This window comes from Bradyrhizobium nivariense, assembly GCF_029846695.2.
Taxonomy (GTDB): domain Bacteria; phylum Pseudomonadota; class Alphaproteobacteria; order Rhizobiales; family Xanthobacteraceae; genus Bradyrhizobium.
The window spans coordinates 181,483-237,822 of record NZ_JARWCR020000003.1; the positions used below are offsets into that span (position 1 = coordinate 181,483).

Genomic DNA, 56,340 nt, shown 5'->3' on the forward strand with positions numbered 1-56,340 from the left:
CTGCGAGAACCTCGCTATCTGTGTCGACTACGATGGCAGTGTCGGATCTCCCATGATGGTTTCCATCGTCAGTAATGTCGGAAACGTCGCTGTCGATAAGTACGTCTCGATCCGCGCTAGCTCCGTCACCGGCGTAGGCCTTCAGGGCTTCAGCGCCAATGGCGTAGGCTGCAACGTCTACAAGGTCGCTACCTCCAGCTGCGTCAGTACCGGCAACATCCCCGGCCTATCCACCTTCTGAGTGCTCAATCTATGCGATGTGTCGCTAGCGATAACGTCAAATTATCGAGGCTCACTTGCGACCAGCGTGTGATTGCGAGCCCGCGCTTCTGTAGGGGCAGCTTGTTCATGCCCCGACTATCTGAACTTTTATGCTTAGCGTCAGATATTCCACGTCTCGACCTTGACGATTACGATGGAGATATCGAGCGGATTGCAGGTCTGGTTCGGGCTCACTGGCTCTTGCCGAACGGTCCAATTGAGAACCTGACGGCCGCTGTTGAGCGGGCTGGCGCCGTGGTTGTGTATTCCTCTATGGGTGGTTCTGCAGTCAGCGGCGTTACCGTATCTGTGCCGGGACTCTTGCCCGTGATTGTGCTGAACCGGGATCAAACTGGAGACCGCCAGCGGTTCACGCTTGCTCACGAACTTGGGCACCTTGTCATGCACAAGTTTCCGAGTCCGGAGATGGAGACGGAAGCAAACAACTTTGCCAGCGCGCTCTTGATGCCAAAGAACGAGATCACAATCGCCTTGCGCAGCCGTAAAATCGATATGGCACGGCTGGCCGCACTCAAGCCGGAATGGCGCGTTTCAATGCAGGCGTTGCTTTACCGTGCTCAGTCGCTTGGCCTGATAGAGAAGCCCGCAGCCGCTTGGCTCTGGCGCCGGTTCGCGATGGACCGGACGAAGCTGCATGAACCACCCCACCTGGATTTCCCCGCCGAACAGCCGGGTGTAATAAATCGGATGATCCGGTTGCACCTCGACAACTTTTGCTATTCGGCTGGCGAACTGGCCAAGATCATCCACGCGAACGACAATATGCTGAACGAATATTACGATCTGAATGCCGCCCCAGTCGTTCAGGGCATGAAACTTCGCGTGGTTCGCTGATTACTTTTTCCACCGCTTCTCAGCCGCTTTCTTGGCGATCTCTGACCGCTTCTTGGCTGTCATCCCAGCAGCCCGCGCCTTGCCGCCCATACGCCCCAGCGCCACGGCGGCGGCGTTCTTGCCATCCTCCGTGGTGACGTCCTCAATCTCGCCCGTGGCAATCCTGCCGATCATGACGGCAGCGCCGATCACGTCGGCGGGGCGCTTCTCGCCTTTAGGACCTCGGGGCATCGGAAAGCATCCCCATTGCTTTGTCCAGATCTTCGCGGACGGACACGTCATATCCCACCAAACCGATGATGGTTCCTCCATATTCGTAATCAGGGCGAACTATCCGGACATGCTCCGGGTTGATGTAAACGCTCTGATCGGCCGGGCCGTGTTGGGAAATCGAGGCATCTGTAAACCTAACGAATTTGGCCATAAGCCCTCCTGCTTTGCGCGCAAGCATCAAATAGCGTAATGCTTAGCGGTAAGCTTCGCAAGGGAGGGGGATACCAATGAATCCCATGGACAAGATTTGGATTCTCTTGGCCGAATACAACACGCTTAGAGCCGAGGTTTTAGCGGCACGAAGCTATATGGGCCAAGGCGCTGGCATATTTGCCGCAGCCTTTATGGCTAATATTGCGTTCGGATATTCCGCGGGCAAAGATTATCTCGCATTGACGATCATCCTCGGAATATTCGTCGTTGCTTATTTCGCAGCCCTATATGCGTGGAACGAGAAGAACACGATTTCCTGTACGGCGCGGTTACGAAACCTTGAGTCCGCAATAAATTCTCTGGCGGGCGAGCGTCTTCTGGTTTGGGAAACCGTCCACGGCCACGGGGGCATATGGCGAAAAACAAATCCGCACCTTCAAGAATAAACCTCGCCAGAAAATTCAAACTGAGACACTACCCAGAAGTGGCTCTCTGCGCCCTGAATGCCATCCCGCGCCTTGCATTTTGCCCATCACCGCTCAAATGCGAGCTGAGGGACGGTTCTAGGCCTTTCGCCTCGAGCTCTGACCCGGACGTGGGAGCAAAAATCATATGACCGAGTCTGACCAAGCGCGCTGCGCGCCAGCCCTAAACCAGTCTGCAAATCAGACGCGCCGAACCATACTGGCCAGCCTTGCCGCATTCTCCGCCGCTCTGCCCGCGATAGCGCAAGCGTCGACCGATCCAATTTTCGCCGTGATCGAACGGCACCGCGATCTGTCGGCGGACTATGATGCGGCTGTGTCCATTTCGGCAAAGCTAGAGGAGGGAGACCAGTTTGACGCCGCCGACAAAATTAGCGCGGAAAGGAGCGCGGTTCTCCGGGAGTACGCAAACGAACTCGTTCATTCAAAGCCAATCACGATCGCTGGTGTCATTGCGCTGAGCCGCTACGCCGCCGGCTTGCGGGAGTGGGAGATGCCTGATGATCAGAGCTGGCGTCAACGCTTTCTGGGAACGCTGGCGGACGCAATCACCGAAATCAGCACGACGCGGCCCCTGGCAAGCTGAGATGGTAAACGAGAACGGGCGCGGGGCTGCGGTCTCGCTGGGTGCCGAGGATCTAGGCATGGTGCTTCTGGAGCTCATGCAAGCTGTGCGAGCGCCACTGTTCACAGTGTCTGAGTTTGAAATGCCATTGTGGAACACCAACCTCCCGGAATATCCGCATCACAAGCGCCGAGCCGTCGGTAGGGCTATGGCGGAGGCCTGGCAATGGCTCGAGAATGAAGGCCTCATGATGGCCGATCCCGAACAGCCGAATGGGTATTTCTGTCTCACGCGCAAGGGCGCTGCTCTTAAATCTCCGGCCAACGTCGAGGCATATCAGCATGGCAAGCTGCTTCCCGAGGGGCTCCTGCACGAGAAACTTATCGCCAAAGTCCGCCCGTTTTTTTTGAGGGGCGGCTACGATGTTGCTGTTGTGCAAGCCTTCAAGCTCGTGGAGGTCGCTGTCCGCAGTGCAGCCGAGCTTTCGGAGGACCTGACCGGGCAGAAGCTCATGCGCGAGGCGTTTCATCCAGAGAAGGGGCCGTTGCGCGATAAGCTAGCCCCGTCTGGCGAGCGGCAGGCCTTGATGGAGCTGTTTTCGGGGGCATTTGGTCTCGCGCGAAACCCGCCGAGCCATCGCGATGTTGCGATCAGCCGAGTCGAGGCAGCTCAGTTGATCGGCTTCGCTAGCTATCTACTGACCACGGCCGGGTACTGTCCTAAGTAGGACACTCATTTCGGGAAATTAGGACACTCTGCTTGGAACCTCTGTTCCAGTTGGGAACTTGGACAGTTCCGGACCCTCACCTCCGCATACCTGGTCCGGGCTGGAATGGCGGCCCCGGTCCTCAGCCCCGGCTGAGGCCGTTCTCCTTGGCGCGGAGACCAACAAAAACGCCGCCTGCTTTGAAATAGAGCGCAGGCGGCGGCTTCCAGCCCCGGGAGGGGAAATGTAAAATCCCGATACCGATGTGTGTGCACAGGCCGTGCCAAGGTTCATCGTGCCAAGATGCGACACTCGCGGAGGGGAATTAGACACTGGAAAAGGGGCAGAAAACCCTCTGGTTATCCGCCCCTACCTGCTAGACGCAGAGAAACATTCAGGTTTGTCTGAGTTCGGCCCGAATCGGTCCAAATATCAGATACCTGTTTTCGGGGGTACAAGACTCCGAAACCCACAATATGTTGCGCGACGTCAAACCACATGTGGTTGGCGGAGACTAACATAGTGTTTAGTTGCACGGCCTGCGTGTGGCCGGTAAAACACACCAGTTGACCAAAGGAAACCAAACCTAGGGTCGATAGTTGGCCTGTCGCATATACCGTGTAGGCTGATGTTAAGGAGAGAGGTGCAGATTCCCTTGGCACCTCAAGGAGCTTCACATGACCGCACTGCGGAAAAAGTCTGACCGGTCCGCCTCTTTTGGGTTCGATCGACGGGACTTCATTGTGGATTTTTCCGAGGACGTCACTCCTGCCCAGATCAAACAGTTGGAAGAGCTTGTCCAAAAAGAGTTTGAAACTGGAAATTGGGTTACGGAGGAACAGGACTCGTGATATCTGCAACTCCTGATGGAGTTGCAATATTACAATCCCAGCACTCTTCCGGCACGCTATGCCATCGCATGGTGCCGTTTTCCATTGGATCAGTCGGGTAGGCCGGGCAAAAAGCTTCGGCCTACGTTGGTACGTGCCATTTCGCGAGACACCGAGTCCAAACGATCGGCTCTCGTGGTGTCGTATGGCACTAAAAAACTTAAACTCGGCTATCGAGACAAAGTCGATCTAGTCATTCAAAACGCTGCCCAGATCGAAAGACTAGGTCTTACGATGGCGACGCGCTTCGATTTAGATTTGCTTCTGCGGGTGCCTTGGGCGGTGGAGTTTTTCGCTCCCCCGCCTCATGCCGAAGACATCGTCACCGGCAGCCTCAATGACGAGCAGATCGAGAGATTCAAAAAGAAGCTCCGCCACCGCGAGGAAATGGCCCAACTTGGCAGGGTCATCACCTAAACCTTTCCACCTTCGAATATCGTGAAATTCCGCTTTACCCGAACCGGCTTGTTCGGCTCCAGCGGCAACACGGCGTCAATTAGATCCCCCAGCGTCCAGACCCGGTCAGCAACGCCAATGGCGACCGCTGGAGTGGTCTTGAGGGATTCGTGGACCGGACAGGTTGTAATGGGCAACGTACAGGCTGACCGCCGCAGCGTGGTTGGTGAGCTTCTTTGAGAAGCCGTTGGTGAGCCGGGCGAACCGCTTCTGCGTCATGCGCAGGGTGAGGTTCTGGCGCTCAACGTAACTGGTCGAGATTTGGATCGGAAAGCCGCTTACTACCTCACGCTCTACGGCAATTACCTCGGCCGGGCTATAGCGGCGCGCAGCGTCTTTTACCGCAAGGTTGGTTACGCTGTAGGTCTTTACGATCACGCCATGATGGGCCTTGCCGCGGAAGGCGTCACGAATGGCGTTCTTGTAGGGATGGAAGCCGTCGGTGCTGATCTCAGGTTCACCAATCGCGCGCCCGCGCAAATCCTGGGTGAACAGGTCCGTATTCTCGCTGTCGCGCTTACCGGTGCGGTAGGAGATAATCGCGCGGCTCGCGGAGCCCAACGCAATGAACGAATACTGATCGCCCTTGTGGCCGATCTCATGGCGCTCAACGCGCTTCTGCTTCTTGCCGACGTAGCCCCAAATTTCGTCCAGCATGCGGGTTTCATCGTCCAGCACATAGCAGGGGACGGACAGTACCCACGGCCGGGTGGCTCGGCGTGCTGCGATAGGCGTAAGTGCATTCAGGCTCGATTGCTGAGCCGCCGATTGGCGTAATCTGCTTCTACCCAATCTAGTCAGTGCGGCCGTCCTCGCCATCGGTAATGCCTAATTATCGAAAGCCTGGCCGGTACTTGAGGTGGTGCGGTTGACCACACGCTTCTGCTTATGCACACGAAAAATCTAAGCGCCGCTTGCCTCGATGAATCGCTCGTGATTCGATTCTGGCGATGGCGAGAATGGTCCTTCTCATGTTTACGGTCTGTGGTCTGGTGCTCGCCGGCGAGCTCGGCCGCATCACTCTGGCTGCTAGTTGTGCAGGAGCACTCTACCTTTCGTTTCGCGTCGGCTACTTGAGAGGTGCCGAAGTGCGCGAAGCTGCGATTGTCGCGCTCTTGGCCCCATTGGAGTGGCCGGCGGGGAAGGGGCGGTAGCGCGCTCTTCCATCTAGCGGATCTCACGCAGCCCGTTCATCGGCGATCCAGGACGCCGACAGCCGCGTCATTGCACCGCGTCCCATCCAGTCGGCGCTGATCCTGATCCCCCGAGGTCGTCGAACGCTGCATCGAGTTCGTCCCTGTCCCAGATCACGCAGTTGTCGACCCGCTTGGGCTGCGGCATTCTCCCATCCGCGACGAGCTGGTCGAATTTGCTGACACCAACACCGATGTAGGCAGCTGCATCTGCGCGTCGCATCCCGCGTGGAGGGTAAAGGCGAGCTGTTTTCACCAATTTGCCAACCACGTATGACTGCGGTGCTGAAGGCTTCAATCCGTCTATCGGTTTTGCAAACCGTCCGGAAGCTCTCGGATTTAGCTGGATGAATGAAAGAGTACTCTGCGAAACCTGCTGAGCAATTTCAACGACTTAGCCGAAAAACCGAAAGGCTACCGTTACACCATTCCCCAACGGAATAGCCGAACAAATTCAATGACTTGTTGATTTGTCCGGCTTGTGGCCGACGGCGCTTATCGCGCAAATCACGGCTCAGGCGTGGAGGGTTTCTACCCGCTCGGCTGTGGGCTGGCAAGCGCTGCGGTGCAGGGTGTTTTGCGGTCCAATCGGGGCGCGTAAGCGGCCGGATCGCGGGCTCCGGCGGCGCGCGGCGGTTTGCCTCACCCGAAAATCACGCTTCCTGGTCGGATCGCCATCGGCCCCATCGTCCTTGGGACACACAACCCAAGGAGATCCGTGATGCCCTATGTCGATGGTTTCGTGTTGGCCGTGCCAAAGGACAAGATCGAGGCCTATAAGGCGCTGGCGAAAACGGCCTGCGCGATCTGGATGGAGCACGGTGCGCTCGATTATGTCGAATGCATCGGCGACGACGTGCCCTATGGCGAACTCACCTCGTTTCCGCGCGCGGTGATGGCGAAGGAGGACGAGATCGTGGTGTTCTCCTGGATCGTCTATCGCGACCGGGAGACTCGCGACGCCGTCAACAAGAAGGTGATGGCAGACCCGCGGCTGAAGTTGGACGGCATGCCGTTCGACGGCAAGCGCATGATCTATGGCGGCTTCACGACGCTGCTGAGGGCGAGCGACGTGGTGGGGTGAGGGCGCCAACCCACCCTGCACATTGGTGCTTGTCCATGCAGCATCGTGGCAATCCGTTACACTTGCCGGTATGGGGCCGGCATGCCATCTCTCATCGCCAGGCATAATCAAACGGGAGCGGGCGCTTAGCCGAGCTTTCCAAAAAATCCTGATCGGGGAAACCCTTTGGGAGGTCTGATTTCAACGACATTGAAGCACGTCACCGGTCTGCTTTGCGCGGCCGCGATGTCGCTTGCGCTCGCCTCTGGCGCGGCAGCGCAGGACAAGGTCGTCAAGATCGGCGCGATCCTGCCGATGTCCGGTGGCACCGCCTCGATTGGCGCGCACGCCAAGGCGGCGCTCGAGGTCGCCATGGACATCATCAACAACGCCCATCCCGAGCTCGGCAATCTGCCGCTGGCGAAGAACGCAGGCCTTGCCGGTCTCGGCGCCGCCAGGATCGAGATCGTGTTCGCCGACAACCAGGGCAACCCGGCGACGGGCCAGAACCAGGCGCTGCGCCTGATCACGGAAGAGAAGGTGGCCGCCGTGTTCGGCTCCTATCAGTCCGGCGTCACGCTGACCTCGAGCGCGATCGCTGAGAAATACGGCATGCCTTTTCTGAACTCCGAGTCGGTCGCCGCCAATCTCACCGAGCGCGGCTTCAAATGGTTCTTCCGCACCACGCCGGTCGCCACCGACTTCGCCAAGGCCTATGTCGATTTCCTCGCCGACATCAAGGCGCAAGGCGCCAAGACCGACAGCATCGCGCTGGTTCACGATAACACCGAATACGGCACCTCGGTCGCCAACACCATCAGCGCCGCCTTCAAGGAGAAGGGGCAGGCCATCGCAGCTGACGTCGCCTATCCCGTCAATGCGACCGATGTGCAGGGCCAGGTGCTCCAGCTCAAGGACAAGAAGCCCGACGTCATCATCATGATCAGTTACACGTCGGATGCGATCCTGTTCGCCAAGACCATGCAGTCGCTCGACTACAAGCCGGCGGTGCTTTTGGCCGACGACGCAGGCTATTCCGATCCGTCCTTCATCAAGGCGGTCGGCAAGATCTCGCAAGGTGTGTTCAACCGCTCGTCCTGGGCGGTGGGCCCGTCCGGCTCGCCGTCCGCGATCATCGCGGGCATGTACAAGAAAAAGAGCGGCGAGGAGATGGACGACACGGTCGGCCGCCAGATGCAGGGCTTCTTCGTGCTGGCCGACGCCATCGACCGCGCCGGCTCGACCGATCCCGCAAAGATCCAGGCCGCGCTGAAGGTGACCGACCTGAAGCCCGAGCAATTGATGATGGGCTACAAGGGCGTGAAGTTCGACGACAAGGGCCAGAACGTGCTCGCCTCCGGCCTCATCATCCAGCTCCAGGACGGCGAGAACTACACCGCGGTGTGGCCCAAGGCCAATGCCGAGAAGGCGCCTGTGCTGCCTTACAAGGGCTGGTGAGATTTAAAGGCGGGGCTGCGCGCTCCGCCATTCCCATGATGATTTGATCAGAGCAACGTTGGCTCATGTCCTTTGTACTCGTGCAGGTGATCGTCGGCGGGCTTCTGCTTGGCGCCGTCTACGCCCTGTTTTCCTCTGGCCTCACGCTGGTGTGGGGCATGATGAACATCGTCAATTTCGCGCACGGCGATTTCGTCATGCTCGGCATGTACGTCGCCTACGTCGTCTACACGCTGTTGGGGGGAGGGCCGATCCTGGGCGCGCCGCTGGCGACGCTGGTGCTCGCGACCGTCGGTGTCGTGGTCTATTTCGTCCTGATCCGCGACATCATGATGCTGGCGCAGATCCTCGGCACCTTCGGGCTGGCGCTATTACTGCGCTATTCCGTGTTCTGGTGGTTCGGCGCCAACTTCCTGTCGATGCCCCCGAACATCGTGGGCGGCACTTATGCGTTTGCGGGCCTGCGCATCGAGGCCTCGCGGCTGCTGGCCGGCGTGGTCGCGCTGCTCGTGACGCTCGGGCTGCGTCTGCTGCTGACGCGGACCTCGCTCGGCTCAAAAATGCTGGCGGTGGCGGAGGATGCGACCGCGGCGCAGCTCATGGGCATCCGTCCCGACACCATGCAGGCGATCGCCTGGGCAATCGCGGCTGGCGCTGTCGCCGGAGGGGCTGGCGGCTGTTCGTGCAGCAGAGCGTCGAGAACAACCTCATGCTCGGTGCGACGCCGCTGCGCGACAAGTCGCGCCAGGCCGCGCTGCTCGAACGCGTCTATGAGATCTTTCCGCGCCTGAAGGATCGCCGTAACCAGCGCGCCGGCACCATGTCCGGCGGCGAGCGGCAGATGCTCGCGGTCGGCCGTGCGCTGATGAGCGACCCGAAGCTCCTGATGCTGGATGAACCCTCGTTCGGTCTCGCGCCGGCGGTGGTCGAGTCCATGTACGAGACGTCGGCCGCCTGCATCGCGAGGGCCTGACCATCCTGCTCGCGGAGCAGTCGATCGAGCTCGCACTGGAGGTCTCGGATTTCGCCACGGTGCTCCAGGTCGGCAAGAGCGTGTTGTCAGGCACGGCGGCGGCGCTCGCGGAGGACCCGCAGGTGCAGAAGGCTTATCTGGGCGTGGACTGACTGATTTCCGCCTGAAGGCGCCCGGTGTCGGCGGTGTTACGCCGGCACAATGGACCTGCAGCAGCAACGGCGAGGCGCCGCTACTTGATCTTGTCGTAGGCGGCCGCGAAATCGCCCAGCGGCATCGGGATCGCGATCGTCTCCTTGGCCATGTTCTGGAAGGAGACCTTCAACTGCTTGCCTGACTTCAAAGTGCCCAGCAGGTCCGGCGCGATCGGCGTCGAGGCGTAGCAGCCGCGGTTCTCGCAGGTCTGGATCTGGAGATCGACCGTCTTGCCCTCGTCGACCTGGAGCTTGGCCCCGATGGGAAGGTTGAGGCCGAGCGGCAATTGCAGCAGCGCCACCGGCGTGCGGGTGTCGGGCGCGATGCGGATGTTGATCAGGACGATGGTCTGGCCGGTCTTGGTCAGCACCGCGTTCTGCTCCATCGCGCATTCGAGCGGCGCGTCGCGGCTGACGCTGGTGCAGCGCACGACCCAGCCGGACTGCGCCGGAGCGCCGTCAGCCTGCGGCTGCGTCGGAGCCGGTGCGGGCTGTGCCGCCTGAGCAGAGGGAGCTGCGTTCTTCTTGGCGCCCTGCTGGGCATGCGCGGCACCCGCCGACAACAGGACAGCGGCGGCAAGGACGGCAAGTCTGGATTGCATGGGCATGGCAAAACCGCGTTGGCGTGAACCGGGGGCCTCGCTGTAGCGTCGCGAGGCGGGCGGTGCAAGCTGCTACTCGGCCGCTTCCTTAACGGTGCCGTGCTCGACCGTCTCGTCGCCTTCGCCGTCACCCTTACGGCCCCAACCCGAGAACCAGTTGTTGAGCTCGTCGAGATAGAGATAGACGACCGGGGTGGTGAACAGCGTCAGCGCCTGGCTGACGATCAGACCGCCGACCATGGCGTAGCCGAGCGGCTGGCGGATCTCGGCGCCGGTGCCGTGGCCGAGCATCAGCGGCACGCCGCCGAGCAGGGCAGCCATCGTCGTCATCATGATCGGACGGAAGCGCAACAGCGCTGCCTGCCGGATCGATTCCGCCGGCGTCTTGTGCTCGTCGCGCTCCGCGGCGATGGCGAAGTCCACCATCATGATGCCGTTCTTCTTCACGATGCCGATCAGCAGGATGACGCCGATCAAAGCAATGAGGCTGAACTCGAAGCCGGCCGCCATCAGGATGGCGAGCGCGCCGACGCCGGCCGAGGGCAGGGTCGACAGAATCGTGATCGGATGGATGTAGCTCTCGTAGAGGATGCCGAGGATCAGATAGACCACGACCAGTGCCGCGAGGATCAGGAGCGGAACGGTGCCCAGCGACTGCTGGAACGCCTGTGCCGTGCCCTGGAAGCTCGAATTGAGCGTCGGCGGCGCGCCGAGATCGGCCATCGCCTTCTGCACGGCCTCGGTGGCCTGACCGAGCGCGACGCCCTGGGCGAGGTTGAAGCTGATCGTGATCGCCGGGAACTGGCCCTGGTGGCTGATCGAGAGCGGGCGGACCGGATCGGTGGTCCAGGTCGCAAACGTCGACAGCGGCACCTGGTCCCCGGTCAGCGGCGATTTCAGATAGAGCTTGTTCAGGCTTTCGAGACTGCCCTGCATCTCCGGCAGGATTTCCAGGATCACCTTGTAGGTGTTGAGCTGCGTGAAATACTGCGTGACCTGGCGCTGTCCGAAGGCGTCGTACAACGTGTCGTCGATCAATTGCGGCTGGATGCCATAGCGCGCTGCGGTATCGCGGTTGATTTTGAGCTGAACCGTGGTGCCCTGGGTCTGCTGGTCGGTCGCGACGTCGCGCAGTTGCGGCAACGTCGCCATCTTGGCGAGGATCTTCGGCGCCCAGTCGTTGAGCTCGGTGAGATCGGCGTCCTGCAGCGTGAATTCGAACTGCGTACGCGTCGGCCGGCCGCCGAGCCGGACGTCCTGGGCCGCCTGCATGTAGAGGCGGGCGCCGGACACCTTCTCGAGCTTGGGACGTAGCCGCGCGATGATCTGCTGCGCGGAGGCCTCGCGCTCATTGCGCGCCTTCAGCGTGATGAACATGTTGCCGTTGTTGCCGGCGCGGCCGCTGCCGCCGATGTTCATCGCGATCGTTGCGACGTCGGGATCGTCCATCACGATCTTGCCGAGCTCGACCTGACGGCGCTGCATCTCCGCGAACGAGATGTCCTGGGAGGCTTCCGAGGTCGCGGTGATCAGGCCGACGTCCTGCTGCGGGAAGAAGCCCTTCGGAATCAGTACGAACAGATAGACCGACAGGGCAAGGGTCGCGAAGAAGATCGCGAGCGTCGTGCGGCGCCAGCTCAGGGCATGGTCGAGCACCCAATCGTAGCCGCGCAGCATCGCGTCGAAGCCGCGCTCGCTCCACTGGTAGAACTTGCCGTGGGTCACCTCGCCATGGGCGCGCAGGAAGCGTGAGGCCATCATCGGCGTCAGGGTCAGCGACACGAACATCGAGACGAAGATCGTCATCGCCAGCACGACGGCGAATTCGCGGAACAGGCGCCCGATGATGCCGCCCATCAGCAGCAGCGGAATCAGCACCGCGACCAGCGAGATGCTGATCGACACGATGGTGAAGCCGATTTCCTTGGAGCCCTTGAAGGCCGCCGCCATCGGCGATTCGCCTTCCTCGATGTAGCGTGTGATGTTCTCCAGCATCACGATGGCGTCGTCGACGACGAATCCGACCGCGATGGTGAGGGCCATCAGCGACAGATTGTCGAGCGAATAGCCGAACACCCACATCAGCGCGCAGGCGCCCAGCAGCGCCAGCGGCACCGTGATGGTGGGAATGACGGTTGCCCAGAAGCTGCGCAGGAAGATGAAGATGACCATGACCACCAACGCAATGGTCAGCAGCAGCGTGAACTGGACATCTTCGACCGCGGCGCGGATTGTCGTGGTGCGGTCGCTGATGACTTCGATCTTGATCGCGGGCGGGATCGCCGCGACGAGGCGAGGCAAGGTCGCCTTGATCCGGTCCACGGTCTCGATGACGTTGGCGCCGGGCTGCTTGAACACCACCAGGAACACGCCACGCTTGCCATTGGCCCAGGCCGCCTGCTTGGCGTCTTCAGCGCCGCTGACCGCCTGGCCGATATCGCGGATTCGCAAGGGGCCGCCGTTGCGGTAGGCGATGATGACGTCGTTCCAGTCTTTGGACTGGGTGAGCTGGTCGTTGGCGTAGATCGTGTAGGCGCGCTTCGGCCCGTCGATGTTGCCCTTGGGGCTGTCGACCGTGGTGATCGCGATCTGGCTGCGCACGTCCTCCATCGACAGGCCCTTGGCGACGAGTTTCGCCGGGTCGATCTGAATGCGGATGGAGGGTTTCTGCTGGCCGCCGATGAAGACCTGCGCCACGCCGGAGAGCTGGCTGATCTGCTGAGCGAGCTGGGCATCGACCGCGTCGCTGACGTTGGTCAGCGGCAATGTATCGGAGGTCGCCGACAGCAGCAGGATCGGCGCGTCGGCCGGGTTGACCTTACGGTAGGTCGGCGGCGAGGGCAGGTTCTTCGGCAACTGGCCGCTCGCGGCGTTGATAGCGCCCTGCACGTCGTTGGCGGCGCCGTCGATGCTGCGGTTGAGGTCGAACTGGATGGTGATCGACGCGGTGCCCAGATAGCTCGTCGAGGTCATCTGGGCGATGCCCGGGATCTGGGCGAATTGCCGTTCGAGCGGCTGGGCCACCGACGAGGCCATGGTCTCGGGGCTGCCGCCCGGCAAATTGGCGGTGATCTGGATGGTCGGGAAGTCCACCTGCGGCAGTGGCGCGACCGGCAGCAGGGGATAGGCGACGAGACCGACGAAGAGAATGCCGGCCATCAGCAGCGAGGTGCCGATGGGATAACGGATGAAAGGTGCCGAAATCCCGCCTGCGTTCATTCCTATCGCACCTTGTTCTGGGCCGGATCCGAGCTCGCCACAGCCGTAGAGACGAGGCTTCCCGGCTGGACCTTGAATTGGCCGCCGGTGATCACTTGTTGCCCGGGCGTCAGCCCTTCGTCGACGACCGAACGTCCGTCGATGCCGTAGCTGACCTTGATCTTGTGCACCTCGGCCTTGTTGTCCTGATTGACGGTGTAGGCGTAGAGGCCGTTGGTCGAGTGCTGGACCGCGTCATCCGGGACAACGGTCGCATCTTTCAGGATGCGGACCAGAAGACGCGTCGACACCGACTGCCCGGGCCACAGCGCGTGGTCCTTGTTGTCGAACACCGCCTTGAGCCGGATCGTCCCGCTGCTCGTGTCGACCTGGTTGTTGATGACCGCAAGCTTGCCCTCGGCCAGCGTCTTCTTGCCGTCGGTGGTGAAGGCGATCACCTTGAGCGCGTCGGCCTTCTGGCCCTCGCTGATATAGGGCAGCTGATCCTCCGGCGCGGTGAAGATCACCGAGATCGGCTCGACCTGCGAGATCGTGACGATGCCGGTCTGCGTCGAGGAATTGACGATGTTGCCGATGTCGACCTGGCGCAGGCCCGCGACGCCGGTGATCGGTGCCTTGACCTGGGTGTAGTCGAGCTGGGTCTGGGCGTTGGAGATCGCGGCATCGTCGGCGGCGATCTGGGCGTTGAGCTGGGCGACCGTCGAGCGCTGGGTGTCGACCCGCTGTGCGGTGGCGAATTCGCCGAGCTTCATGGCGCGCTGGAGCTCGAGATTGGCGTTGGCCAGATTTGCCTCGTCCTGGGCCTTCTTGGCCTTGGCCTGGTCGAGCGTGGCTTGGTAGGGGCGGGGATCGATCGAGACCAGAAGCTGGTCCTGCTTGACGATCTGGCCTTCGGTGAAGGCGATCTTGTCGATCTGGCCGTCCACCCGAGTCCGGACTTGTACGGTGTTGAAGCCCTGAACCGTGCCGAGACCGGTCAGGTAGACCGGGAAGTCGACCTTCTGGACCGGCGCAACGCTCACCGGGACGGCGGGCGGGCGCTGCGGACCCTTCTGTGCGGTCTGGGTTTTTTCGGCCTCGGGCGAGCCGAATTTCTGCCAACCATAGTAGCCCGCGGAAGCCACGGCCGCGATGATCAGAATCCAGAGGATCGGCCGGGACTTTTTCATATCGTCTCGTGTCGGCTCTTGTGCCCTAAGCTACGAATTGTGAGGCAATCATAGGGTTCCAGGGCGCTTGTATAATACACGCCAAGTTCCAGTGTAAACAGCACTATCGGTTGAGAATCCTAAACAATTGGAAAGCTTTGCACTGCTTAGGCAACGTTCTGGCGCGGCGGTGTGCAGTGCTGCATTTTCCCGGCGCGAACGATCAGCGTGCAAACCTTGTGCAATGCTCGAAAGTGGTGTGTGCGGGGCTGAGTGGCACCGCTCGGGGCCGCGAGGCGGGCGACCCGCAAGAACGGTTCTAAATCGCGCGGAGGCCGTTTCGGTTGTCAGGAAATTCAGCATCGTTCATATCGGCCGCCACAAAGGGAGCGCAGGATGGACGAACTGAACGGCAAGCTGATCGCGTGTCAGATTCTGATCACGGGACTGATCGCTCGCGTCGCCAACGAGCAGCGTGATCCCCTGCGCTTCCTCACCGACTTCCGCGACGAGATCAAAGCCGTCGTCAACGGCGTCAACATCGCCGGCATGGACGACAGTGATCGCGTGCGCGCCGTCGCGCAGAAGACCATCGACGAATTGTTCTCCCTGATGAAGCCGCCGAGCAGCGATTGATGCTGCGAGCGCGACCGCTGATCTCGCGATCTCGCGCTTCTCTTTAGAATGAATCCAGTCTTGCTTTAGAACGATTTCAAACTGAAGTTTAGAATCGTTTTGATCTGGACTTATTCAAGGGTTCTCGCGGCTTGCTCGCATTGACCCGCTATTTTGCGGCCGATACCAACACTCCAATCGTTCATCGAATTGAATGAGCGAACAGGAATATGGGGCGTGTTGTAATGGGGCAGGTGGTCGCACCGAAATCGTTGCGTTCGGTCGCAGCAGTCGATGAAAAGTTCACGAGCGTTTCCGGCAAAAAGGTCTCCGCCGTCGCGGGCCTCATCGCTGCAGCATCGGTGTCGAGCGGCGCAGAGGCGCAGCAGTCGAACCTGCCGCCGGTGACGGTCGACGCTCCCGTCGCGCGTCCGCGTCCGGCGGCTTCGAAGCCGACGCCGGATCAGGTCCGCGCGCGCAACGCGCTGCGGCGTGCTGCGCAGAGGCAGCAGGCGGCGCAGCAGGCCCCCACGACACCCTCCGGTCCGGCCGACGCCGACCCCTATGCCGATCCGGCCGCGCCCTACAAGGTCGATCACGTGCAGGCCGGCGGCAAATTTCCGGAGAAGCTGGTCGATACGCCGAAATCCATCACGGTTCTCAGCAAGGAAGTGCTCGCAGACAAGAACGCCACGACGCTGAAGCAGGCGATTCTCAGCACGGCCGGCGTGACGCTCGGAACGGGCGAGGGCGGCAACGCGTTCGGCGACCGCTTCTTCATCCGCGGCTTTGATGCCCGCAATGACGTCTTCATCGACGGCGTGCGCGATTCCGGCGTCAGCGTCCGTGAAAACTTCTTCACCGAGCAGGTCGAGATCCTGCGGGGCCCAGGTTCGACTTTCGCGGGCCGTGGTACGGCCGGCGGCGCGATCAACATCGTCACCAAGCAGGCGACGACGGAGAAGAGCTTCTACAACATGGACACCACGTTTGGTACGGACATGACCAAGCGCGTGGTGCTAGACGTCAACCAAGTGATCAATCCGACCTGGTCGGTGCGCGCGGGCGGATTGTTTCAGGATGCCAATGTCGCCGGGCGAAGCTATGTGACGGACAACCGCGATGGCGCATTTGTCGCCACGACCTGGAAGCCGGCAGACGCGGTCAAGATTCAGGCGAACTACATCCATACCGAGCTGACCGGCCTTCCTGATTTTGGAGTGCCTTATTACCGGCCGAGCACCGCCACCACCGCTGGCGGGCCGTTCCCGGATTTCGGTGCGAACCGCAAGAACTGGTATGGCTTCCTCAACCGCGACTTCTATCGGACCGGTCAGGACATCGGCTCGCTCAACGCCGAAGTGCAGATCACACCCGATTTGCTGATCACCAACAGGTTCCGGGATTCGCATTCCACCCAGAACTACATCGGTACGCTTCCGGAAGCGCCGACGCTGGCCCCTGGAGCTCCGTTTACGGCTTATACGCTAAGCGCAAATCCGCAGAGCCGCTACCAGGTCACGGACGTGATCGCCAACCAGACTGAGGCGACCTATAAGTTCAATGACGGCTTCGGCTTCAAGCACACTGCACTTGCGGGTTTCGAGTATGATCACGAGAAATCATCAATCGACAGATATCTCGGCCTGAGCTCGGAAGCCCTTCCTGGCGGATTCAGCGGGAGCGGGTCCTTGACCGGCGTGAGCGTCTTCAATCCGCAGTTCACTAATCTTCCGTTCGGAATACCATCGGGTCTGTCGGGTTTGCCGACCAAGATCACGATAGACACCAAGAGTGTCTACGCGATGGATAGTGCGAACTACCACGATTTGCTCATCCTGAATGGCGGCGTCCGCTATGATGACTATAACGTCAAGACGAGCGGATACGGCACCGTCAACGGTGTGGCCAACGTGTTCGGCCAGCAGCAGCAAGATCACGGGATACCGAACTTCAATCTCGGCCTTACGCTGAAGCCGCTGCCGAACGGCAGTGTTTACGCTGCCTACGCCACTTCATCGAACCCGGTCGGCGCGGAATTCGACGGAACGAGCGTTCAATACGGTGGACTTGCTCCGGTGCTTAACGGCAATCCCTCGCAGATCTTCGGTCCCGAAAAGAACAAGGCGATCGAAATTGGCACGAAGTGGGAACTCTTCGATCGCCACCTGCTGCTGACGGCCGCGCTGTTCCAGACGGAAAAGGAGAATGCGCGAGAGTCGCGCAACATCACAGCTGCGACAGCCACTGCAGCGTGTCCTTACCCTGCCGGTACAACGGGCACCGTCTCCTGCATCACTGCCGGTGCGGCCTACCGCATCCGCGGTATCGATCTCGGCGTTGGCGGCAAGATCACTGACAAATGGAGCATCTTCGGCGGCCTCGTGCTGATGCAATCGGAGGTGACGAAGTCCCTGATCCCGCCTGCGAACGCAATTCTCTACACGTCGAACGTTGGTCTCCCGCTTTCGAACGTCGCGCATCAGTCCTTCAGCATGCTCAGCAAATATCAGCTGAACGACACCTGGGAACTCGGCGGCCAGGCCGTCTATCGCTCGAAGATCTATGGCGGCACGTTCCTCGCTGCCAACCAGGGCACGTCGATCCCCAGCTACTGGCGGTTCGACATGTTCGCGGAAGCCAAGATCAACGAGAACTGGCAGGTCAAGCTGTTCGTGAACAACATCTTCGACAAACGCTACTATGACGCGCTGTACCAGAGCGCCGCGCCCTTCGTGCTGGAAGCACCGGGTCGCGCCGCCTATCTGGTGATCTCGGCGCGATACTGAGCAGAGCAACGACGGGGTGCCATGCTGACGTGTATAGACGGCGTTCTCAGCAAAGACGATGTGGCGGATTTCCGCCGCATCATGGACGCCAGCGAATGGGAAGACGGGCGCTCCACCGCCGGCGCGCAGTCGGCAATGGTCAAGCGCAACGAGCAATTGCCGCCTGACAGCGAGGTCGCGCGCCAGCTGGGCAACCGCATCATTTCGGCGTTGACGTCGAATCCGCGGTTCCTGGCTGCCGCGATCCCGCTCCAGATCTTCCCGCCGCTGTTCAACCGCTATGCGGCCAGCAGCGGCCACCATTTCGGCCTGCACGTCGACAATGCCATCCGCGGCGACCGTCTGACCGGCCTTCGCATCCGCACAGACCTGTCGGTCACGCTGTTCCTGGCCGAGCCGGAGGAGTATGACGGTGGCGAACTTGTGATCGAGGACAGCTACGGTTCGCACGAAGTCAAGTTGCAAGCCGGGGACTGCGTGCTCTATCCCTCGACCAGCCTCCATCTCGTCACCCCGGTGACGAGGGGAACGCGGGTTGCGTCTTTCTTCTGGCTTCAGAGCATGATACGGGACGATCAAGCCCGGAGCATGATCTTTGACCTCGACACCGCGATACAGGCGCTGGTGGCACGGCTCGGGCGTGACGATCCCGAAACGGTCAAATTGACGGGTATCTATCACAACCTCATTCGCTACTGGGCCGAAGTATGAAGATCATGTCCTTCCAAGCAAGCCTTGCCGCAGCCTTGATGCTGGCGGCCGCCTGGCTCGCATCGCCTGTTTCTGCCCAGACACAAGCCCCGGCGGCACCGGCTCAATCGACAGCTCAGCCAGCGGCGCCCGCGGCGGCGCCTACGGCTCCCTCAGCCACCGCGCCGGCGGCTGCAAAGTCCGAGACGGCGGCCGGCGTCGCACCGGCCATGAAGGAGCTGTCGCCTTGGGTGATGTTCCAGTCGGCGGACATCATCGTGAAGGCGGTGATGATCGGGCTCGCCTTCGCATCGCTCATGACCTGGACGGTCCTGATCGCCAAGTCGATCGAGCTGTCGGTTGCCTCGACCAAGCTTCGTTCGGCGCTGAAGAAGATCGCGGAGGCGCGCTCGCTGGCGGAAGCGCAGATGGCGCTTGGTGCCAAGGAGGGCATCCTGCCGTCGTTCCTGGCGGCGGCGCTGCGCGAGGCGCGGATGTCGGCCGGCCTGTCCAGCGATTCCGGCATCAAGGAGCGCGCCGCCTCAAGCTTCTCCGAGATCGTGCGTGCGGAGGCGCGGCGCATCCGCGTCGGCATGGGTGTGCTCGCGACCATCGGTTCCACGTCGCCTTTCGTCGGCCTGTTCGGCACGGTGTGGGGCATCATGAACAGCTTCATCGGTATCTCGAAGTCGCAGACCACCAATCTCGCCGTCGTCGCGCCCGGCATCGCCGAGGCGCTGCTCGCCACCGCGATCGGTCTGGTCGCCGCCATTCCCGCCGTCATCATCTACAATCACTTCTCACGCGTGACGAAGGGCTATCTCGAACTGGTCAGCCGCGCCTCGGGCGCGGCGGGGCGGCTGCTCTCGCGGGATCTCGACCGCAGCCACGGCAGCGTGCATTCGCGCGCGGCGGAGTGAACCATGGGCGTTTCGCTCGCAGACAATGACGACGACGACGATTTCGGCGAGACGCATGACATCAACGTCACGCCGTTCATCGACGTCATCCTGGTGCTGCTGATCATCTTCATGGTCGCTGCTCCGCTCTCGACCGTCGACCTGCCGATCGATTTGCCGACGTCGAGCGCGACGCCGCAGAAGAAGCCGGACAAGCCGACCTATCTCAGCATCAAGCCCGATTTGACGCTTGCCATCGGAGAGAACCCGGTCCACCGCGCCGAGTTGATCGGCACCCTCGACGGCCTGTCCGACATGAGCAAGGACAAGTATGTCTTCCTGCGCGCCGATCGCTCGGTGCCGTATGGCGAGTTGATGGGCGTCATGGAACTCTTGCGCTCAGGTGGCTATTCGCGGGTGAAGCTGGTTGCGCTGGAAGGCGCTCCGGGTGAGCCTGCGGCAGGCGCCGCTCAGCCTTAGAGGCCCGCTATGGACGAATCCAGACCAGCCCGGACGCTTTGGATTTTGGCAGCGGTGGCAGCGCTCGCCCTCCATCTGGGTGGTGCCGCGCTCGCGCTGGCCCATTTGCGGACCGATGACGGCGACGATGGCCTCGGCGCGGCCGGCGCGGAGTTCGCCGTCGAGATGGCCTCGCCGAAGGCGCCTGACACCGACCTTCCGCCCGGACCGGACAGCGAAGCGATGCAGGAGCAGCAGGCGCTTCCCGAGCAAAAAGCCGAGACCAAGGAAACCGAGCTTCCAAAGGATCAGTCGCAACAGGTCGACGATCCCGATCGGGTCGTCACCGAAAACATTTCGAAGAAGCCGCAGGACGAGGATCCGAAGATTGCGGCGGTCGAAACTCCCGCTGCGGAGGCCTCGCCGAAGTCGGTTGCGACGGCGCGGCAGACACTCGACGAGGACGCGCGCGAGGCCGAGAAGGCGCTGGCGCCTGTGCTTGGCATCGGCAAGGACATGCTGAAGCTGACGGCCGACTGGAACCGCAAGATCAGCGCGCGCATTAAGCAACACCCGATCAGTCCGGAAGGCAGAGAGAACAGCAATCAGAAAGTAAAAGTGAACTTCGCGCTCAACCGAAAGGGAAATGTGCTGTCGGTTGAAGTGGTGGAGTCGTCTGGGGATGCCGCGTACGATGCGGCTGCGATCTCGATGGTTCGCAAGGCCGATCCCTTCGAGCCGCCTCCCGCCAAACTGACTGAAGATCGATTCGAGCGCATCATCGAAATCAGTTTCGCCCCAGAGAAGGCAAAGAAGACAAACAAAAAGACGGCTCAGCGCCAGTAGAGCCGGATCCCGACATAGACCACGACCAGGCAGGCGAAGATCAGCGCCACCGGGAGCGGCCGTTTCTGGGTTGCGCCTGCGGTCGCTGCCCCGAAGAAATTGACCTTCTTCGGCTTCGGTTCTGGGCGGCGGAAAGCGGTAACATTGTCCGCCGCCGGCTCGGCCGCGCGGGGACGGACGTCGGGCGGGGTTCCCGCGCCGCCCATCTCGGCATAGTAGGCCTTGTAGATCGCGCCGATGGTGGCCTCGGTGGCTTCGCCCTCGTTCAGCTGCGCCAGCAGGTTCTTGTAGCTGACGAGGAACTCCTGCGCCTCCGGAGGTAGCGCGGACGCCCCGTTGAGCTTGGCCATCATCTTCCAGGTGGCAAAATCGGCGCGGGCGCGGGTATCGGCGCGTCGCGCGATCAGCATATCGGCAGCTTTGACCAAGTCGGCCTCTGGCCCTTCGGCCTGTGTGTTCGGGTGTCGCTGTTCACTAAGCATTGCCGGTCAGGAAGAGAACAGCCTGAATCACATAACCGGTCAACGTTCGCAGTATTGCTGAAATAACATCAAGATTTAGACCGAACTGGGAGCCCGCCAGCGGCAGCAGGATCAACAGACCGATCAGGATCAGCATACCGAACGGCTCGAGCCGGGCCAGCGGCAGAGCGAGCGGCCGGGGCAACAGCCCGACCGCGACGCGCCCGCCATCGAGCGGCGGGATCGGCATCATGTTGAAGACGGCCAGCACGGCGTTGATCAGCAGTGCATTCTTGAGGTTGTCGAAGATCCACTGCGCCGAGCCGGCCGGCGCCCAGGGCAGGGCGTGCAGGGCAAGAGCTGCGACGAGCGCCAGCAGGATGTTGGTGACGGGCCCGGCCAACGCCACCCAGACCATGTCGAGCCGGGGATGGTTGAGCTCGCGGAAATTCACCGGCACCGGCTTGGCATAGCCGAACAGGAACGGCGAATGCGCAAACAGCAGCATCGCCGGCAGGATCAGCGTGCCGAACGGGTCGATGTGGCGGAGCGGGTTGAAGCTGACGCGGCCAAGCTGCCAAGCCGTGTTGTCACCGAGACGGTATGCGACGAAGGCGTGCGCAGCCTCGTGGAAGGTGATGGCGAGCACCAGCGGCAGCACCCACACCGAGAGGTCATAGAGGGAGATGTTCACAACTCATCCGTTCCGGTTCTGCCCGCGCCCTTCGCGAAGCTGGCCGTATAGGGCCACAACCCTTCACGATCTACCGCTATATCGCGTCGAATTCCGAAATTGCCCGTTGCAAATGATCCGCCAGGAGGGAGCCTGCACCCGTGCCCGCTTCAAACCAATCCCGACGTCACGCCGGAATCGTCCCCGGATATTGCGTCAGCCCGTCGTCGAGCTTCAGCCAGGCGAGCTTTTCGGAGACCCAGATGTGGTCGGTCGGGGCGAAGGCGTTGCGATCGTCGAATGTCGTCAGCGCGACGCCCGCCAGCGTCCCGTTGCGCCGCCAGGAGAACAGCCGCGTGCCGCAGAGTTTGCAGAACACGCGGTCGATGTTCTCGGACGACGCATAACGGGCGGTGTCGCCCTCGACGGTCAGTGCGCGCTGGTCGAACTGCGCGCGGACGAAGTAGGGCGAGCCCATGGCCTTCTGGCACATGCGGCAATGGCAGATGCGAACGTTGAGCGGCTCACCTTCCGCCTTGAATCGCACCGCGCCGCAGAGACATCCGCCTTCTCTGATCATGGCTCAGGCCACCCGCCATTCGCCGACCTGGCGCGCCATGGTCCAGTTGAGATTGTCGAGATCGCCGTCCATATTGGAATTCCCGCGCCTGGTGTTGGTGAAGGCGGCCCAGCAGAAGCCGCCATGGGTTCTGACCGCAATGGTACTGGTACCCGGCAGGCTGCCATTGTGCCACCAATTGTCGGATTTGTTGATGCAAAAGCCCTTGGCATAGTCCGGACTGTTGCCGGGCGCGGTGGTCATGACCTCTATGGTGCGCGGCCGCAGGATGTTCGCCGGCCGAGAATAGCCGTCGACATGCATCAGGAACTGCACGAGGTCCGCCGGCGTCGCGATCCAGCCGCCATGGGAATCCATCCGCCGGACATTCATGCCGTAGGGATTTTCGCCCTGACCGTAATAGGCGACTTCACCGGCCTGGCGCTGGTCGCGGGTGTTGCCGGCGATCGTCATGTCGGTGACGCCGCAGCGTGCGAGCACGTCGGTGCGGACGTGATCGGCATAGGGCTGGCCGCTGAGCTTCTCGATGACGCGGCCGAGCACGCAATAGCCGAAATTGGAATAGGCGTAGCGCTGGCCCGGCGGCCGGTCCAGCGGCCGATTGGCGAGCATCAAGGCGATCAGTTCGGCATGATCCATCCGCGGATGCGTGAACATGGGGTCGCGGTTGTCGTTGCTCCAGCCGCCGGCGGTGTGGGTCAGCAAATGCTCGAGCGTGATCTGGTCGATGCCGTCGGAGTCGGGCGGCTGTCCGTAATCGGTGCCGAGCAGCGCGCCCGGGCCGAACACGCGATCCGTCAGCTTGAGGCGGTTCTCTTCGATCAGGCGGAAGATCGCGACCGAGGTGATCATCTTGCTGACGCTGGCGATCCGGAACAGATGCTGCGGCGTCACGGCCTCGTTCCGCTCGATATCGGCAAGACCGAAGGCGTCCTCGTGGACAACAGTGCCAGCATAGCCGATCGCAAAGGACAGCGCCGGCACGCCGTACTTGTCCATGAAGCTGTGCGCGAGCCGCGCCATCGCGCCGCGCTCGCCCGGCGAGGGCGGGCGGATGCTCGGCGGGTTGGGCGCGAGTTGCGCGAGGGCACCGCTCGAAAGCACCGGCAGCGCGGCTGCGCCCGCTGCGAGCTTCACAAAATCTCGACGCCCAAGCTGCATGGTCCGTCCCCTCGGGCGTCCCGTGCCTCAGTAGGTCGCCCGTCCCCCGGAAATATCAAACACTGCGCCGGTCGAGAAGGCACAATCTTCGGATGCGAGCCAGGCCGTCATCGCGGCGAGCTCCTCCACCAGCACGAAGCGGCCTTTTGGGATCTTCGACAGCATGAAGTCGATATGCTGCTGCGTCATCTGGTCGAAGATCGCGGTCTTCGCAGCCGCGGGCGTCACCGCATTGACGAGGATGTCATGTGCCGCCAATTCCTTGCCGAGCGATTTTGTCAGCGCGATCAGTCCGGCCTTGGACGCCGAATAGTGCGAGGCGTTCGGATTGCCTTCCTTGCCGGCGATCGAGGCGATGTTGACGATCCGCCCGTATTTCTGCTTGAGCATTGCGGGCACGATCGCCTTGCAGCAGATGAAGGGGCCGTCGAGGTTGATGCGCAGGACCTTGCGCCATTCCTCCAGATCAGTCTCCCAGACCGGTTTGTTGACGCCGGCAATGCCGGCATTGTTGACGAGGATGTCGATCTTGCCGAAGGCGGCGAGCGTCGCATCGCGCGCCTGCTCGACGCCTGCGGTGTCGGTGATGTCGACCTTGAAGACGCGGGCGTTGTCGCCGATTTCCTTTGCCGTCTTCTCGGCCAGTGCCGCGTCAAAATCCCAGATCGCCACCTTCGCGCCGGAATCGACGAAGCGCTGGCTGATGGCACGGCCAAAGCCCTGCGCGCCGCCGGTGACGATGGCGACGCGGCCGTTGAGATCGATCTTGTTCATCGAGAAATCCCCTTCGTCTATCCCTCATGGTGAGGAGCGCGCACTTGGCGCGCATCTCGAACCATTGAGCCCGTGGCCCATCCAGCGAGACGCCGCTGTCTCGCCTCCTCGGGAAGAGGCGTGATCAGAGCATGTAGCCGCCGTCGACCACGAGATCGACGCCGGTGGTGAAGGCGCTCTCGTCACTGCCGAGATAGACCGCCATGGACGCGATCTCGTCGGCGGTGCCGAGCCGGCCCATCTTCTGGCGGGAGACGAACATCTCCTTGCCCTGCGGCCCTTGCGCGGCGGCGCGGTCGAGCATCGAGGGCGTCTCGACGGTGCCGGGGCAGATGCTGTTGCAGCGGATGCCCTTGGTGATGAAGTCGAGCGCGACCGCGCGCGTCAGCAGCGACACCGCCGCCTTCGAGGCGCTGTAGACGTAGCGGTTGGCCGGCGGCCGCAGCGCCGCGCAGGAGGAGATGTTGACGATGCTGCCGCCGCCACCCGCGAGCATGTCCGGCAGGAAGGCCCTGATGGTCCGGTGCATCGACTTGACGTTGAGGTCGAACGAGAAATCAAAATCCTCTTCCGAACACTCCAGGATGGTGCCGTGGTGGACGAAGCCCGCCGCGTTGAGCAGGATGTCGACCTTGCCGATGCGCTTGGCAAAGGCGTTGACATCGGCGGTGTTGCGGACGTCGAGCTTCGCCGTCTCGGCGATGCCTTCCTTGGCCAGGCTCGCGATGCCGCTCTCGTTGATGTCGGTGGCGATCACTGTTGCGCCTTCACGCGCGAATGCGATGGCGCATGCGCGTCCGATGCCTGCCGCCGCAGCCGTGATGACGGCGCGCTTTCCCTTGAGGCGGTCTGCCATTTGTATTTCTCCTCGATTTGCTTAGTGCCGTAGCCCGGATGAGCGCGCGAGCGCGATATCCGGGAGCGGATGTCCCGGGTGTCGCTTCGCTCACCCGGGCTACGTGTTCCTAACTCAGTGATTGTCCCGCGCCACACCAAACGTGCCGGCGACGTTCTGGTAGCGGGTGGCGAGCTCCATGCAGGCACCGGTCGACTGCTGGCCGACGGTGTTGCGATAAAGCTCCTGCCACGGCGTCTGGTTCGGCGGATGCTTGAAGCCGCCATTCGCCGTCAGCTCGGCGTGGCGCTTCTTCACCTCGTCGTCGGAGATGAGAATGTTGGCGCTGCCCTTGTTCAGGTCGACGCGTACCTTGTCGCCGTTCCTGAGGATCGCGAGCCCGCCATTGGCGGCGGCTTCCGGCGAAGCATTGAGGATCGAGGGCGAGCCCGAGGTGCCGGACTGGCGGCCGTCGCCGATGCAGGGCAGGGAGTGGATACCGCGTTTGATCAGCGCCGCCGGCGGCTGCATGTTCACGACCTCGGCGCCGCCGGGATAGCCGATCGGGCCGGTGCCGCGGATGAACAGCACGCAGCGCTCGTCGATCTCGAGCGAGGGATCGTCGATTCGATCGTGATAGTCCTCGGGACCCTCGAACACGACTGCGCGGCCCTCGAAGGCGTTGAGGTCCTTGGGGTTGCTGAGATAGCGGTCGCGAAACTCCTTGGAGATCACGCTGGTCTTCATGATCGCGGAATCGAACAGATTGCCCCTCAGCACCAGGAAGCCGGCGTCCTTCACCAGCGGCTTGTCGTAAGCCCAGATCACGTCATTGTCGGGCTTTGGCGCATCCTTGCAGTTCTCGCCGATGCCGCGGCCGTTGACCGTGACCGCGTTCTCATGGATGCGCTTGTGCTTCATCAACTCGCGCACCACGGCCGGCACGCCGCCGGCGCGGTGGAATTCCTCGCCGAGATAGAAGCCGGCCGGCTGCATGTTGACCAGCAGCGGCACGTCGTGGCCGACCTTCTGCCAATCGTCGATGGAGAGCTCGACGCCGATGTGGCGCGCCAGCGCGTTGATGTGGATCGGCGCGTTGGTCGAGCCGCCGATCGCCGAATTGATCACGATGCAGTTCTCGAACGCCTCGCGGGTCAGGATGTCCGAGGGCTTGAGGTCTTCCCAGACCATCTCGACGGCGCGCTTGCCGGTCTCGTAGGCGATCTGGCCACGTTCGCGATAGGGGGCGGGGATCGCGGCACATCCCGGCAGCGAAAAGCCGAGCGCTTCGGCAAGCCCGTTCATGGTCGAGGCGGTGCCCATGGTGTTGCAATGACCGACCGAGGGCGCCGAGGACGCCACGATTTCCATGAATTCCTCGTAGTCGATCTCGCCGGCGGCGAGGCGCTCGCGCGACTTCCAGACGATCGTGCCGGAGCCGGTGCGCTCGCCATTGTGCCAGCCGTTCAGCATCGGGCCGCCCGACAGCACGATCGCGGGCAGGTTGACGGTCGCCGCCGCCATCATGCAGGCCGGCGTGGTCTTGTCGCAGCCGGTGGTCAGCACCACGCCGTCGAGCGGATAGCCGTAGAGGATCTCGACCAGGCCGAGATAAGCGAGGTTGCGGTCGAGCGCAGCGGTCGGGCGCTTGCCGGTCTCCTGGATCGGATGGGTCGGAAATTCCATCGCAATGCCGCCGGCCTCGCGGATGCCTTCGCGGACACGATGAGCAAGCTCGATATGGTGGCGGTTGCAGGGGGAGAGGTCGTTGCCGGTCTGGGCGATGCCGATGATCGGCTTGCCGGACTGAAGCTCGGTGCGGGTGAGACCGTAGTTCAAATAGCGCTCCATATAGAGCGCGGTCATGCCCGGATTATGCGGATTGTTGAACCATTCCTGCGAGCGAAGGTGGCGGCGAGCGCCGTTGCCGGTGGGGGCATGCCCATTGGTTGGTTTTTTTGTCATTGGTTTCTCCTGCAATGCAAACGCACTGGCGTCCGTTTTATGGTGTCGGCTTGAGCGATGCCCAACGGCGCGAGTGATGATTTGCCTGCCCGCTGGCGGGTCGTTTCCTCACAAATCCGATACTAGTCATGGCTGCTTGGTAACGCTACCATTTTGTTCGCCGCGCCCGCGCCTGAAGCGACGGGCCTGCCGTCCGAACGTCGCGCCGACGAGCTTTGCCGCGCGATCACCTTGAAGCCGAGATCGAGCACCGGATGTTGCGGGCGCCGCCCGTCGATCGCGTCGATCAGCATGGTGGCGGCCGTGCTGCCCATCTCGTAGCGGTTGGTGCGCACGCTCGTGAGGGTCGGGACGGCGGAGGCCATGAATTCGAGATCGTTGAAGCCGACGATCGCGATCTGTTCGGGGATCGCGATCTCCCGGCGCCCGCATTCGAACAGCACACCGAGCGCGAGGTCGTCATTGGCGCAGAACACCGCGTCCATGCCGGGCTCCCGCGCCAGGAGATCGGTGAACAGGGCGCCGCCGAGCGTCACCGAGGTCGGTGTCGCCGTTGTGACGACGAGGCGTTGCTCGAACAGTCCGGCATCCTTCATGGCCGAGACGTATCCGTCGAGCCGCCGCTGCACCCGCGGATCCATCCGCGCGCCGACGAAGCCGATCTTGCGGTGACCTTGCGCGAACAGGTGCGCAATCGCCGCGCGGGCTGCGTCATAGTGCGAAAAGCCGATCATCATGTCGACCGGATTGGGCCCGATCTCCATGATCTGCATGATCGGGCAGTCGGCAGCCTCGAGCATCGCGCGCGATTCGGCGGTCTGGTCGATGCCGGTGACGATCAGCCCGGCCGGCTTCTGCGCAAGAAACAGGCGCAGCAGCTTCTCCTCCTGGAGAATACTGTAGCGTGTGTTGGACAGCTGGATCGAGTAACGGCTGCTTTCGGAGGCGTCATAGATGCCGCGCAGCACATCGGAGAACACGTTATTGGTCAGTGACGGAATCAAGACACCGATCACCTCGGTGCGCTGCGAGGCCAACGCGCGTGCCGCCAGGTTCGGCACATAGCCGAGCTCCTTGGCCGCGCTGTCGACCCGTGTCCGCTTGGCGACCGACAGGGCCTCGGGATTGCGGAAGAAACGGGATGCTGTGATCGGGCTGACACCGGCAAGCTCGGCGACTTCCGCCAGCCGGATTTTGCCTGACTTGGTGCGTTTTCGACCCATTTGCTGCTCTTAACACACTCACTGTCGCAAACAAAGGAACGTTGACAGCGCTACCAGCACAGACTAACCAAAGACAAATTGCCAAAACCGCACAAACTGCTGACAATGTCGCCCGCTAAGGTTGGGCTTCGTTGGGTGAAGTCTGAAAAAACAAGACGGTCGCGGCGCCAGAGGCGTCGTGGACTTTCGAGGAGGGAGCTAGATGTCGTCTGTGCAAATCCGCGACGTGCGGAAATCGTTTGGCAATTTTGAAGTCCTGCACGGCGTTTCGATTCCGATCGAGGACGGCCAGTTCGTCGTCCTGGTTGGCCCCTCCGGCTGCGGCAAGTCGACGCTTCTGCGCATGCTCGCCGGTCTCGAGAACATCACCTCAGGCACGATCTCGATCGGCGACCGCGTCGTCAACAATGTCCAGCCCAAGGAGCGGGACATTGCGATGGTGTTCCAGAACTACGCGCTCTATCCGCACATGACGGTCGGCGAGAACATGGGCTTCTCGATGAAGCTGCGGGGCGAGAGCAGCGACGAGATCAACAAGCGCGTCAAGCGCGCCGCCGAGATCCTGGCGCTGTCGCCGCTGCTCGAACGCTATCCGCGCCAGCTCTCCGGCGGCCAGCGCCAGCGCGTCGCCATGGGCCGCGCCATCGTGCGCGATCCGCAGGTGTTCCTGTTCGACGAGCCGTTGTCGAACCTCGACGCCAAGCTGCGCGTCGCGATGCGCACCGAGATCAAGGAGCTGCACCAGCGGCTGAAGACCACGACCGTCTACGTCACCCACGACCAGATCGAGGCCATGACCATGGCCGACAAGATCGTCGTCATGCATGACGGCATCGTCGAGCAGATGGGCACGCCGCTCGAGCTCTACGACAAGCCCGACAACCAGTTCGTCGCCGGGTTCATCGGCTCGCCGTCCATGAACTTCCTGAAGGGGCATGTGCGCGTCAACGGGGTTGCGACCTTCGAGGGTCCGAACGGCGTCAAGCTGCCGCTCAAGAACGCGCCGGCGGCGTCCGACGGCCGTCCTGTCGTTTACGGCGTGCGGCCCGAGCATTTCACCATCGCTGACGACGGCGCCGATGCCGAGATCATCGTGGTCGAGCCGACCGGCTCGGAGACACAGGTGTTTGCCAAGGTCGGCGGCGAGCAGGTCGTTGCGGTCTTCCGCGAGCGCCACCAGTTCAATCCGGGTGACAAGGTCAAGCTGAAGCCCGATCCGTCACTGGTCCATCTGTTCGACGAGGCGACAGGCAAACGCGTGTAGCGACGCCGAGGAACTGTCCAGGAAAAACTGCCCAGGACGACCCAATAAGACGATCCGATACAAGACGACCCAATACAAATATAAAATTTAGGGAGAGAAAGATGAGCGATTTCGACAGGCGAAGTGTGCTTAAAGTCGGCCTGGGCGGCGCAGCGTTGCTGGCCGGCCCGGGCATCGTCCCGGTGCGCGCGGCGGAGTGGACCAACACGCCCGAGCCGAACGCGTCGATTCGCGTGCTGCGCTGGAAGCAGTTCATCCAGGCCGAGTTCGACAAGTTCGCCGAGCTGACCAAGAAGTTCTCCGAGAAGACCGGCGTCAAGGTGAAGCTCGAGGCCGAGAGCTGGGAAGACATCCGCCCCAAAGCGGCGGTCGCCGCCAACGTCGGCGCCGGTCCCGACCTGATCATCGGCACGCTCGACGATCCCCATAAATTCCCGGAAAAGCTGATCGACATGACCGATGTCGCCGACTATCTCGGCGCGCAGTATGGCGGCTGGTACCCGGTCGCCGAGAAGTACGGCAAGAAGGGCAATGGCTGGATCGCCATTCCGCAAGGCGCAACCGGCGGCTGCCTGAACTACCGCATCAGCCACGTGAAGGCCGCGGGCTTTGACCAATTCCCCAAGGACACCGCCGGCTTCCTCAAGCTCTGCCAGGCCCTGAAGAAGAACAACACGCCGGCCGGCTTCGCGCTCGGCCACGCCACGGGCGACGCCAATGGCTGGTGCCAGTGGGCGCTGTGGGCGCATGGCGGCAAGGTCGTCAACGAGAAGAACGAGGTGGTGATCGACTCGCCGGAGACGATCGCCGCGCTCGAATACGTCAAGCAGCTCTACGCGACGTTCATTCCGGGCGTGCTGTCGTGGAATGACTCGAACAACAACAAGGCGTTCCTGAACGGCGAGCTCAGCCTGACGCTGAACGGCATCTCGATCTGGACCGTCGGCAAGAACTCCACGGATCCGAAGCAGCAGGAGATCGCCAAGGACATGGATCACGCGCCGATGCCGATCGGGCCCGTCGGCGTGTCGACCGAGCAGCAGAACGTGCTGGTCGCCTACGGCTACAAGCACTCGAAATACCCCAAGGCGGTCAAGGAATACATCAAGTTCATGTGGGACAAGGAGAACTACGACGCGTGGGAGGTCGCCTCCAACGGCTACGTCTCGCCGCCGCTGCCGGCCTACAACGACAACCCGGTGTGGACCTCCGATCCCAAGATCACCCCGTATCGTGACTGCTTGAAGCGCTGCCGCGACAATGGCTTTGCCGGCGACCTCGGTTACGCCTCGGCCGCCGTGATGGGCGACTTCGTCGTGGTCGACATGTTCGCGGAAGCCGCCTCCGGCTCGGCGACGCCGAAGGAAGCTGCGGCGCGCGCCGCCGAGCGCGCCAAGCGCTACTACCAGGTCTGATCAGCTCCAATCTGCGCGGCGTCCGGTTCGCCGGACGCCGCGACTTTTCGTCAAGGGGAATCCGACATGGCAGTTATGGCCGAGCCCGTTGCCGCGCAGGTCAAGCGCAGCAGCTTGTGGACCAGAGCATTCGAGAGCCGGCATTTCCTCGGCGCAATGTTCATGGTGCCGGCGATCGCGATTCTCATCCTGTTTCTGGCTTACCCGCTGGCGCTGGGCTTCTGGCTCGGCATGACCGATACCAAGATCGGCGGAGCGGGGCGCTTCATCGGCTTCCAGAACTTCGTCTCGCTCTCGAAGGACTCGGTGTTCTGGCTGTCGGTGTTCAACACCATCTTTTACACGGTCGCTGCCAGCGCCGTGAAATTCGCCATCGGACTTTACCTGGCGCTGCTGCTCAACGAGCGACTGCCGTTCAAGTCGATGGTCCGCGCGATCGTGCTATTGCCCTTCGTGGTGCCGACGGTGCTCTCCGCGATCGCGTTCTGGTGGATTTATGACAGCCAGTTCTCGATCATCTCCTGGGTGTTGATCAAGGCTGGCCTGATCACGCACTACATCGATTTTCTCGGCGATCCCTGGAATGCGCGCTGGTCGGTCGTTGCTGCCAATATCTGGCGCGGCGTGCCTTTCGTGGCGATCACCCTGCTGGCGGGACTACAGACGATTTCGCCCTCGCTCTATGAGGCCGCCAATCTCGACGGTGCCACCAATCTGCAGCGCTTCCGCCACATCACGCTGCCGATGCTGTCGCCGATCATCGCGGTCGTGATGACGTTCTCGGTGCTGATGACCTTCACCGACTTCCAGCTGATCTACACCATCACGCGGGGCGGGCCGATCAACGCCACCCATCTGATGGCGACGCTGTCGTTCCAGCGCGCCATCACTGGCGGCAATCTCGGGGAGGGCGCGGCGATCTCGAACGCGATGATTCCGTTCCTGGTCGCGGCGATCCTGCTCAGCTTCTTCGGGCTTCAGCGTTCCCGCTGGCAGCAGGGCGGGAGGGACTGACCATGACCACGACGGACGACCAAAGCGTCGGAATGGACTATCTGGAAAGTTTTCCGCGAAAATTTCTCCGCGTCTACCTTCCGCTCGGCCTGATCATCTTCTTCCTGCTGTTCCCGTTCTACTGGATGGCGGTCGCGACGTTCAAGCCGGACGCGGAGATGTACGACTACGAGAAGTACAATCCGTTCTGGATCCTGCATCCGACGCTGGAGCACATCAAGAAGCTGTTCTTCGACACCGACTATCCGCTCTGGATGTGGAACACCGTGATCGTGTCGGTGTCCTCGACCTGCATCTCGCTGTTTGCCAGCGTCTGCGCCGCCTATGCGATCGAACGTCTGCGCTACAAGGGCTCGCGCTATGTCGGCCTTGCGATCTTCCTCGGTTATCTCGTGCCGCCATCGATCCTGTTCATTCCACTGGCGGCGATCGTGTTCCAGCTCGGCCTGTTCGACGGCAATCTGGCGCTGATCCTGACCTATCCGACCTTCCTGATCCCGTTCTGCACCTGGCTCCTGATGGGCTATTTCCGCACCATCCCCTATGAGCTGGAGGAGTGTGCGCTGATCGACGGGGCGACGCGGATCCAGATTCTGACCAAGATCACGCTGCCGCTGTCGCTGCCGGGAGTGATCTCGGCGGGCATCTTCGCCTTCACGTTGTCCTGGAACGAGTTCATCTACGCGCTGACCTTCATCTCCTCGTCCGAGAACAAGACCATCCCCGTCGGCGCCATCACCGAGCTTGTCAACGGCGACGTCTACCATTGGGGTGCGCTGATGGCGGCGGCTCTGACCGGCTCGGTCCCCGTAGTTATCCTTTATTCCTTCTTCGTGGAGTACTATGTGTCTGCGATGACTGGCGCCGTGAAGGAATGATCGCGGGGCCTGCCTGAGAGCGCGCCAGGACGAATTGTCAAGGGCGGCGCGTTCCGGCCAATAAGAAGGAGTAGGCTCTTGCACATTCTGGTTCTGGGCGCCGCCGGCATGGTCGGCCGCAAATTATGCGAACGGCTGTTGCGCGACGGCCGGCTCGGCAAGAGCGACATCACCAAGCTGACCATGCATGACGTGGTCGAGCCGAAGCAGCCGGAGCAGGCCGGTTTTGCCGTCGAGACCGTATCGAGCGATTTCGCCGTTCCAGGTGCCGCCGAAAAGCTGATCGCCGGCCGTCCGGACGTGATCTTTCATCTCGCCGCGATCGTCTCGGGCGAAGCCGAGCTCGATTTCGACAAGGGCTACCGCATCAACCTCGACGGAACGCGGATGCTGCTCGATGCTGTCAGGCTTGCCGGCGGCGGCTACAAGCCGCGCGTGGTATTCACCTCCTCGATCGCGGTGTTCGGCGCGCCGTTCCCCGATGCGATCGGCGACGAGTTCTTCCACACGCCGCTTCTGAGCTACGGCACCCAGAAGGCGATCGGCGAACTGCTGCTGGCCGACTATTCCCGCCGCGGCTTCCTCGACGGCATCGGCATCCGCCTGCCGACCATCTGCATCAGGCCCGGCCTGCCCAACAAGGCGGCATCTGGCTTCTTCTCCAGCATCCTGCGCGAGCCGCTGGCCGGCAAGGACGTGATCCTGCCGGTCGCCGAGGACGTCCGCCACTGGCACACCACGCCGCGCTCCGCCGTCGGCTTCCTGCTGCATGCCGGCACTATGGACCTCGCTACCGTCGGTCCGCGCCGCAACCTGACGATGCCGGGCCTGTCCGCGACGGTGGGCGAGCAGATCGCCGCGCTGAAGCGTGTTGCGGGCGACAAGGTCGCCGCCCGCATCAAGCGGGAGCCCGATCCCTTCATCGTCGGCATCGTCGGCGGCTGGCCGCGCAACTTCAATGCAAAGCGGTCGCTCGAACTCGGCTTCACCACCGCCGAGAAGACTTTTGACGACATCATCCGCATTCACATCGAAGACGAGCTCGGCGGCAATTTCGTCGCCTGATCTCTGACTGAGCGGGTAAAGTGATGGCGAGCGTTGCTTGCATCGGCGAATGCATGGTCGAGCTCCGGCAGGCCCAGGGTGGACAATCCGCCGGACAGTCCGGGCAGGGTGGGGGCCTCTATTCGCGTGGATTCGGCGGCGACACCCTCAACACGGCGGTGTATCTGGCGCGGCTCGAGGTCAAGGTCGATTATCTCACCGCGCTTGGCGACGATGCCCTGAGCGATGAGATGATCGCGGCCTGGACCGCGGAGGCCGTCGGCACCCGCCGCGTCGTGCGGTTGCCGGGCAAGCTGCCCGGCCTTTACATGATCCAGCTGGATGCGAAGGGCGAGCGCCAGTTCTTCCACTGGCGCGACAGTGCGGCGGCGCGCCAGCTGATGAGTCTGCCGGAGACGGACGAGCTGCTCAACTCGCTGATGAGCTACGACATCGTCTATCTCTCCGCGATCACGCTCTCGATCTACGACGCGGCCGGCCGCGAGCGCCTGTTCGCGGCGATCAAGCGCGCGCGGCTGCTCGGCACCCGCTTCGTGTTCGACACCAACTTCCGCGCACGCGGCTGGCCCGATCGCGATGTCGCCCGCGAGGTGTTTGCCGCGGCCTTTGCGGGTGCCGACATCGTGCTGACCTCGACCGAGGATCTGCTCGCGCTCTATCCCGGCGAGAGCCACGAGCAACTGATGGCGCGTATTCCAAGCCCGGAGCTGGTGTTCCGGCTCGCCGAGCCGGTCAGCCTCTTGCGCTTTCCCGGCGGCACGAGCGAGGTGCGTGCCGAGCCCATGACCAAGCCCGTGGTCGACACCACCGCGGCCGGCGACAGCTTTGCCGCGGCCTATATTGCGGCGCGGCTCGCCGGTTCCGATCCGGTCGAGGCCGCCCAGGCCGGGCATCGCCTCGCCAGCCTCGTGATCTGCTATGCTGGCGCCATCATTCCGGGCTATGCCATGCCGCCGAAGAAGCGGCACCGGCCGGCGACCACGCGTCAAGCGACCAAGTAAAGAAGCGACAACGACGATGACCACGACTGCCCAACAGAACCACCTCGCCGCGCTGTTCAAGGCCGCGACCGTTATTCCTGTCCTCACCATCGAGCGGATCCAGGATGCCGTGCCGCTGGCGAAAGCGCTGGTTGCCGGCGGTGTCCGCACGCTCGAGGTGACCATGCGCACCCCCGTTGCGATCGAGGCGGCGAGGGCGATGATGGCCGAAGTCCCCGAGGCGATCGTCGGCATCGGCACGATTCTCAATCCGGCCGACTTCACCCGAGTCGAAAAGCTCGGCGTGAAGTTCGGCATCAGCCCGGGCTTGACCCCCGATCTCCTGAAGGCCGCAGCGGACAGCACCTTGCCGTTCGCGCCGGGCATTGCCACTGCGTCCGAGCTGATGATGGCGCTGGCGCACGGCCTCGATGTCGCAAAGTTCTTCCCGGCCGAGCAGGCCGGCGGCATCAAGGGCCTGCGCGCGCTCGGCGGCCCGTTCCCGAACGTGCGGTTCTGCCCCACCGGCGGCGTCGGCGAGGCCAATGCGGGGAGCTGGCTGGCCGAGCCCAATGTGGTGGCGGTCGGCGGTTCCTGGCTGTGCCCGGCGGCGGAGATCAAGGCCGGGAACTGGGCCGGCATAACTGCCATCTGCCAGCGCACGCTCAAGGCCCTGAAAGCCGCGTGAAGTCTTGCCATCGATCGGCTAAGACTTAGGTCAGTAAGAGATCCTAGGGAGATTGACCATGACCGCCAGCATCGTCGGATGGGCGCATACGCCGTTTGGCAAGTTCGACACCGAAACCGTCGAAAGCCTCGTCACGCGTGTCGCCAATGAGGCGATGGCGGATGCCGGCATCTCCGCGTCCGACGTCGATGAGATCGTGCTCGGCCATTTCAACGCCGGCTTCTCGCCGCAGGATTTTACCGCCTCGCTGGTGCTCCAGGCCGACCCAAAACTGCGCTTTAAACCGACCACCCGCGTCGAGAACGCCTGCGCCACGGGATCTGCCGCCGTGCACCAGGGGGTTCGCGCGATCGCCGCGGGTGCTGCCAGGATCGTGCTGGTCGTCGGCGTCGAGCAGATGACGCGGACGCCGGGGCCGGAGATCGGCAAAAACCTGCTCAAGGCGTCCTATCTGCCTGAGGACGGCGACACCGTCGGGGGCTTCGCCGGCGTGTTCGGCAAGATCGCCAGCTCCTATTTCCAGAAATACGGCGACCAGTCCGATGCGCTGGCGCTGATCGCGGCCAAGAACCACAAGAACGGCGTCGCCAATCCCTATGCCCAGATGCGCAAGGATTTTGGCTTCGACTTCTGCCGCGCCGAGAGCGAGAAGAACCCTTACGTTGCCGGCCCGCTGAAGCGCACCGATTGCTCGCTGGTCTCCGACGGCGCCGCTGCGCTGATTTTGGCCGACGCCGAGACCGCCAGGGGCATGAGCAAGTCGATCGGCTTCCGCGCCACCGCGCATGCCCAGGATTTTTTGCCGATGTCCAAGCGCGACATCCTTCAGTTCGAGGGCTGCACGGTCGCCTGGCAGCGCGCGCTGGAAAAGGCGGGCGTTACGCTTTCCGATCTCTCCTTCGTCGAGACCCATGACTGCTTCACCGTCGCCGAGCTGATCGAGTATGAAGCGATGGGCCTGACGCCGAAGGGGCAGGGCGCCCGCGCCATCAAGGAAGGCTGGACGCTCAAGGACGGCAAGCTGCCGGTCAATCCGTCCGGCGGCCTGAAGGCCAAGGGCCACCCGATCGGCGCCACCGGCGTCTCCATGCACGTGATGACCGCGATGCAGCTCGCCGGCCAGGCGCCCGAGGGCATGCAGCTCAAGAACGCGAAACTCGGCGGCATCTTCAACATGGGCGGCGCCGCCGTCGCCAACTACGTCTCCGTGCTGGAGCCGCTGAAGTAGATTCTGGTAGGGGGTAGGTTAGCCCCGCGGCTGCGCGAAGCGCGGTCCGCTGGCTAACTACCCTACAGCCTTTGCGTTAAATCATGGTAGGCTCGCGCGGCTCACCTTAATGCTCTTGATTGATTTGCAGGGGATACATCATGAGCAATGACTACGAAGAATCGCTGTCAATGGACGCACTCAACGATCGCATCGCGATCCTCGAGGACAATATCCGGCAGCTCATCGAGCAGGCCGCGGCGGCCTCGGGCGAGCAGAACGAGTCGCGGATCGCCGACCGCATCAACCAGCAGAATGAGGAGCTCGACCGTCTCCTCAAGGTTCGCGAATCCCGTCAGAAGAAATAGCGGACGCATCGCTGCGCACGCGGCCATACGCCGGCCGCCCTTGCGCGCGCGCCGCCGCTGCCGTTAGCTGGACCGAAATCGCAGGGCTCACTTGAGCCCGCGCAATCGGGAGTGAACGATGGGGCCGCTGAAGGGCATCAAGGTCGTCGACATGACCACCGTGCTGATGGGGCCCTATGCGACCCAGATGCTCGGCGACTACGGCGCCGACATCATCAAGGTGGAATCGCTCGACGGCGACGTCACCCGCCTGATCGGCCCGATGCGTCACGCCGGCATGGGCCCGGTGTTCCTCAACACCAACCGCAGCAAGCGCTCGATCTGTCTCGATCTGAAGAAGCCGGCGGGGCGCGAGGCCGTGCTTCGGCTTTTGAAGGACGCCGATGTTCTCGTCTACAACGTCCGTCCGCAGGCGATGGCACGGCTCCAGCTCGGCTATGACGTGGTTTCCAAAATCAATCCGCGTCTGGTCTATGCCGGCGTGTTCGGCTTCGGCCAGGACGGGCCGTATGCTGCAAAACCCGCCTATGACGATTTGATCCAGGGCGCCACCGCGCTGCCGGCGTTGATGGCGCAGACCGGTGACGGCGTGCCGCGCTATGTGCCCAACGCGCTGGTCGATCGCATCGTAGGCTTGACCGCCGTCGGTGCGATCTGCGCCAGCCTCGTGCACCGCGACCGCACCGGACGCGGCCAGCGCGTCGACATCCCGATGTTCGAGACCATGGCCGGCTTCGTCATGGGCGACCACATGGGCGGCCTCACCTACGAGCCGCCGCTCGACAAGGGCGGCTATGCCCGCCATCTCTCGCGCGACCGCCGGCCCTACAAGACATCGGACGGCTATCTCAGCGTCATCGTCTACAACGACAAGCAGTGGGAGAATTTCTTCAAGGCGACGGGGCGCGATGATCTGCGCGCCGATCCGATGTTCGCGAGCTTCGCCGGCCGTGCCGCCAACATCGACGTCGTCTATGCCGAGCTCGCGCGCATCTTCGAGACGCGCACCACGGCGGAATGGATCGACCTGCTCACCGAGGCCGACGTGCCGGTGATGCCGATGCACGACCTCGCGTCGATCCTGCACGATGAGCATTTGGAAGCGACAGGCTTCTTCCCCGTCGTGAACCATCCGACCGAAGGGCCGATCCGCAGTATGAAGGTCACGGCGAACTGGTCCGAGACGGAGGCCGAACCGATCCGGCTCGCGCCGCGGCTCAACGAGCATGGCGCGGAGATTCTGAAGGAGATCGGGTACTCGCAGGACGAGATCGCGGTCATGGTCCGCGATGGCGTCACACGTTCGCCGCCCCTGAATGACGACGCACAGGTGCGCCCATGAGCTTCGTCACCGGCACGGGCCTCACATCTTTCGGCAAGCACGAAGGCTCGTCCTCGCTCGACCTGATGAGCAAGGCCGCGCAGGCCGCGCTCGACGATGCTGGGCTCAAGCGCGCCGAGATCGACGGCATCCTCTGCGGCTACTCCACCGTCTCGCCGCACATCATGCTGGCGACCGTCTTTGCCGAGCATTTTGGCATCCGTCCGGCTTACGCCCACGCCGTCCAGGTCGGCGGCGCGACCGGGCTCGCGATGACCATGCTCGCCCATCATCTCGTCGAAGCAGGCGTCGCCCGCAATGTGCTCGTCGTCGCCGGCGAGAACCGCCTCACCGGGCAGAGCCGCGATGCCTCGATCCAGGCGCTGGCGCAGGTCGGCCATCCCGATTACGAGGTGCCGCTCGGCCCGACCATTCCCGCCTATTATGGCCTCGTTGCTAGCCGCTACATGCACGAATACGGCGTGACGGAAGAAGACCTTGCCGAATTCGCGGTGCTGATGCGCGCCCACGCCTGCAGCCATCCCGGCGCGCAATTCCACGATTCCATCACTGTTTCCGACGTCATGGCCTCGAAGCCGGTAGCGATGCCACTGAAGCTGCTCGACTGCTGCCCGGTGTCCGACGGCGGCGCCGCCTTCGTCATCAGCCGCGAGCGGACTGGAGAGGCCGGCGTGCGCATTCGCGGCTGTGCCCAGGCCCATACCCATCAGCACGTCACAGCAGCGCCCGCCCTGAGCGAGCTCGGCGCGGAGATCTCCGTCGCCCGCGCCAAGGAGGCCACCGGTCTTGCGATCTCCGACGTGCGCTACGCCGCCATCTACGACAGCTTTACCATCACGCTCGCGATGCTGTTGGAGGACCTTGGGCTTGCGGGACGCGGCGAGGCAGCCGCGCGCGTGCGCGCCGGCCATTTCGGCCGCGACGGCGCGATGCCGCTGAACACCCATGGCGGCCTGCTCAGCTACGGCCATTGCGGCGTCGGTGGCGCCATGGCGCATCTGGTGGAAACGCATCTGCAGATGACCGGCCGCGCGGCTAGCCGCCAGGTGCGCGACGCCTCGATCGCGCTGCTGCACGGCGACGGCGGCGTGCTGTCGTCCCACGTGACCATGTTCCTGGAGCGGGTGCGATGAGCGAGCATCTCAGCGACTGGACCAAGGGCGAACAGGCCGTCACCTATCAGACCTGCACCGCATGCGGCCATGTGCAGTATTTTCATCGCGCCTTCTGCGCGGCCTGCGGCGCGTCCGATCCGCGCGAGGCGCGTGCCAGCGGCAAGGGCAGGGTGTACGCGACCTCGCTGGTCTGCCGCGCCGCCACGCCGGAGACGCGGGCGCACGTGCCCTACAACATCCTGCTGGTCGATTGCGCCGAGGGTTTTCGCATGATGGCGCATGGTGAGAATGACCTCGCCATCGGCGATGAGGTCAATGCGAGCTTCAAACCGTTCGCCGGCAGGCTGGAGCCGTTCTTCGTGAAAAGGAAATAGTGGGATTCGTCATTCGGGGGCGGTCCTGAGAGACCGAGCCTGGAACGGGAATTCTGAGCCTGGCCTGCTAGGGCCGCGCTTTGCGCGGTCCCGGGAGAGCCACCCCGGAATGACGAAAACTCTCACACAACGCTTACTAACGCCCGTAGAACAAGATGCTGGCGATGACCAGCATCGCCGTCACCGCCAGCATATGCGCGAGCGCTCCCGAGGCCGCCCCCTTGGTGGCTTCCTTCATGCCTTTTCTCCCTAGACTTGGGCGTGACTCATCGTTGCGCGCGCTGCGCACCCGACGGCCAACTATTTTTACTCGGAACACCCCTTGCGAGTATCCGCTGCGATCAAGTCCCCACGCGGCGCATATCGTGTGTACCAAGGTCGATCAGCAATGCGGCGGCATTTTGACTCGATGATGTTGCTCCTGCGGACGCGCAAGAATAGAGTTTCGTGGAACTTTCGCCGCTAACGACAAAAAGCATCAAAGGCTTAGGGAAAAACTTCAGGAAAATCATGGCCCGTATCAACTACAGCGACCCGCTCAAGGCGTCCGACCGCACCCGCGAAATCCTCGACAAGAACCGCAACGCCAACATCTTCCGCATGATGGCGCATTCGCCGAGCTATTTCGAGCAGTATTGCCGTCTCGGCGGCGCCATCCGCCACAAGGGCGAGCTCGATCCTGTTGTGCGCGAACTTGCGATCACGCGAACCGGAATTCTTTGCGAGGCGCCGTACGAGATCGTCGCGCACAAGCGCATCGGCAAGAATGTCGGCGTCACCGACGAGCAGAACGAGGCGCTCGAGAGCTGGCAGGCGGCGACCTGCTTCGACGAGATACAGCGCGCCGCGCTCGCCTTCACCGATGAGATCGTGAAATTGAACAAGCCGACGGATGCGACCTTCAAGGCGATCGCGTCAAAGCTTTCGCCGGCCGCGCTGGTCGAGTTGCAGCTCTCGGTCGGCTTCTACATCATGACCTCGAAATTCCTGGAGACGTTCGCGATCGATCTCCAGCCGGTCACGGAAGTGGTGGGCTGACCCGACAGCAACGGTGAGGGATGCCGATGACGATCGATGAATATGCGGCCTGGGCTGCGACGATTGCGAAAGTCGATGAGCATCCGTCCAACGAACGGCTGTCTTATCTCGGACTTGGCCTCGCGGGCGAAGCCGGCGAGGTCGCCGACCACATCAAGAAATTGCTGCGCGACGACTGGCTCGATCAGGCGGGTCTCGTCGATGAGCTCGGCGACGTCATCTATTACTGGGCCTGCCTGTGTGCGGCGACCGGCCAGAAGCCATCCGAATTGCTCAAGGCGAGTGCGGCCAAGATCAATCGGCGGCTGAGCGAGGCGGCGAGCCGCTAGAGGGAACGATGTTCCCTGTGGCCATCCTTCGAGACGCCCGCCGTAGGCGGGCCCTCAGGATGAGGACCGAGCGCGCGGCAGCGGTTTCAACGAGCGCCGATGCCGCTTAGCCTCATCCTGAGGAGACCGCGAAGCGGTCGTCTCGAAGGACGAGGCGCGCGCTCAGGTCGAGGTCAGGATATCGACCTTGGCGTTGGCGACGATCAGGCGGTCGGCGAGGAGCTGCGCCAGGTTGCGCATGATCCGCTCGGAGGCCCGCGGGTGCTGCTCGCGGAAACGCTCGAAATCCTTCAGCGGGACTTCGAAAGCGGTTGCCGCCATGTCCGCAAACACGTCTGCCGAGCGCGTTTGCTCCAGCAGCGCCATCTCGCCGAAGGCCATGCCGGCGGTCAGTGTGGCCAGGCGCACGCCATCCGGCAGCGTCACATGCAAGGCGCCGCTGCGCAGGAAGAACAGGGCGTCGGCGGGATCGCCGGTGGTGAGGATCTTTGCGCCGGACAGGTAGGTCCTGATCGTGCAGGTCGCGCCGAGCTCGGTCAACTCTTCCGCGCTGAGACCTTCGAGCAGCGGTTGTTCGGAAAGCTCGGTGGTCTCGTGAAAATCGATTGAGCCGCCGTAGCGGTAGACGATCTGGTCTTCCGCCCATTCGATCGCGGTGTCGAGCAGATAGAAGTCGCGGACGTTCTTCAGCTCTGTGGTCCACTCGCGTAGCGTATTCCATTCCTTCGAAGCGCGCCTGACGCCGGACAGCACTACCGTGACGTTCAGCGCGGCGAGCTCCTCGAAAGCCTCTGCCACCAGCCGCGCCCCCGCGCGCGTGGTGGAGGTGACGCGGTGCAGATCGAAGATCACGAATTGCGGCCGCGGCCGGCCCGCAAGCCGGCGCGAGACATAATCGACCGCCGACAGCGACAGCGTGCCGACCAGCTCGATGACGCGCACCTCCTGCTCATGTGCCGCGAGAATATCGCGCTCCTGTTGGCGGCGGACGCGGCGCGACGGGCTCTTGCCGATGTCGTAGTCGGCGATGACGGCGTTGCGCGCGTCGTCGCTGCGGTTGAGCATGTGCAGATCGTAATGCGAGGACAGCGCTTCGCAGACCTTGATGCCGCGCACGCTGTTGCCGTGCTTGTCGAGCTTTGGCGAATAGCTGCCGAGCCCGAGGCGGGCGGGGAGGGCGGCCAGGATCCCGCCGCCGACGCCGCTCTTGGCGGGAATGCCGATCCGGTAGATCCATTCGCCGGCATAGTCGTACATGCCCGACGACGTCATCACCGACAGCGTGCGCGAGATGGCGTAAGGCGTCAGCACCTGCTCGCCCGTCACCGGATTGACGCCGCGGTTGGCGAGCGTTGCCGCCATCACGGCGATGTCGCGCGCGGTGACCAGCACCGCGCATTGCCGGAAATAGACGTCGAGCACGGCTGCGACATTGTCCGAGATCACAGCGTTGGTCTTCAGGAGATAGCCGATGGCGCGGTTGCGGTCGCCGGTCTGGCTTTCGGAAGCGTAAACGGCCTCGTCGACGGCGAGGTCGCGGCCGGCAAAACGACCAAGCGCGAGGCGAATTTGCTCGAAGGCGTCTGCGCCTTTGCTGTCGTAGATCAGCCCGGTGCAGGCGATCGCGCCGGCATTGACCATCGGGTTGAACGGATGGTTTTCGGAATTGAGCCGGATCGAGTTGAAGGGATCGCCTGAGGGCTCGACGCCGATCGCGCTCTCGACCCTGTTTGCGCCGAGCAGGTCCAGCGCCAGCGCAAACACGAACGGCTTTGACATCGACTGGATGGTGAAGGGCACCCGGCTGTCGCCGACCTCGTAGACATGACCGTCCAGGGTCGCGAGGCTGATGCCGAAATAGGCAGGGTCGGCCTTGCTCAGCTCGGGAATGTAGTCGGCGACCGCGCCCGAGGTCTCCGCCGAGAATGCGTTGAGGCAATTGTCCAGAAACCGCAGCAAAGGCGGCTTCGAACGGGTCCAGGCGGTGGCGAGAGGCGAAAGCGGTTTCATCGCCTCTCCTTGTGCAACGCAATCAGGGCACGCGCAACCCGTTCGGCACCATGGTCTGCCGCCGGACCAGCAGCAGGGCGAGCAAAACCGTGGGTACGAGGATGGCGAGGCCGAGCAGCGTCACCTGAATCTGCGACAGCGGCATGATCCCGCCGCCGGGGGTGGCCACCACGAACCCGCCGATCACCAGCAGCACGCGGATCGGCCACTCCAGCGCGCCGGTGCCGCGGAGATCGCCGACGAAGGGCTGGTAGCCCTGGATGCCGCCGCAGATGAACAGCGTGCCGAACGCCGCAAGCGCCATCAAGCCGAGACCGGCGAGATAGGGGCTCGGTCCTTGCAGCACCAGCGCCGGATTGAGCACGAAGAAGAACGGGATGAAATAGATGATGCTTCCGACCCACATCGATTCCCAGCCCGTCTTCATCGCGGGCGAGCCGGCGATGCCTGCGGCTGCGAATGAAGCAATCGCGACTGGAGGGGTGATCGACGACAGCATGCCCCAGTAGAAGATGAACATGTGCACGGCCATCTTGTTCAGCCCGAGCTTCTCCAGCGCGGGTGCGACCAGGATGGCGAGGAAGATGTAGCAGGCCGTCGTGGTCAGCCCGAGGCCGAGAATGAGGCTGGTGAGGGCGCACATGCCGAGCAGCAGGAAAGGATTGTCGCCGGCAATATGCAACAGATCGTTGGCGAGGCTCGACACCACGCCGGTCATCGAGAAGGCGCCGATCAGCAGACCGCAGCCGGCGAGGATGCCGACGAGCTCGACGAAGGTGCGGCCGTTGACCTCGAGGAATTTTCCGATCGTGCCGAGCGTCCAGCGCGTGTCCTTGGAAAAGAGCTGGTTGAGCACGAGCAACAGCGCGGTGGCGTAGAACGGCGCGTGGCTCTCGCGCTTGAAGTAGAGCAGCATCACGATCAGGAGCGCGATGACGAAGACGTAGTACCAGCCGTCCTTGATCGTATCCATGATCCGCGGCAGATCGGCGCGCGGAATGCCCTTCAGCCCGTGTCGTGCGGCATAGGCATCGACCTGCATGAACAGGCCGATATAATAGAGCGCGGCGGGAATGATGGCTGCGATCGCGACATCGGCGTAGCTGACGTTGAGGAACTGCGCGATCACGAAGGCGGTTGCGCCCATCACTGGCGGCGCCAGCACCGCGCCGGTCGATGCGCAGGCCTCGATCGCGCCGGCATAGGAGGCGCGGAAACCGCTCTTCTTCATCACCGGGATGGTCATGGTGCCGGCGGTAAGCACGTTGGAGATGATCGAGCCCGACATCATGCCGAGCAGGCCGCTGGCGAAGATGCAGACTTTTGCGGCGCCGCCGCGGAACGTGCCGCACAGCGCGAAGGCGAGGTTGATGAAGAACTTGCCGGCGCCGGTCATCATCAGCGCCGTGCCGAACACCAGGAAGCCGATCACGGTGTCGGCAAAGGCCTGGATGGGAATGCCGAGCAGGCTCTCGCCCGACAGCACGTGATAGGCGGTCGCCTGCTCCAACGTCGATTGCGTGCCGCGGAACGGACCTAACCAGCCGGATTCGGCGAACAGCGGATAGACGGTGAAGGGGAGCACGCTCAGCAGCAGGCTCCAGCCGCCGGTGCGGCGCAGCGCCTCCATCAGCATCACCCACATTACGAGACCCGCGGCAATCACGCTGTTGGGCGCGCCGCCGAATTCCCAGCCGGCCTCCGCGGCTTTGCGCACGTTCGACATCAACAGCAGCGCCGCGGCGAAGGTCACGATGAAGAAGGCGAGATCATACCAGGGAATGCGGTCGAGCGGCGCACGCTCGGTCCCCGGGAAAATCAGGAAGGTGAAGGGCAGCATCAACGCGATCAGGAGATAGAAGTACTCCGTGTTGAGCTGGGTGTAGCCGATGAAGAAGCGCAGCGAGAATTGCTGGTTGATGCAGAGCAGGATCGTCGCCGCGGTCGCGGCCACCAGCATCCAGCGCCAGGCGCCGCGTAGCGTGCGAACGCGCGTGACCTCGGCTTCCTGCATGTTGCCGGCGGCACCGTGCGGATCGTCGAACACGACCCGCTTGGCCTCGTCCTGCGGGGCGGTGGAGACTGAAGCAGACGACATGATCGACCCCGCGCGTGGGCTGCTAACCGCTGACTAAGGCGAATGGCCGTTGGTTGAATCGATAGGGCCGCGGGCTCTTCGACCTCTCCCGCGTGCGGGAGAGGTCGCCGCGAAGCGGCGGGTGAGGGCTTTCGCATCTGGGGGAGTCTCTCCGCGGAGATACCCTCACCCCAGCCCTCTCCCGCAAGCGGGAGAGGGAGCGCATCTTCTTCGTAGCGGCAGTCCACTCTGATGCCATCAGATGCTAGTCCTCGAATCCGTTCGCCATGTCGGCTTTCGCAAGCGCCGCGGCACGCGCTTTCATCCAGCCGTCGAGGAAGGCCTTGTCATCCGCAGGCGGATTGGACTTGCCGTAGTCGGTCCACGCTGCGCCAAGCACCTCCTGGCGCTTGATCAGCTGGTTGTTGTGGGCGTCCTGCGCGTCGCTCCATTGCCCGGCTTCCTTCAACGCCTTGACGGCGCCGGGGTGCACCGGCACCACCCAGTTCTTGGTCTGGCGGTCGGCGGCGAGCCCGCCGGCGCCGGGCGCGGAGTCCTTGTAGGAATCGTAATTTGTGATCATCGCCTTGGTGATCGCATAGACCTGGTCGGGTGCTTGCGAGGCGTAGGCGACGAAGATCGGGTAGGGATAGTTGCCGAGCTCGATCGGCTTGTCCGGCGAGATACCGGCGCCGCAGGTCGCGACTTGCGGGAAGAAGAACGAGCCGACCTTCTGCAGCCGTGCCCAGCCTTCCCTGTCCTTGGCGGGCAGCGCCGGCCAGATCAGGCCGCGCGGCGAGGTCTCGGCTTCCTTGGCGGGGCCGGTGATGGTGGTGCCGAACGCAGCGTCGGTGTCGTTGTTGATCAGGCCCTTCCACATCGCGCCGTAGCTTGCGAACTCGACGACCTTGACGTCCTTCTGCGTCAGGCCGGCGAAGGCGAGCACCGCGAGCGAGTTCTGGTTCAGCGCCGGCGAGCCGACGACGAATCCGACACGCTTGCCCTTGAGGTCTTTCAGCTCCTTCACGCCTGTATCCGCGGCCACGCCGAGCGTGCCGCAATTGCAGTCGACGGATGAGAGCAGGATCTGGAGCGGTTGCGGGCCCCACTCCCTGGCGCCGAACTCGAACACGCCTTCTTGCGCGAAATAGCTACCCGATCCCATCGCCGCGGAGGCCGCGCGCTTGGCGCGCAGCGGCGCGAGACGCGCGACGTCGTTGCCTGCGGGGAGCACGCGCACGTCGGTTGAGTATTTGTCCTTCATCATCTTGCCGACGCCGACCGCGATGTTGAAGCCGGCGGTGCCGGTGTCATAGGCGGTGAACGTCAATGTCGCCGGCAGCTTGATGTCTTCCGCGAACGCATAGCGTGTAGACGCAAAAGAAATGCCCGCAACCAAGGCAGGCGCGAGCATGATCAGCCCACGAAGCATGTTTCCCTCCATGTTCCCCGCGTTTGCCGCGAAGACTTTCGTTCTTTGTTTGAAACGGATCATGTCATCGCATATCGGCGATGGCAACGCCGTACCGCGACTGCAGGATGATGCTGACAGATTGTCGCGGAAACGACGGATAATGCAGTCAGTTCGCGACGATCGCGATCGCCTGTCCCTCGGCAACGACGTCGTCGAGCTTCACCAGAATCGATGTGATCGTGCCGCTCGCGGGCGACGGCACAGGTATCTCCATCTTCATCGCTTCGACCACCACAACATCGTCGCCATCCGCAACGGTTCCTCCAACTTGCACGGGAGTTGCACAGATGCGCCCGGCGATCTCCGTGATGATCTTAATTTCTGGCATGCCATCGCCTTTTTGTTGTCGTCGCAAAATGCCTGAGGTAGCGTCATCTGCAAGCGGAATTTAATTCCGCACAGCGGAACAAGCGGTAGGGATCATGGGACGACGTTCAGAGCGGTTGAGTAGACAAGGTGCGCCCGCCGGCGATGCCGGTGAGGGTGATGTTATCCAGGTGGTGTCGCGCGCGTTCGACGTGTTGCGATGCTTCGAGGGCCACGATAGCAGGCTCGGCAATCTCGAGATCTCAAATCGCTGCGGCCTGCCGCGCTCCACGGTGTCGCGGCTCACGCACACGCTGACGCGGATGGGGCAGCTGGTTTACCTGCCGCGCGATCAAAAATATCGCATCGGGCCGAGCGCGGTGGCGATGAGCGCCTCGATGATGAAGGGCGCGCAGCTGCGCAGCATGATCCGGCAGCGGCTCCAGGAAGTTGCCGAGCAATTGCCCGGCACGGTCGGCTTCGTGGTGCCCGATCGCTTCCATCTGGTCTATCTCCAGTTCGCGCGCTCGGCCTCTGCGCTCGGCCTGCACGAGGGCACCGGCAGCCGCATTTCGATGGCTTCGACCGCTGCGGGCGCAGCCTATACCGCGGCATTGGCGCCCGAGGTCGGCGATGCCTTCATCGCGGACATGGAGCGGGAAGCTCCCGAGGCTGCGAAAATCCTGAGGCCCCGCATCGAGGCCAACCGCGAGTTGCTGCGCGAGCACGGCTATGTCGTGGCCTGCGGCCTGTGGAGCCCGCACATCAACGGGCTCGCGGTGCCGATCTGGTCGCCGCAGTACCAGACCTTCGTCGTCATCACGATCGGTCTTCTGTCCGCGATGTATGACGAGCAGCGCCTGCATGCCGAAGTCGCTCCGCTGATGGTCGCGCTCGGCCGCTCGCTCGGCAGCCTGCTCGAAGGCGCGGAGGGCGACGTCTTCAACAATCGCATCTCGCGCAAACCGGTCGCAATGGCTGTGCACAACAATAACAAGCCGATCAATTCGGAGGGCGTGAATGAACTGGAAGCCGGAACTCGACGAGCTCGCCCGGCGCGAAGCCTTCGCGCGGGAGATGGGCGGCGTTGACAAGGTCAAGCGACAGCATGACCAGGGCCGACTGACTGTTCGGGAGCGTATCGACGGACTGACCGACAAGGGCAGCTTTCACGAGATCGGTGCCGTCGCCGGCGTCGGTGAGTACGATTCCAGCGGCGAGCTGCAGAAATTGACGCCGGCGAACTGCGTGTTCGGCCGGGCGCGCGTCGACGGCCGCACCGTCGTCGTGGTCGGCGACGACTTTACCGTGCGCGGCGGCTCGGCGGATGCGTCCATTTCCGCAAAACCGCTGATGGCGGAGGAGATGGCGCACGACTTCCGTCTGCCCATCGTCCGCATCATCGAAGGCTCCGGCGGCGGCGGCTCGGTCAAGACTATCGAGACCAAGGGCGCGGCTAATCTGCCGGGCGGCATCGGCGGCACACGCTGGTATCGCTTTACGACGGAGAATTTGTCGCGCGTGCCCGTGGTCGCGCTCGGCCTCGGCTCGGTCGCAGGGCTCGGTGCCGCGCGTCTTGCCGCCAGCCATTATTCCATCATGACCAGGAAGTCCGCGATGTTCGTCGCGGGGCCGCCGGTGGTGAAGGCGTTGGGGCAGGATCTCTCGAAGGAGGAGCTCGGCGGCGCCGACATCCAGACCCGCGCCGGCGCGGTCGATCATGCCGTCGACACCGAGGAGGAGGCGTTCGCCTGCGCGCGGCGTTTCCTGTCCTATCTGCCGTCGTCGGTCTACGAGCTGCCGCCGACCTTGCCCTGCACCGACCATCCGGAGCGCACCGAAGAGGCGCTGATGAACGCGGTGCCGCGCAACCGCAAGCAGGTCTACAAGATGCGGCCGATCGTCGAACAGGTCGTGGACAAGGGTTCGTTCTTCGAGGTCGCAAAGAATTTCGGCAAGCCTGTTATCGTCGGCCTCGCGCGGCTCGAGGGCAGGGCGGTGATGGTGCTTGCCAGCGACAGCTTTCACTACGGCGGCTCCTGGACCGCGGATGCCTGCCAGAAGGTGGTGCGCTGGGTCGACTTCGCCGAGACCTTCCATTTGCCGATCGTCTACCTCATGGACTGCCCCGGCTTCATGATCGGCCTCGATGCCGAGAAGGCGGGCACGATCCGTCAAGGCGTCCGCGCCATGGCCGCGGTCAACCAGACCACGGTGCCCTGGTGCACCGTGATCCTGCGCAACGCCTTCGGCGTCGCCGGCGTGGTGCATCAGCCCGCCGACCGCCTCTCGATCCGCTACGCCTGGCCATCGGCCTATTGGGGCTCGCTGCCGCTCGAAGGCGGCATCGAAGCCGCCTATCGCGCCGACGTCGATGCTGCCGAGGACAAGGCCGCCAAGCTCAAGGAGATCGAGGAGCGCCTCAACAAGCTGCGCTCGCCGTTCCGCTCCGCCGAAAAGTTCTGGGTCGAGGAGATCATCGACCCCAGGAAGACGCGGTCGCTGCTGTGCGAATTCGCGCGGCTCGCGGAGCCATTGCGAAAGCCGGGGCCGCCGGGGAATTTTTCGATCAGGCCGTAGGTTCAGCCGTCACTGCAAGCCGCTGATATCGACCTCAGCCCAATCAGAGTTGGGCAAAATTGATCTATCGCAACACCGCGCGTCCAATTGTCTGCAACCGTCTCGTTCGGAACGAGGGAGAGACGTCATGACAAACGCGGGAAACGCGCTGCTTTGGGCAGCCATATTTTTCTGTCTGTCGTTCGGCGCAATCTTTGTCGTTTGGTTTGCCGAGCGGTTGCGCGCGGGCTTCTCGAGGAAGCCGTAAAGCCTTCAGGTCCGGTAGCTCGTCACCTGCTGACCCGACGGCGGATGCCTGCCGATGGATCGTCGATCTCATGGACTGCCCCGGCTTCATGATCGGCCTCGATGCCGAGAAGGCGGCGATCAGACCATGGTCGCGGTCGACCAGACCACGGTCCCCTGGCGCAGGGTGATCCCGCGCAATGCCTCCGGCGTCGCCGGCGTCTGTGCTCGCGCTTTGCCGCGGCCGCGATGGCGTGACCTCAAAACAAGAACGCGCTACGCTCCCCGGACAAGAACAAGAGGAAGCGCCAATCGTGTACGACTTCATTATCGTGGGCGGCGGCTCGGCGGGGTCCGTGCTGGCCCACCGGCTCTCTGCCAAGAGTGCCAACAAGGTCCTGCTGTGCGAGGCCGGACAGGACACACCGCCCGGCGACGAGCCGGCCGAGATCAGGGACAGCTATCCGGGCACGGCCTATTTCGATCCGCGCTTCCACTGGACCGAGCTCAAGGTCACCACCCAGATCGTCAGCCACAACAATCCGAACGAAGCACGTCCGCCCTTACGCAAATACGAGCAGGCGCGCGTGCTCGGCGGCGGCTCCTCGATCAATGGCCAGATGGCCAACCGCGGCGCGCCGACCGATTACGACGAATGGGAAGCGCGCGGCGCTGCGGGGTGGAGCTGGAACGACGTGCTGCCCTTCTTCAGGAAGGTCGAGCGCGACCTCGATTTCGATGGACCGTTTCACGGCAAGGATGGCAGGATCCCGGTCCGCCGAATCCCCAGGGAGCACTGGACGCGGCATTCGGAGGCGTTCGCGCAAGCTTTCCAGCAGGCCGGCCATCAATTCTTGGCCGACCAGAATGGCGAGTTCGTCGACGGGTTTTTCCCGGTGACGCATTCCAATCAGGCCGAACAACGCGTCTCGGCTGCCATGGGCTATCTCGATCGCGACACGCGCAAGCGCGCCAACCTCACGATCTCCACCAACACGCAAGTCAGAGAGCTGCTGTTCGAGGGCACGCGGTGCGTCGGCGTGAAGGCTGTGGTCGACGGACGGGAGCAGGAATTCCGCGCCCGCGAAATCATCCTCTCCAGCGGCGCCATCCATTCGCCGGCGCATCTGTTGCGCGCCGGCATCGGCCCGGTCGGTCACCTCAAGGATATGGGCATTCCCATGCTGATGGGGTTGCAAGGCGTTGGCCAGCGCCTGATGGATCATCCTTCGATTTCGCTGTCGTCCTTTGTCCGCCGCGGCGCGCGCATGAACGAGCACACCCGGCGACACATGCAGCTTGGCCTGCGTTATTCGTCCGGGCTCGATGGCGTACCGAAAGGCGACATGTTCGTCGTCCTGCTCAGCAAATCGGCCTGGCACGCCGTCGGCGAGCAGATCGGATCGCTGCTGACGTTCGTCAACAAGACCTATTCCGAGACCGGACAGGTCAAGCTTGCCTCGCGCGACCCGGCCGCCGAGCCGATCGTCGAGTTCAACCTGTTGTCCGACCGGCGCGACCTCGATCGCCTGATGAGCGGTTTCCGCAAGATGGCGGCCGTGCAGATGAGCGACGCGGTCAGGGCCGTGACGGACAAGCCGTTCCCGGCCTCCTATACCGACCGCGTGCGCAAGATCGGCGTGGTCAACACCAGGAACAGGATTCTCACCAAGATCGCCGCGGCCCTGATGGACGGGCCGGCCGCGCTGCGCCACTACATGATCGACAATTTCGTGGTCGAGGGCTTCACCTTCGACGACGTCATCAACGACGACGAGGCGCTGGAAGCCTTCGTGCGCAAGGCGACCATCGGGGTGTGGCACGCCTCCTGCTCATGCCGCATGGGCCGGGCCGACGATCCCATGGCGGTGGTCGATCCACAGGGCCGCGTCAAGGGCGTGCAGGGCCTGCGCGTCGTCGACGCCTCGATCTTCCCGGTGGTGCCCTGCGCCAACACCAACTTTCCGGTCCTGATGTCGGCGGAGAAGATCGCGGCTGCGATGATGCAATGAGCCGCTGCGCTTTTTGCGCTGTCTGCCGGGGCTGGGGCATGTCGATCAGGGCCCTCGAAGCTGAAATGATGCAGAGCCCAGAACTGTTCCGCAGGGGACAGTCCGGGGCATGAGCCCGATTTGGAACCGGGAACCAGCCTTGGGCGTTCTTTGCCCAGATCGCTTTTCGACTGGGACCGGGTCGCTAAACCTGCGCGAGCTGGGTTGGGCTGGACCACGCCCTAGTTTTGCGATGGAACTTCAAGGGGGTTCAATGATCGATTTATCGAGCGGGGCCCAAACCGGGGACCCCGGGGATCTGCCCAGAATTTCCACCGGCAGCGAGGGCCTCGACGACATCCTCCATGGCGGGCTCGATCCCAATCGCATGTATCTCTATGAGGGGCGGCCCGGCTCGGGCAAGACCACCATGGCGCTTCAATTCCTCCTTGAAGGCGCCCGTGGCGGTGAACGCGTGCTCTATATCTCGTTGTCGGAAACCAAGCGTGAGCTGACGCTGGTTGCGCAGCGCCACGGCTGGTCGCTTCAAGGCGTCGACATCTTCGAGCTGGTCCCGCCGGAGACGACGCTCGATCCGGACCGCGAACTCACCGTCTTCCATCCCGCCGAAATGGAACTGAGCGAAACGACCGGCCTGATATTCAAGGAAGTCGAACGGATCAATCCCGCGCGCGTGGTGCTGGACAGCCTGTCCGAGCTGCGCCTCCTTGCGCAGAACCCGCTGCGGTATCGGCGTCAGGTTCTGGCCCTGAAGCACTTTTTCACCAACCGCAATTGCACGGTCATTCTCCTCGACGATCTCTCGTCCTCCCAGGACGACCTGCAACTGCATTCGATCGCGCATGGCGTCGTGATGCTCGAACAGCTCGCCATCGATTATGGAGCAGAGCGCCGGCGCCTCCGCGTAATCAAGATGCGCGGCATTCGGTTTCGCGGCGGCTTCCACGATTTTACGATCGAAACAGGGGGAGTGCGGATATTCCCCCGTCTGGTGGCGGCGGAACATCACGCCTCGTTTGTCGGTGAGGTTACGCCCAGCGGCAATGCGCAGCTCGACCTCCTCCTGGGAGGAGGGCTCGAGCGCGGCACCAGTGCGCTTCTTTTGGGCGCCGCGGGTGTCGGAAAGTCGTCTCTCGCGCTGAACTATGCGATTGCGGCGGCAGAACGTGGTGAGCATGCCGTGTTCTTTGCCTTCGATGAAGGTCGCGGTACCGTGGAAACCCGGGCTCGAACGCTCGGGCTGCCGCTTGAACGGTATCTGCAATCGGGACACATCCGATTTCAACAGATCGATCCCGCCGAGCTGTCCCCCGGGGAATTCGCCGCCAATGTACGCAAGAGCGTCGAAAAGGATAACGCTCGAATTGTCATCATCGACAGTCTGAACGGCTACCTCAACGCGATGCCGGATGAGCGATTTCTCATCCTCCAGATGCATGAGCTTCTGAGTTATCTCGGGCAAAAAGGCGTGCTGACCGTCCTGATCCTCGCCCAACATGGGCTGGTCGGTCCGATGGAAACGGCTCTCGATATCAGCTATTTGAGCGATGCTGTGCTCATGCTGCGCTATTTCGAGGTCGCCGGAACGGTGCGGCGTGCCCTCTCGGTCGTGAAGAAACGCAGCGGCAATCATGAAAATTCCATCCGCGAGTTTCGTCTTGGCCCTGTCGGCATCACGCTAGGGCCTCCGTTGAGCGAGTTCAGCGGCATCTTCTCCGGAAATCCGCGTTATACGGGCACGGAGATGCCAGAAGGGCCGGCGGAATGAGCGCCGCCCGCGATCATTGCGTTCTCGTGTTTGCTCCGATCGGCCGCGATGGACCGGCATCGGTCGAGCTTCTCCGCAATTCGAATCTCGTCGCGATCAATTGTCGAGGTCTCCCTGAACTGGTCAGCGAGATGTCGGCGGGCGTGGGCGCGGTCCTTCTTGCCGAGGAGGGGTTGTTCGGGAAGGATACCCAGCCGCTGGCACATTGGATCGAGAGGCAGCCGCCCTGGTCTGACCTGCCCTTTGTCATTCTTACCAGCCATCGTGAGCAGCCGGCGGTGGTTGCCTGGCGCCGCAGCATCGTCGAGACACTCCGCAACGTTTCGCTGCTTGAACGCCCGGTTCAGCCGATCACTCTGACGAGCGCAATTCAATCCGCAATGCGCGCCCGGCGGCGGCAATATGAGATTCGGACCTTGTTGCAGGCGCGCGAGCGGACGGCTCAGCAGCTCGAGAAGCTCGTGGTCGAGCGCACCCGCGCGCTCGAGGAGGCCAACAAGCATCTGCGGGCCGAAATGGAAGAGCGCGCCCGCGTCGAAGAGACCCTTCGTCAGGCCCAGAAGATCGAAGCCATCGGGCAGTTGACCGGCGGCGTAGCTCACGACTTCAATAACCTGCTGATGGTGATCTCCGGCGGCCTGGATATGCTTGACCGGCAGACCGATCCTGTCCGGCGGCGCCGCCTGTTGGAAGGAATGGTCCAGGCGGCGCAGCGCGGTGCCAGCCTGACCAGGCAGCTCCTGGCTTTTTCGCGGCGGCAGAAGCTCCGGCCCGAGGCAGTCGACATCGCAGCGCAGATCGGCGGCATGCGCGAATTGCTCGATCGGAGCTTGCGAGGCGACGTTCACGTCGAGTTTGATTTTCCGGATGGTCTTTGGCCGGTGGAGGTCGATCCGGGAGAGCTCGAACTGGTCGTCCTCAATCTGGCAGTCAACGCCCGCGATGCGATGCCGAACGGCGGCACGATCGTTGTCCGTGGCGAGAACCTGGCCGGCCTGAATGAGGGCGAGATCGCGGGCGATTACGTTCGTCTGTCCGTGGTCGATACCGGCGTTGGAATGGGCCCCGAGACCCTGGCGCGGGTCTTCGAACCATTCTTCACGACCAAGGACGTCGGGAAGGGTTCTGGGCTGGGTCTTGCCCAGGTCCACGGATTTGCGACTCAGTCACGCGGGATGGTCCGAATAAGATCGACGGTCGGCGAGGGAACCAGCATCGAGCTCTATTTGCCGCGATCCAGGAATATTCCTTCTGGTGAACGCCATTTCTTCGATCTGAACAGGGCGCGGCCCAAGAAGGCCAACCATGGCCAGATCCTCCTCGTCGAAGACGACGACGAGGTCGCCGCGCTGGTGAGCGAGATGCTGGCGCAGCTCGGTTACGAGGTCACGCGCGCCGCCAGCGCTGCGGCGGCTCTCGGTGCCTTGGCGGACGGCCGCCCCGTCGATCTCGTGTTTTCCGATATCATGATGCCGGGCGGCATGAACGGCGTCGAGCTCGCGCGCGAGATCAAGAGACGGCGAAGCGACATCCCGGTCCTGCTGACGAGCGGATACCCCGAAGCCGCAGTGCAAGACGCCGAAATGGCGGGTGTCCAGATCCTGCCGAAACCCTACCACATCGAGGAGCTCGCCGCAGCGCTCGGCGCCGCAAAGTCGGATTTTGCGATAACCACAGGATCGGGTTTGGCGAAGACTCGGGGCTAACCATTCGCGCGACAACCACTGCCTGGGGTTTATGGCTTCTGGGGCGCCCTGCGCGATTGCGCGCTCGGCCGGGTCGACGCCGGTCGTGCAGCGGCGCGTGCAACGATGCGAGGAACGATTCCCGCTGCCCCGCATTCAACGCGCATGAGGAAGCTGTATTTCGGGATCGGCGCTCTCGCCGGCGCGTTGGTTCTCCTCACGATTTGGATCGGCCAGCACGAGCGGCAGGCGTCAATAGATCGTCTCGAGCAATGGGAGATTCCGCGCGCGCCTAACCGCTAGCGCGCAGTCGCGGCATTTACTCGCTGCCGCGGTTCGCAGCGACATGGCAGCAGCGAATGCACACGCGGTCGCGTCTCAGTTGCGACAATACGCATTCGTTCTCCGCGAGTTAATCATTCCCGCCACTACGTGTGGGCTATGGTGATTGCAGAAATCGGCCCGCAAATGCAGCCACTTTCAGCCGCTCTTTAAGCCCATTTCAGCCAAAAGTTATTGGTTTCTCATTGCCGGGGCAGGGACTTCAATTTGGAGCCCTGCAATGTTCAAGCCAGTTCTTTCTGCGTGTCTCTTCGTTGCCTTTAGCTCTGTCGCTTCCGAAGCACGGCCCTATCGCATTCATCAAGCACCTGAATGCAACG

General features: G+C 62.9%; 56 protein-coding genes and 1 pseudogene (1 of these 57 only partly in view). 39 read left to right on the plus strand and 18 right to left on the minus strand.

Annotated elements, in window-relative coordinates:
• Positions 1-241 (plus strand): hypothetical protein (locus QCM77_RS04345; RefSeq protein ID WP_279684768.1); only part of this gene is annotated, 241 nt, incomplete at its 5' end.
• A 107-nt stretch (positions 242-348) separates the two neighbouring features.
• Positions 349-1,116, plus strand: coding sequence for an ImmA/IrrE family metallo-endopeptidase (locus QCM77_RS04350; protein WP_279684769.1), 768 nt, complete (start codon positions 349-351; stop codon positions 1,114-1,116).
• Here QCM77_RS04350 and QCM77_RS04355 read toward each other — a convergent pair whose 3' ends face one another.
• A complete protein-coding gene (locus QCM77_RS04355) occupies positions 1,117-1,347 on the minus strand; it encodes an RNA-binding protein (RefSeq protein WP_279684771.1) in 231 nt (76 codons plus the stop codon). It abuts the gene before it with no gap.
• Entirely contained in the window at positions 1,331-1,540 is a 210-nt protein-coding gene (locus tag QCM77_RS04360) for a hypothetical protein (RefSeq protein WP_279684773.1), read from the minus strand. Before QCM77_RS04360 ends, QCM77_RS04355 begins: the two co-directional genes overlap by 17 nt.
• 76 nt (positions 1,541-1,616) lie before the next feature.
• Here QCM77_RS04360 and QCM77_RS04365 point away from each other — a divergent pair, with 76 nt between their 5' ends.
• The 5 genes from QCM77_RS04365 (at position 1,617) to QCM77_RS04385 (ending at position 4,605) form a co-directional block, all read left to right on the plus strand.
• A complete protein-coding gene (locus QCM77_RS04365) occupies positions 1,617-1,988 on the plus strand; it encodes a hypothetical protein (RefSeq protein WP_511337184.1) in 372 nt (123 codons plus the stop codon).
• 166 nt (positions 1,989-2,154) lie between these two features.
• Positions 2,155-2,613, plus strand: a complete 459-nt coding sequence (locus QCM77_RS04370) for a hypothetical protein (protein ID WP_279684777.1) — start codon at positions 2,155-2,157, stop codon at positions 2,611-2,613.
• A 58-nt stretch (positions 2,614-2,671) separates the two neighbouring features.
• Positions 2,672-3,319 (plus strand): TIGR02391 family protein, encoded by a 648-nt coding sequence (locus tag QCM77_RS04375; protein WP_279684779.1) that lies wholly within the window; start codon positions 2,672-2,674, stop codon positions 3,317-3,319.
• Between the two features lie 656 nt (positions 3,320-3,975).
• Entirely contained in the window at positions 3,976-4,149 is a 174-nt protein-coding gene (locus QCM77_RS04380; RefSeq protein ID WP_279684781.1) for a hypothetical protein, read from the plus strand.
• Between the two features lie 15 nt (positions 4,150-4,164).
• A complete protein-coding gene (locus QCM77_RS04385; protein ID WP_279684783.1) occupies positions 4,165-4,605 on the plus strand; it encodes a hypothetical protein in 441 nt (146 codons plus the stop codon).
• A gap of 105 nt (positions 4,606-4,710) precedes the next feature.
• Here QCM77_RS04385 and QCM77_RS04390 read toward each other — a convergent pair whose 3' ends face one another.
• Entirely contained in the window at positions 4,711-5,301 is a 591-nt protein-coding gene (locus QCM77_RS04390; RefSeq protein WP_279684785.1) for a hypothetical protein, read from the minus strand.
• Between the two features lie 1,257 nt (positions 5,302-6,558).
• Here QCM77_RS04390 and QCM77_RS04395 point away from each other — a divergent pair.
• From QCM77_RS04395 to QCM77_RS04415, 5 genes are all read left to right on the plus strand, one after another.
• A complete protein-coding gene (locus QCM77_RS04395) occupies positions 6,559-6,921 on the plus strand; it encodes a DUF1428 domain-containing protein (RefSeq protein WP_279665660.1) in 363 nt (120 codons plus the stop codon).
• Between the two features lie 165 nt (positions 6,922-7,086).
• Positions 7,087-8,358 carry an ABC transporter substrate-binding protein gene (locus QCM77_RS04400; protein ID WP_279665659.1) on the plus strand — a complete coding sequence of 424 codons (1,272 nt, stop codon included), beginning with the start codon at positions 7,087-7,089 and terminating at the stop codon, positions 8,356-8,358.
• A 65-nt stretch (positions 8,359-8,423) separates the two neighbouring features.
• Entirely contained in the window at positions 8,424-9,149 is a 726-nt protein-coding gene (locus tag QCM77_RS04405) for a branched-chain amino acid ABC transporter permease (RefSeq protein WP_279665658.1), read from the plus strand.
• Entirely contained in the window at positions 9,068-9,331 is a 264-nt protein-coding gene (locus QCM77_RS04410) for an ATP-binding cassette domain-containing protein (RefSeq protein WP_279665656.1), read from the plus strand. Before QCM77_RS04405 ends, QCM77_RS04410 begins: the two co-directional genes overlap by 82 nt.
• 59 nt (positions 9,332-9,390) lie before the next feature.
• Complete coding sequence (locus QCM77_RS04415; protein ID WP_279684787.1) at positions 9,391-9,483, plus strand: ABC transporter ATP-binding protein C-terminal domain-containing protein; 93 nt, start codon at positions 9,391-9,393, stop codon at positions 9,481-9,483.
• 80 nt (positions 9,484-9,563) lie between these two features.
• Here the strand turns inward: QCM77_RS04415 and QCM77_RS04420 are convergent, their stop codons facing one another.
• From QCM77_RS04420 to QCM77_RS04430, 3 genes are all read right to left on the minus strand, one after another.
• Positions 9,564-10,133, minus strand: a complete 570-nt coding sequence (locus tag QCM77_RS04420) for an invasion associated locus B family protein (RefSeq protein ID WP_279665655.1) — start codon at positions 10,131-10,133, stop codon at positions 9,564-9,566.
• Positions 10,134-10,199: 66 nt separating this feature from the next.
• The gene (locus QCM77_RS04425) at positions 10,200-13,346 is read right to left on the minus strand and encodes an efflux RND transporter permease subunit (RefSeq protein ID WP_279665654.1); all 3,147 of its coding nucleotides are present in this window, start codon (positions 13,344-13,346) and stop codon (positions 10,200-10,202) included.
• A gap of 2 nt (positions 13,347-13,348) precedes the next feature.
• Positions 13,349-14,515, minus strand: coding sequence for an efflux RND transporter periplasmic adaptor subunit (locus QCM77_RS04430; protein WP_279665652.1), 1,167 nt, complete (start codon positions 14,513-14,515; stop codon positions 13,349-13,351).
• Positions 14,516-14,890: 375 nt separating this feature from the next.
• Between QCM77_RS04430 and QCM77_RS04435 the strand changes: the two genes are divergently transcribed.
• The 6 genes from QCM77_RS04435 (at position 14,891) to QCM77_RS04460 (ending at position 20,792) form a co-directional block, all read left to right on the plus strand.
• Entirely contained in the window at positions 14,891-15,130 is a 240-nt protein-coding gene (locus QCM77_RS04435; protein ID WP_247345835.1) for a hypothetical protein, read from the plus strand.
• Between the two features lie 224 nt (positions 15,131-15,354).
• Complete coding sequence (locus QCM77_RS04440) at positions 15,355-17,898, plus strand: TonB-dependent receptor (protein ID WP_279665695.1); 2,544 nt, start codon at positions 15,355-15,357, stop codon at positions 17,896-17,898.
• A 21-nt stretch (positions 17,899-17,919) separates the two neighbouring features.
• The gene (locus tag QCM77_RS04445) at positions 17,920-18,609 is read left to right on the plus strand and encodes a Fe2+-dependent dioxygenase (protein ID WP_279665650.1); all 690 of its coding nucleotides are present in this window, start codon (positions 17,920-17,922) and stop codon (positions 18,607-18,609) included.
• Positions 18,606-19,508, plus strand: a complete 903-nt coding sequence (exbB, locus tag QCM77_RS04450) for a tonB-system energizer ExbB (protein ID WP_279665649.1) — start codon at positions 18,606-18,608, stop codon at positions 19,506-19,508. Before QCM77_RS04445 ends, exbB begins: the two co-directional genes overlap by 4 nt.
• A gap of 3 nt (positions 19,509-19,511) precedes the next feature.
• On the plus strand, positions 19,512-19,967 hold the full coding sequence (gene exbD, locus QCM77_RS04455) for a TonB system transport protein ExbD (RefSeq protein ID WP_279665647.1): 456 nt from the start codon (positions 19,512-19,514) through the stop codon (positions 19,965-19,967).
• Positions 19,968-19,976: 9 nt separating this feature from the next.
• Positions 19,977-20,792 carry an energy transducer TonB gene (locus tag QCM77_RS04460; RefSeq protein WP_279665645.1) on the plus strand — a complete coding sequence of 272 codons (816 nt, stop codon included), beginning with the start codon at positions 19,977-19,979 and terminating at the stop codon, positions 20,790-20,792.
• On the opposite strand, the gene QCM77_RS04465 is transcribed toward QCM77_RS04460, so the two are convergent.
• The 8 genes from QCM77_RS04465 to gntR form a co-directional block, all read right to left on the minus strand.
• Positions 20,780-21,202 (minus strand): hypothetical protein, encoded by a 423-nt coding sequence (locus QCM77_RS04465; protein WP_279665694.1) that lies wholly within the window; start codon positions 21,200-21,202, stop codon positions 20,780-20,782. The two genes, QCM77_RS04460 and QCM77_RS04465, sit on opposite strands and share 13 nt — an antisense overlap.
• Positions 21,203-21,266: 64 nt before the next feature.
• Positions 21,267-21,947, minus strand: a complete 681-nt coding sequence (locus QCM77_RS04470) for a site-2 protease family protein (protein ID WP_279665644.1) — start codon at positions 21,945-21,947, stop codon at positions 21,267-21,269.
• 166 nt (positions 21,948-22,113) lie between these two features.
• On the minus strand, positions 22,114-22,506 hold the full coding sequence (locus QCM77_RS04475; protein WP_279665643.1) for a GFA family protein: 393 nt from the start codon (positions 22,504-22,506) through the stop codon (positions 22,114-22,116).
• A gap of 3 nt (positions 22,507-22,509) precedes the next feature.
• On the minus strand, positions 22,510-23,643 hold the full coding sequence (locus tag QCM77_RS04480; RefSeq protein ID WP_279665642.1) for a serine hydrolase domain-containing protein: 1,134 nt from the start codon (positions 23,641-23,643) through the stop codon (positions 22,510-22,512).
• 51 nt (positions 23,644-23,694) lie between these two features.
• Positions 23,695-24,441, minus strand: a complete 747-nt coding sequence (locus tag QCM77_RS04485) for an SDR family NAD(P)-dependent oxidoreductase (RefSeq protein ID WP_279665641.1) — start codon at positions 24,439-24,441, stop codon at positions 23,695-23,697.
• A 124-nt stretch (positions 24,442-24,565) separates the two neighbouring features.
• Positions 24,566-25,297, minus strand: a complete 732-nt coding sequence (locus QCM77_RS04490; RefSeq protein WP_279665639.1) for an SDR family oxidoreductase — start codon at positions 25,295-25,297, stop codon at positions 24,566-24,568.
• A gap of 114 nt (positions 25,298-25,411) precedes the next feature.
• Positions 25,412-27,241, minus strand: coding sequence for an IlvD/Edd family dehydratase (locus QCM77_RS04495; RefSeq protein WP_279665638.1), 1,830 nt, complete (start codon positions 27,239-27,241; stop codon positions 25,412-25,414).
• Between the two features lie 122 nt (positions 27,242-27,363).
• Positions 27,364-28,464: an HTH-type transcriptional regulator GntR gene (gene gntR, locus QCM77_RS04500; RefSeq protein WP_279665637.1), complete on the minus strand. Its 1,101-nt coding sequence runs from the start codon at positions 28,462-28,464 to the stop codon at positions 27,364-27,366.
• Between the two features lie 202 nt (positions 28,465-28,666).
• Between gntR and QCM77_RS04505 the strand changes: the two genes are divergently transcribed.
• From QCM77_RS04505 to QCM77_RS04570, 14 genes are all read left to right on the plus strand, one after another.
• Positions 28,667-29,728, plus strand: coding sequence for an ABC transporter ATP-binding protein (locus QCM77_RS04505; RefSeq protein WP_279665636.1), 1,062 nt, complete (start codon positions 28,667-28,669; stop codon positions 29,726-29,728).
• A gap of 101 nt (positions 29,729-29,829) precedes the next feature.
• Positions 29,830-31,143: an ABC transporter substrate-binding protein gene (locus QCM77_RS04510; RefSeq protein ID WP_279665635.1), complete on the plus strand. Its 1,314-nt coding sequence runs from the start codon at positions 29,830-29,832 to the stop codon at positions 31,141-31,143.
• Between the two features lie 66 nt (positions 31,144-31,209).
• The gene (locus QCM77_RS04515) at positions 31,210-32,157 is read left to right on the plus strand and encodes a carbohydrate ABC transporter permease (RefSeq protein WP_279665634.1); all 948 of its coding nucleotides are present in this window, start codon (positions 31,210-31,212) and stop codon (positions 32,155-32,157) included.
• Between the two features lie 2 nt (positions 32,158-32,159).
• Positions 32,160-33,035 (plus strand): carbohydrate ABC transporter permease, encoded by an 876-nt coding sequence (locus tag QCM77_RS04520; protein WP_279665632.1) that lies wholly within the window; start codon positions 32,160-32,162, stop codon positions 33,033-33,035.
• 78 nt (positions 33,036-33,113) lie between these two features.
• Positions 33,114-34,100 carry a D-erythronate dehydrogenase gene (gene denD / locus QCM77_RS04525; RefSeq protein WP_279684789.1) on the plus strand — a complete coding sequence of 329 codons (987 nt, stop codon included), beginning with the start codon at positions 33,114-33,116 and terminating at the stop codon, positions 34,098-34,100.
• Between the two features lie 23 nt (positions 34,101-34,123).
• On the plus strand, positions 34,124-35,101 hold the full coding sequence (locus QCM77_RS04530) for a sugar kinase (protein WP_279665628.1): 978 nt from the start codon (positions 34,124-34,126) through the stop codon (positions 35,099-35,101).
• Between the two features lie 16 nt (positions 35,102-35,117).
• Positions 35,118-35,768, plus strand: a complete 651-nt coding sequence (gene eda / locus QCM77_RS04535; RefSeq protein WP_279665627.1) for a bifunctional 4-hydroxy-2-oxoglutarate aldolase/2-dehydro-3-deoxy-phosphogluconate aldolase — start codon at positions 35,118-35,120, stop codon at positions 35,766-35,768.
• A gap of 58 nt (positions 35,769-35,826) precedes the next feature.
• Complete coding sequence (locus QCM77_RS04540) at positions 35,827-36,996, plus strand: acetyl-CoA acetyltransferase (protein ID WP_279665625.1); 1,170 nt, start codon at positions 35,827-35,829, stop codon at positions 36,994-36,996.
• 140 nt (positions 36,997-37,136) lie between these two features.
• On the plus strand, positions 37,137-37,343 hold the full coding sequence (locus tag QCM77_RS04545) for a hypothetical protein (RefSeq protein WP_279665623.1): 207 nt from the start codon (positions 37,137-37,139) through the stop codon (positions 37,341-37,343).
• Between the two features lie 118 nt (positions 37,344-37,461).
• Positions 37,462-38,685: a CaiB/BaiF CoA transferase family protein gene (locus QCM77_RS04550; protein WP_279665620.1), complete on the plus strand. Its 1,224-nt coding sequence runs from the start codon at positions 37,462-37,464 to the stop codon at positions 38,683-38,685.
• The gene (locus QCM77_RS04555; protein WP_279684791.1) at positions 38,682-39,818 is read left to right on the plus strand and encodes a thiolase family protein; all 1,137 of its coding nucleotides are present in this window, start codon (positions 38,682-38,684) and stop codon (positions 39,816-39,818) included. Before QCM77_RS04550 ends, QCM77_RS04555 begins: the two co-directional genes overlap by 4 nt.
• A complete protein-coding gene (locus QCM77_RS04560; RefSeq protein ID WP_279684793.1) occupies positions 39,815-40,174 on the plus strand; it encodes a Zn-ribbon domain-containing OB-fold protein in 360 nt (119 codons plus the stop codon). The genes QCM77_RS04555 and QCM77_RS04560 overlap by 4 nt, the downstream gene beginning before the upstream one ends.
• A gap of 510 nt (positions 40,175-40,684) precedes the next feature.
• The gene (locus QCM77_RS04565) at positions 40,685-41,212 is read left to right on the plus strand and encodes a carboxymuconolactone decarboxylase family protein (RefSeq protein WP_279665615.1); all 528 of its coding nucleotides are present in this window, start codon (positions 40,685-40,687) and stop codon (positions 41,210-41,212) included.
• Positions 41,213-41,238: 26 nt separating this feature from the next.
• A complete protein-coding gene (locus QCM77_RS04570) occupies positions 41,239-41,541 on the plus strand; it encodes a nucleoside triphosphate pyrophosphohydrolase family protein (protein WP_279665613.1) in 303 nt (100 codons plus the stop codon).
• 162 nt (positions 41,542-41,703) lie between these two features.
• Here the strand turns inward: QCM77_RS04570 and glsA are convergent, their stop codons facing one another.
• The 4 genes from glsA to QCM77_RS04590 all read right to left on the minus strand — a co-directional run bounded on the left by glsA (position 41,704) and on the right by QCM77_RS04590 (position 47,430).
• Positions 41,704-43,551, minus strand: coding sequence for a glutaminase A (gene glsA, locus QCM77_RS04575; RefSeq protein WP_279684794.1), 1,848 nt, complete (start codon positions 43,549-43,551; stop codon positions 41,704-41,706).
• 22 nt (positions 43,552-43,573) lie between these two features.
• Complete coding sequence (locus tag QCM77_RS04580) at positions 43,574-45,649, minus strand: TRAP transporter permease (protein WP_279684795.1); 2,076 nt, start codon at positions 45,647-45,649, stop codon at positions 43,574-43,576.
• A 244-nt stretch (positions 45,650-45,893) separates the two neighbouring features.
• Positions 45,894-47,060, minus strand: coding sequence for a TAXI family TRAP transporter solute-binding subunit (locus QCM77_RS04585; protein ID WP_279684797.1), 1,167 nt, complete (start codon positions 47,058-47,060; stop codon positions 45,894-45,896).
• Between the two features lie 148 nt (positions 47,061-47,208).
• Positions 47,209-47,430 carry an acyl-CoA carboxylase biotin carboxyl carrier protein subunit gene (locus QCM77_RS04590; protein WP_279665610.1) on the minus strand — a complete coding sequence of 74 codons (222 nt, stop codon included), beginning with the start codon at positions 47,428-47,430 and terminating at the stop codon, positions 47,209-47,211.
• Positions 47,431-47,524: 94 nt separating this feature from the next.
• On the opposite strand from QCM77_RS04590, the gene QCM77_RS04595 reads away from it, so the two are divergent.
• From QCM77_RS04595 to QCM77_RS04625, 7 genes and pseudogenes are all read left to right on the plus strand, one after another.
• Entirely contained in the window at positions 47,525-48,499 is a 975-nt protein-coding gene (locus QCM77_RS04595) for an IclR family transcriptional regulator (RefSeq protein ID WP_279665608.1), read from the plus strand.
• Positions 48,429-49,988: an acyl-CoA carboxylase subunit beta gene (locus QCM77_RS04600; RefSeq protein WP_279684799.1), complete on the plus strand. Its 1,560-nt coding sequence runs from the start codon at positions 48,429-48,431 to the stop codon at positions 49,986-49,988. Before QCM77_RS04595 ends, QCM77_RS04600 begins: the two co-directional genes overlap by 71 nt.
• A gap of 284 nt (positions 49,989-50,272) precedes the next feature.
• Positions 50,273-50,436 (plus strand): annotated as a pseudogene (locus QCM77_RS04605) (methylmalonyl-CoA carboxyltransferase); the annotation flags it as partial.
• A gap of 91 nt (positions 50,437-50,527) precedes the next feature.
• Positions 50,528-52,225 (plus strand): GMC family oxidoreductase, encoded by a 1,698-nt coding sequence (locus QCM77_RS04610; RefSeq protein ID WP_279684801.1) that lies wholly within the window; start codon positions 50,528-50,530, stop codon positions 52,223-52,225.
• A 253-nt stretch (positions 52,226-52,478) separates the two neighbouring features.
• A complete protein-coding gene (locus QCM77_RS04615; RefSeq protein WP_279684803.1) occupies positions 52,479-53,993 on the plus strand; it encodes an ATPase domain-containing protein in 1,515 nt (504 codons plus the stop codon).
• Positions 53,990-55,699 carry a response regulator gene (locus QCM77_RS04620; protein ID WP_279684805.1) on the plus strand — a complete coding sequence of 570 codons (1,710 nt, stop codon included), beginning with the start codon at positions 53,990-53,992 and terminating at the stop codon, positions 55,697-55,699. Before QCM77_RS04615 ends, QCM77_RS04620 begins: the two co-directional genes overlap by 4 nt.
• A 541-nt stretch (positions 55,700-56,240) precedes the next feature.
• Positions 56,241-56,340, plus strand: the beginning of a protein-coding gene (locus QCM77_RS04625) for a hypothetical protein (protein ID WP_279665600.1). Its footprint extends 482 nt past the window's final position; only the first 100 of its 582 coding nucleotides appear in the window; the start codon lies at positions 56,241-56,243; its stop codon lies beyond the right edge, outside the window.

What these genes read in the sequence shown, in the direction of transcription:
- QCM77_RS04350 (WP_279684769.1), top strand. Translation starts at nt 349, where the DNA reads ATGCCCCGACTATCTGAACTTTTATGCTTAGCGTCAGATATTCCACGT.
- QCM77_RS04355 (WP_279684771.1), bottom strand. Translation starts at nt 1,347, where the DNA reads ATGCCCCGAGGTCCTAAAGGCGAGAAGCGCCCCGCCGACGTGATCGGC.
- QCM77_RS04360 (WP_279684773.1), bottom strand. Translation starts at nt 1,540, where the DNA reads ATGGCCAAATTCGTTAGGTTTACAGATGCCTCGATTTCCCAACACGGC.
- QCM77_RS04365 (WP_511337184.1), top strand. Translation starts at nt 1,617, where the DNA reads ATGAATCCCATGGACAAGATTTGGATTCTCTTGGCCGAATACAACACG.
- QCM77_RS04370 (WP_279684777.1), top strand. Translation starts at nt 2,155, where the DNA reads ATGACCGAGTCTGACCAAGCGCGCTGCGCGCCAGCCCTAAACCAGTCT.
- QCM77_RS04375 (WP_279684779.1), top strand. Translation starts at nt 2,672, where the DNA reads ATGGTGCTTCTGGAGCTCATGCAAGCTGTGCGAGCGCCACTGTTCACA.
- QCM77_RS04380 (WP_279684781.1), top strand. Translation starts at nt 3,976, where the DNA reads ATGACCGCACTGCGGAAAAAGTCTGACCGGTCCGCCTCTTTTGGGTTC.
- QCM77_RS04385 (WP_279684783.1), top strand. Translation starts at nt 4,165, where the DNA reads ATGGAGTTGCAATATTACAATCCCAGCACTCTTCCGGCACGCTATGCC.
- QCM77_RS04390 (WP_279684785.1), bottom strand. Translation starts at nt 5,301, where the DNA reads ATGCTGGACGAAATTTGGGGCTACGTCGGCAAGAAGCAGAAGCGCGTT.
- QCM77_RS04395 (WP_279665660.1), top strand. Translation starts at nt 6,559, where the DNA reads ATGCCCTATGTCGATGGTTTCGTGTTGGCCGTGCCAAAGGACAAGATC.
- QCM77_RS04405 (WP_279665658.1), top strand. Translation starts at nt 8,424, where the DNA reads ATGTCCTTTGTACTCGTGCAGGTGATCGTCGGCGGGCTTCTGCTTGGC.
- QCM77_RS04410 (WP_279665656.1), top strand. Translation starts at nt 9,068, where the DNA reads ATGCTCGGTGCGACGCCGCTGCGCGACAAGTCGCGCCAGGCCGCGCTG.
- QCM77_RS04420 (WP_279665655.1), bottom strand. Translation starts at nt 10,133, where the DNA reads ATGCCCATGCAATCCAGACTTGCCGTCCTTGCCGCCGCTGTCCTGTTG.
- QCM77_RS04425 (WP_279665654.1), bottom strand. Translation starts at nt 13,346, where the DNA reads ATGAACGCAGGCGGGATTTCGGCACCTTTCATCCGTTATCCCATCGGC.
- QCM77_RS04430 (WP_279665652.1), bottom strand. Translation starts at nt 14,515, where the DNA reads ATGAAAAAGTCCCGGCCGATCCTCTGGATTCTGATCATCGCGGCCGTG.
- QCM77_RS04435 (WP_247345835.1), top strand. Translation starts at nt 14,891, where the DNA reads ATGGACGAACTGAACGGCAAGCTGATCGCGTGTCAGATTCTGATCACG.
- QCM77_RS04440 (WP_279665695.1), top strand. Translation starts at nt 15,355, where the DNA reads ATGGGGCAGGTGGTCGCACCGAAATCGTTGCGTTCGGTCGCAGCAGTC.
- QCM77_RS04445 (WP_279665650.1), top strand. Translation starts at nt 17,920, where the DNA reads ATGCTGACGTGTATAGACGGCGTTCTCAGCAAAGACGATGTGGCGGAT.
- exbB (WP_279665649.1), top strand. Translation starts at nt 18,606, where the DNA reads ATGAAGATCATGTCCTTCCAAGCAAGCCTTGCCGCAGCCTTGATGCTG.
- exbD (WP_279665647.1), top strand. Translation starts at nt 19,512, where the DNA reads ATGGGCGTTTCGCTCGCAGACAATGACGACGACGACGATTTCGGCGAG.
- QCM77_RS04460 (WP_279665645.1), top strand. Translation starts at nt 19,977, where the DNA reads ATGGACGAATCCAGACCAGCCCGGACGCTTTGGATTTTGGCAGCGGTG.
- QCM77_RS04465 (WP_279665694.1), bottom strand. Translation starts at nt 21,202, where the DNA reads ATGCTGATCGCGCGACGCGCCGATACCCGCGCCCGCGCCGATTTTGCC.
- QCM77_RS04475 (WP_279665643.1), bottom strand. Translation starts at nt 22,506, where the DNA reads ATGATCAGAGAAGGCGGATGTCTCTGCGGCGCGGTGCGATTCAAGGCG.
- QCM77_RS04485 (WP_279665641.1), bottom strand. Translation starts at nt 24,441, where the DNA reads ATGAACAAGATCGATCTCAACGGCCGCGTCGCCATCGTCACCGGCGGC.
- QCM77_RS04490 (WP_279665639.1), bottom strand. Translation starts at nt 25,297, where the DNA reads ATGGCAGACCGCCTCAAGGGAAAGCGCGCCGTCATCACGGCTGCGGCG.
- QCM77_RS04495 (WP_279665638.1), bottom strand. Translation starts at nt 27,241, where the DNA reads ATGACAAAAAAACCAACCAATGGGCATGCCCCCACCGGCAACGGCGCT.
- gntR (WP_279665637.1), bottom strand. Translation starts at nt 28,464, where the DNA reads ATGGGTCGAAAACGCACCAAGTCAGGCAAAATCCGGCTGGCGGAAGTC.
- QCM77_RS04505 (WP_279665636.1), top strand. Translation starts at nt 28,667, where the DNA reads ATGTCGTCTGTGCAAATCCGCGACGTGCGGAAATCGTTTGGCAATTTT.
- QCM77_RS04510 (WP_279665635.1), top strand. Translation starts at nt 29,830, where the DNA reads ATGAGCGATTTCGACAGGCGAAGTGTGCTTAAAGTCGGCCTGGGCGGC.
- QCM77_RS04515 (WP_279665634.1), top strand. Translation starts at nt 31,210, where the DNA reads ATGGCAGTTATGGCCGAGCCCGTTGCCGCGCAGGTCAAGCGCAGCAGC.
- QCM77_RS04520 (WP_279665632.1), top strand. Translation starts at nt 32,160, where the DNA reads ATGACCACGACGGACGACCAAAGCGTCGGAATGGACTATCTGGAAAGT.
- QCM77_RS04530 (WP_279665628.1), top strand. Translation starts at nt 34,124, where the DNA reads ATGGCGAGCGTTGCTTGCATCGGCGAATGCATGGTCGAGCTCCGGCAG.
- eda (WP_279665627.1), top strand. Translation starts at nt 35,118, where the DNA reads ATGACCACGACTGCCCAACAGAACCACCTCGCCGCGCTGTTCAAGGCC.
- QCM77_RS04540 (WP_279665625.1), top strand. Translation starts at nt 35,827, where the DNA reads ATGACCGCCAGCATCGTCGGATGGGCGCATACGCCGTTTGGCAAGTTC.
- QCM77_RS04545 (WP_279665623.1), top strand. Translation starts at nt 37,137, where the DNA reads ATGAGCAATGACTACGAAGAATCGCTGTCAATGGACGCACTCAACGAT.
- QCM77_RS04550 (WP_279665620.1), top strand. Translation starts at nt 37,462, where the DNA reads ATGGGGCCGCTGAAGGGCATCAAGGTCGTCGACATGACCACCGTGCTG.
- QCM77_RS04555 (WP_279684791.1), top strand. Translation starts at nt 38,682, where the DNA reads ATGAGCTTCGTCACCGGCACGGGCCTCACATCTTTCGGCAAGCACGAA.
- QCM77_RS04560 (WP_279684793.1), top strand. Translation starts at nt 39,815, where the DNA reads ATGAGCGAGCATCTCAGCGACTGGACCAAGGGCGAACAGGCCGTCACC.
- QCM77_RS04565 (WP_279665615.1), top strand. Translation starts at nt 40,685, where the DNA reads ATGGCCCGTATCAACTACAGCGACCCGCTCAAGGCGTCCGACCGCACC.
- QCM77_RS04570 (WP_279665613.1), top strand. Translation starts at nt 41,239, where the DNA reads ATGACGATCGATGAATATGCGGCCTGGGCTGCGACGATTGCGAAAGTC.
- glsA (WP_279684794.1), bottom strand. Translation starts at nt 43,551, where the DNA reads ATGAAACCGCTTTCGCCTCTCGCCACCGCCTGGACCCGTTCGAAGCCG.
- QCM77_RS04580 (WP_279684795.1), bottom strand. Translation starts at nt 45,649, where the DNA reads ATGTCGTCTGCTTCAGTCTCCACCGCCCCGCAGGACGAGGCCAAGCGG.
- QCM77_RS04585 (WP_279684797.1), bottom strand. Translation starts at nt 47,060, where the DNA reads ATGCTTCGTGGGCTGATCATGCTCGCGCCTGCCTTGGTTGCGGGCATT.
- QCM77_RS04590 (WP_279665610.1), bottom strand. Translation starts at nt 47,430, where the DNA reads ATGCCAGAAATTAAGATCATCACGGAGATCGCCGGGCGCATCTGTGCA.
- QCM77_RS04595 (WP_279665608.1), top strand. Translation starts at nt 47,525, where the DNA reads ATGGGACGACGTTCAGAGCGGTTGAGTAGACAAGGTGCGCCCGCCGGC.
- QCM77_RS04600 (WP_279684799.1), top strand. Translation starts at nt 48,429, where the DNA reads ATGAACTGGAAGCCGGAACTCGACGAGCTCGCCCGGCGCGAAGCCTTC.
- QCM77_RS04615 (WP_279684803.1), top strand. Translation starts at nt 52,479, where the DNA reads ATGATCGATTTATCGAGCGGGGCCCAAACCGGGGACCCCGGGGATCTG.
- QCM77_RS04620 (WP_279684805.1), top strand. Translation starts at nt 53,990, where the DNA reads ATGAGCGCCGCCCGCGATCATTGCGTTCTCGTGTTTGCTCCGATCGGC.